The organism is Massilia sp. METH4 (assembly GCF_037094685.1).
Lineage (GTDB): Bacteria > Pseudomonadota > Gammaproteobacteria > Burkholderiales > Burkholderiaceae_D > Rugamonas.
Genome location: NZ_CP146614.1, coordinates 2,561,637 through 2,619,307, shown reverse-complemented (window position 1 = coordinate 2,619,307; position 57,671 = coordinate 2,561,637). Strand labels below are relative to the sequence as shown.

At 67.2% G+C, this 57,671-nt stretch carries 42 protein-coding genes (2 of these 42 cut by a window edge); 27 read left to right on the top strand and 15 right to left on the bottom strand.

Annotated elements, in window-relative coordinates; translation table 11 throughout:
• The 6 genes from V6Z91_RS11550 to V6Z91_RS11525 form a co-directional block, all read left to right on the top strand.
• Positions 1-532: the 3' portion of a hypothetical protein gene (locus V6Z91_RS11550; RefSeq protein WP_338770503.1), read on the top strand. It extends 20 nt beyond the left edge of the window; only the last 532 of its 552 coding nucleotides appear in the window; the start codon falls outside the window, past its left edge; the stop codon is at positions 530-532.
• Entirely contained in the window at positions 529-1,641 is a 1,113-nt protein-coding gene (locus tag V6Z91_RS11545; protein ID WP_338770501.1) for an HlyD family efflux transporter periplasmic adaptor subunit, read from the top strand. The genes V6Z91_RS11550 and V6Z91_RS11545 overlap by 4 nt, the downstream gene beginning before the upstream one ends.
• 4 nt (positions 1,642-1,645) lie before the next feature.
• Positions 1,646-4,741, top strand: a complete 3,096-nt coding sequence (locus V6Z91_RS11540; RefSeq protein WP_338770499.1) for an efflux RND transporter permease subunit — start codon at positions 1,646-1,648, stop codon at positions 4,739-4,741.
• Positions 4,742-4,792: 51 nt separating this feature from the next.
• Complete coding sequence (locus V6Z91_RS11535; RefSeq protein WP_338770497.1) at positions 4,793-5,167, top strand: hypothetical protein; 375 nt, start codon at positions 4,793-4,795, stop codon at positions 5,165-5,167.
• Between the two features lie 130 nt (positions 5,168-5,297).
• Positions 5,298-8,708 carry an ATP-binding protein gene (locus V6Z91_RS11530; protein ID WP_338770496.1) on the top strand — a complete coding sequence of 1,137 codons (3,411 nt, stop codon included), beginning with the start codon at positions 5,298-5,300 and terminating at the stop codon, positions 8,706-8,708.
• Positions 8,689-9,618: a response regulator transcription factor gene (locus V6Z91_RS11525; protein WP_338770494.1), complete on the top strand. Its 930-nt coding sequence runs from the start codon at positions 8,689-8,691 to the stop codon at positions 9,616-9,618. Before V6Z91_RS11530 ends, V6Z91_RS11525 begins: the two co-directional genes overlap by 20 nt.
• Before the next feature lie 203 nt (positions 9,619-9,821).
• Here V6Z91_RS11525 and urtE read toward each other — a convergent pair whose 3' ends face one another.
• From urtE to V6Z91_RS11490, 7 genes are all read right to left on the bottom strand, one after another.
• Positions 9,822-10,520, bottom strand: coding sequence for an urea ABC transporter ATP-binding subunit UrtE (gene urtE / locus V6Z91_RS11520; protein ID WP_338770492.1), 699 nt, complete (start codon positions 10,518-10,520; stop codon positions 9,822-9,824).
• 8 nt (positions 10,521-10,528) lie between these two features.
• Positions 10,529-11,308, bottom strand: a complete 780-nt coding sequence (urtD, locus tag V6Z91_RS11515) for an urea ABC transporter ATP-binding protein UrtD (RefSeq protein WP_338770490.1) — start codon at positions 11,306-11,308, stop codon at positions 10,529-10,531.
• Complete coding sequence (gene urtC / locus V6Z91_RS11510; RefSeq protein ID WP_338770488.1) at positions 11,305-12,435, bottom strand: urea ABC transporter permease subunit UrtC; 1,131 nt, start codon at positions 12,433-12,435, stop codon at positions 11,305-11,307. Before urtC ends, urtD begins: the two co-directional genes overlap by 4 nt.
• A complete protein-coding gene (urtB, locus tag V6Z91_RS11505; protein ID WP_338770487.1) occupies positions 12,432-14,042 on the bottom strand; it encodes an urea ABC transporter permease subunit UrtB in 1,611 nt (536 codons plus the stop codon). The genes urtC and urtB overlap by 4 nt, the downstream gene beginning before the upstream one ends.
• A gap of 234 nt (positions 14,043-14,276) precedes the next feature.
• Positions 14,277-15,524: an urea ABC transporter substrate-binding protein gene (urtA, locus tag V6Z91_RS11500; RefSeq protein WP_338770486.1), complete on the bottom strand. Its 1,248-nt coding sequence runs from the start codon at positions 15,522-15,524 to the stop codon at positions 14,277-14,279.
• Between the two features lie 28 nt (positions 15,525-15,552).
• Positions 15,553-16,671: a porin gene (locus V6Z91_RS11495; protein ID WP_338770485.1), complete on the bottom strand. Its 1,119-nt coding sequence runs from the start codon at positions 16,669-16,671 to the stop codon at positions 15,553-15,555.
• 120 nt (positions 16,672-16,791) lie between these two features.
• Positions 16,792-17,742, bottom strand: a complete 951-nt coding sequence (locus V6Z91_RS11490) for a MerR family transcriptional regulator (RefSeq protein WP_338770484.1) — start codon at positions 17,740-17,742, stop codon at positions 16,792-16,794.
• 129 nt (positions 17,743-17,871) lie between these two features.
• Between V6Z91_RS11490 and V6Z91_RS11485 the strand changes: the two genes are divergently transcribed.
• From V6Z91_RS11485 to V6Z91_RS11475, 3 genes are all read left to right on the top strand, one after another.
• Positions 17,872-18,327: a fasciclin domain-containing protein gene (locus V6Z91_RS11485; RefSeq protein ID WP_338770483.1), complete on the top strand. Its 456-nt coding sequence runs from the start codon at positions 17,872-17,874 to the stop codon at positions 18,325-18,327.
• 212 nt (positions 18,328-18,539) lie between these two features.
• Positions 18,540-21,029 carry a TonB-dependent receptor gene (locus V6Z91_RS11480; protein WP_338770482.1) on the top strand — a complete coding sequence of 830 codons (2,490 nt, stop codon included), beginning with the start codon at positions 18,540-18,542 and terminating at the stop codon, positions 21,027-21,029.
• A 4-nt stretch (positions 21,030-21,033) separates the two neighbouring features.
• Complete coding sequence (locus V6Z91_RS11475; RefSeq protein ID WP_338770481.1) at positions 21,034-22,182, top strand: YdcF family protein; 1,149 nt, start codon at positions 21,034-21,036, stop codon at positions 22,180-22,182.
• Positions 22,183-22,195: 13 nt separating this feature from the next.
• Here V6Z91_RS11475 and V6Z91_RS11470 read toward each other — a convergent pair whose 3' ends face one another.
• Together V6Z91_RS11470 and V6Z91_RS11465 are read right to left on the bottom strand one after the other, a co-directional pair.
• Positions 22,196-24,427 (bottom strand): diguanylate cyclase, encoded by a 2,232-nt coding sequence (locus V6Z91_RS11470; RefSeq protein ID WP_338770480.1) that lies wholly within the window; start codon positions 24,425-24,427, stop codon positions 22,196-22,198.
• A gap of 221 nt (positions 24,428-24,648) precedes the next feature.
• Positions 24,649-25,185: a DUF2058 domain-containing protein gene (locus tag V6Z91_RS11465; protein ID WP_338770479.1), complete on the bottom strand. Its 537-nt coding sequence runs from the start codon at positions 25,183-25,185 to the stop codon at positions 24,649-24,651.
• Positions 25,186-25,285: 100 nt separating this feature from the next.
• Between V6Z91_RS11465 and kefC the strand changes: the two genes are divergently transcribed.
• The gene (kefC, locus tag V6Z91_RS11460; protein ID WP_338770477.1) at positions 25,286-27,070 is read left to right on the top strand and encodes a glutathione-regulated potassium-efflux system protein KefC; all 1,785 of its coding nucleotides are present in this window, start codon (positions 25,286-25,288) and stop codon (positions 27,068-27,070) included.
• Positions 27,071-27,152: 82 nt separating this feature from the next.
• Positions 27,153-28,796, top strand: coding sequence for a M28 family metallopeptidase (locus V6Z91_RS11455; RefSeq protein WP_338770475.1), 1,644 nt, complete (start codon positions 27,153-27,155; stop codon positions 28,794-28,796).
• Here the strand turns inward: V6Z91_RS11455 and V6Z91_RS11450 are convergent.
• From V6Z91_RS11450 to V6Z91_RS11440, 3 genes are all read right to left on the bottom strand, one after another.
• Positions 28,793-29,740: a DMT family transporter gene (locus V6Z91_RS11450; RefSeq protein WP_338770474.1), complete on the bottom strand. Its 948-nt coding sequence runs from the start codon at positions 29,738-29,740 to the stop codon at positions 28,793-28,795. The two genes, V6Z91_RS11455 and V6Z91_RS11450, sit on opposite strands and share 4 nt — an antisense overlap.
• A gap of 41 nt (positions 29,741-29,781) precedes the next feature.
• Positions 29,782-30,564 (bottom strand): AraC family transcriptional regulator, encoded by a 783-nt coding sequence (locus V6Z91_RS11445; RefSeq protein ID WP_338770473.1) that lies wholly within the window; start codon positions 30,562-30,564, stop codon positions 29,782-29,784.
• 101 nt (positions 30,565-30,665) lie between these two features.
• Complete coding sequence (locus tag V6Z91_RS11440; RefSeq protein WP_338770472.1) at positions 30,666-32,462, bottom strand: SagB/ThcOx family dehydrogenase; 1,797 nt, start codon at positions 32,460-32,462, stop codon at positions 30,666-30,668.
• Between the two features lie 107 nt (positions 32,463-32,569).
• On the opposite strand from V6Z91_RS11440, the gene V6Z91_RS11435 reads away from it, so the two are divergent.
• From V6Z91_RS11435 to V6Z91_RS11375, 13 genes are all read left to right on the top strand, one after another.
• Positions 32,570-33,259 (top strand): hypothetical protein, encoded by a 690-nt coding sequence (locus V6Z91_RS11435; RefSeq protein ID WP_338770471.1) that lies wholly within the window; start codon positions 32,570-32,572, stop codon positions 33,257-33,259.
• Complete coding sequence (locus V6Z91_RS11430) at positions 33,232-34,362, top strand: hypothetical protein (protein ID WP_338770470.1); 1,131 nt, start codon at positions 33,232-33,234, stop codon at positions 34,360-34,362. Before V6Z91_RS11435 ends, V6Z91_RS11430 begins: the two co-directional genes overlap by 28 nt.
• Before the next feature lie 202 nt (positions 34,363-34,564).
• The gene (locus V6Z91_RS11425) at positions 34,565-35,920 is read left to right on the top strand and encodes a hypothetical protein (protein ID WP_338770469.1); all 1,356 of its coding nucleotides are present in this window, start codon (positions 34,565-34,567) and stop codon (positions 35,918-35,920) included.
• Positions 35,921-36,124: 204 nt separating this feature from the next.
• Positions 36,125-36,655 (top strand): sigma-70 family RNA polymerase sigma factor, encoded by a 531-nt coding sequence (locus tag V6Z91_RS11420; RefSeq protein ID WP_338770467.1) that lies wholly within the window; start codon positions 36,125-36,127, stop codon positions 36,653-36,655.
• Positions 36,656-36,824: 169 nt separating this feature from the next.
• The gene (locus V6Z91_RS11415) at positions 36,825-37,835 is read left to right on the top strand and encodes a FecR domain-containing protein (protein WP_338770466.1); all 1,011 of its coding nucleotides are present in this window, start codon (positions 36,825-36,827) and stop codon (positions 37,833-37,835) included.
• Positions 37,836-38,098: 263 nt separating this feature from the next.
• Positions 38,099-40,465: a TonB-dependent siderophore receptor gene (locus V6Z91_RS11410; RefSeq protein ID WP_338770465.1), complete on the top strand. Its 2,367-nt coding sequence runs from the start codon at positions 38,099-38,101 to the stop codon at positions 40,463-40,465.
• Positions 40,466-40,509: 44 nt separating this feature from the next.
• Positions 40,510-41,856, top strand: coding sequence for a SidA/IucD/PvdA family monooxygenase (locus V6Z91_RS11405; protein ID WP_338770464.1), 1,347 nt, complete (start codon positions 40,510-40,512; stop codon positions 41,854-41,856).
• Positions 41,857-41,866: 10 nt separating this feature from the next.
• A complete protein-coding gene (locus V6Z91_RS11400; protein WP_338770462.1) occupies positions 41,867-43,087 on the top strand; it encodes an MFS transporter in 1,221 nt (406 codons plus the stop codon).
• Complete coding sequence (locus V6Z91_RS11395) at positions 43,077-43,682, top strand: GNAT family N-acetyltransferase (RefSeq protein WP_338770461.1); 606 nt, start codon at positions 43,077-43,079, stop codon at positions 43,680-43,682. Before V6Z91_RS11400 ends, V6Z91_RS11395 begins: the two co-directional genes overlap by 11 nt.
• A complete protein-coding gene (locus tag V6Z91_RS11390; protein ID WP_338770460.1) occupies positions 43,679-45,556 on the top strand; it encodes an IucA/IucC family siderophore biosynthesis protein in 1,878 nt (625 codons plus the stop codon). The genes V6Z91_RS11395 and V6Z91_RS11390 overlap by 4 nt, the downstream gene beginning before the upstream one ends.
• Before the next feature lie 2 nt (positions 45,557-45,558).
• Positions 45,559-46,374, top strand: a complete 816-nt coding sequence (locus V6Z91_RS11385; RefSeq protein ID WP_338770459.1) for a siderophore ferric iron reductase — start codon at positions 45,559-45,561, stop codon at positions 46,372-46,374.
• Between the two features lie 71 nt (positions 46,375-46,445).
• Positions 46,446-47,594, top strand: a complete 1,149-nt coding sequence (locus V6Z91_RS11380) for an aromatic ring-hydroxylating dioxygenase subunit alpha (protein ID WP_338770457.1) — start codon at positions 46,446-46,448, stop codon at positions 47,592-47,594.
• A gap of 131 nt (positions 47,595-47,725) precedes the next feature.
• Positions 47,726-50,029, top strand: coding sequence for an EAL domain-containing protein (locus V6Z91_RS11375; RefSeq protein WP_338770455.1), 2,304 nt, complete (start codon positions 47,726-47,728; stop codon positions 50,027-50,029).
• Between the two features lie 187 nt (positions 50,030-50,216).
• Here V6Z91_RS11375 and V6Z91_RS11370 read toward each other — a convergent pair whose 3' ends face one another.
• Positions 50,217-50,459, bottom strand: a complete 243-nt coding sequence (locus V6Z91_RS11370; protein ID WP_338770454.1) for a hypothetical protein — start codon at positions 50,457-50,459, stop codon at positions 50,217-50,219.
• 357 nt (positions 50,460-50,816) lie between these two features.
• Here V6Z91_RS11370 and V6Z91_RS11365 point away from each other — a divergent pair, with 357 nt between their 5' ends.
• Entirely contained in the window at positions 50,817-51,707 is an 891-nt protein-coding gene (locus V6Z91_RS11365) for a cyanophycinase (RefSeq protein ID WP_338770453.1), read from the top strand.
• Positions 51,704-54,334, top strand: coding sequence for a cyanophycin synthetase (gene cphA, locus V6Z91_RS11360; RefSeq protein ID WP_338770452.1), 2,631 nt, complete (start codon positions 51,704-51,706; stop codon positions 54,332-54,334). The genes V6Z91_RS11365 and cphA overlap by 4 nt, the downstream gene beginning before the upstream one ends.
• Before the next feature lie 137 nt (positions 54,335-54,471).
• On the opposite strand, the gene V6Z91_RS11355 is transcribed toward cphA, so the two are convergent.
• The gene (locus V6Z91_RS11355) at positions 54,472-55,755 is read right to left on the bottom strand and encodes a hypothetical protein (protein ID WP_338770451.1); all 1,284 of its coding nucleotides are present in this window, start codon (positions 55,753-55,755) and stop codon (positions 54,472-54,474) included.
• Positions 55,752-56,864, bottom strand: a complete 1,113-nt coding sequence (locus tag V6Z91_RS11350) for a mechanosensitive ion channel family protein (RefSeq protein ID WP_338770450.1) — start codon at positions 56,862-56,864, stop codon at positions 55,752-55,754. The genes V6Z91_RS11355 and V6Z91_RS11350 overlap by 4 nt, the downstream gene beginning before the upstream one ends.
• Before the next feature lie 185 nt (positions 56,865-57,049).
• Here V6Z91_RS11350 and V6Z91_RS11345 point away from each other — a divergent pair, with 185 nt between their 5' ends.
• Positions 57,050-57,671 carry the 5' portion of a family 1 glycosylhydrolase gene (locus V6Z91_RS11345; protein WP_338770448.1) on the top strand. Its footprint extends 1,631 nt past the window's final position, so the window shows 622 of its 2,253 coding nt (coding positions 1-622); the start codon lies at positions 57,050-57,052; the stop codon falls past the right edge of the window.

Genomic DNA, 57,671 nt, shown 5'->3' with positions numbered 1-57,671 from the left:
GCTGCTCGCGCTGGCCGTAGCCATGCCGTCGCAGGCATCACCCGGCGCCCACGGGCCCAACGGCGAACACCTCGACGGCCCGGCCGCCACTGCAACGTCGGGCAGCGTGCCGCGTGTCGAAACGTCCAGCGAACTGTTCGAACTGGTCGGTCACCTGTCCGGTGGCGAGCTGTCGATCATGGTCGATCGTTACGAGACCAATGAACCCGTCCTTGGCGGAACGCTCGAGGTGGAATACAAGCACCTCAAGGCGCGCGCCAGATTCCATGCCGATCTCGGCGACTACGCCATCGACGACGAGAAGTTCCTGCGGGCCTTGTCCACGCCGGGCAAGCACGCGCTGCTCTTCACGTTCACGGCAAACGGCGAAAGCGACCTGCTCGAAGGCTCGCTCGACGTGCCGGCCGCCGTGGCCCACGATCACGGCCACGACCGGCGCTGGTGGTGGCTCGGCGCACTGCCGGCGATCGGCATCCCGGCAGCGCTGCTGCTCCGCGCACGCCGCCGTTCCACGCGCGAGGTGCGGGCATGATCCGGTCGAACACCATCGCCATCGCCCTGGGCTTGCTCGTTCTGCACGCCGTCCACGCCTCGCCGGGCGCCCACGGCCCGAACGGCGAGCACCTGGACGGCCAGGTGACGACGTCGGCCAGCGGCCTGGCCCGGCTGCCGGACGGCAGCGTCAACGTGCCCAAGCTCGCCCAGCGCCGCATGGCGATCCGCACCATCAAGGCCGCGGAAGGCGAGCACCCGCAAACGGTCGAACTGAACGGCCGGGTCGCCATCGACCCGAACGCCGGCGGCCGCGTGCAGGCGCCGTTCCCCGGCCGCATCGCGCCGGGTCCGCAAGGGTTGCCGACGGCTGGCCAGGCCGTGCACAAGGGCCAAGTCCTCGCCAGGCTGATGCCGGTGGCGAGCGCGATCGAGCGCGGCAACCAGGAAGCCACGCTGGCCGACCTGCGCGCGACCCGCGTGGCCGCCGAGCGCCGCGTCAACCGCCTGGAATCGCTGGAAGGCACCGTTCCTGCCAAGGAGATCGAGGCCGCGCGTGCCGAGCTGGCGAGTATCGTCGGGCGGGAGAAGGCGGTGGCCCGCTCCGTGCGCGGCTTTGAAACCATCGTGTCGCCGGCGAATGGGGTGATCGCCAGCGCGCAGGTGCTGGCGGGCCAGATCGTGGAGGCGCGCGACGTGCTCTTCGAGGTGGTCGATCCGGCCCGCGCCCTGGTCGAGGCGACCACGCCCGATGTCGCGCTCGCGTCGCGGATCGCCACGGCCACACTGCCCGCGGCGCCCGATGCCAAGTTGACCTTGATCGGCGCCGGGCGCAGCCTGCGCGACGGTGCACTGCCCATCAGCTTCCGCGCCAGCGGCGCGGCGCTGCCCCTGGCAGTGGGGCAGCCGGTATCGGTGTTGGCCAGGTTGAACACGACCGTGAAGGGGATCGTGCTGCCGGCGCAAGCCCTGGTGCGCAATCCGGCGAACGAAACGGTGGTGTGGATCAAGTCGGGCGCCATGCGCTTCATCGCCCAGCCGGTGGAAGCCCGGCCGCTCGATGCGCACACGATCGTCGTCACGCGCGGTCTCTCCCCGGAAAACCGCGTGGTGGTGTCCGGTGCGGCGTTGATCAACCAGATCCGGTAACGCCATGTTCAACGCAATCGTCCGCTTCAGCCTGCACAACCGGCTGCTGGTCCTGGCCGCCGCCGTGCTGCTGATGGTATATGGCGCCCTCACGGCGCAGCGCACGCCGGTCGACGTGTTCCCCGACCTGAACAAGCCGATCGTCACGGTGCTCACCGAGGCCGGCGGCATGGCGCCGGAAGAGGTGGAGCAACTGGTGTCGTTCCCGCTGGAGACCAGCTTGAACGGCATGCCCGGCGTGACGCGCGTGCGTTCCGTGTCCGGCGTCGGCCTGTCCATCGTGTACGCCGAATTCGACTGGGGTACCGACGTGTACCGCAACCGGCAGCTGGTGTCCGAGCGGCTGTCGCTGGTGCGCGGGCAATTGCCCGCTGGCGTGAATCCGGTGATGGGGCCGGTGTCGTCGATCATGGGCGAGATCATGCTGATCGCGCTCCCGATCGATCTCGCCAGGACCGACCCGATGAAGGCGCGCGAATATGCCGACTTCGTGCTGCGGCCGCGCCTGTTGTCCATTCCGGGCGTATCGCAAGTGATCCCGATCGGCGGCGATGTACGGCAACTGCGCATCGAACCCGATACGGCGCGCATGGCGCAGTATGGCATCACGCTGGGCCAGGTGACCGCGGCGCTGCGGGGTTTTGCGTCCAATACCAGCGGCGGGTTCATCGACTTGAACAGCCGCGAATACCTGATCCGCAACCTGGGCCGCACCACGCGGCTCGAAGATGCGCGAGGCTTGCCGGTGGCGTACCGCAATGGCACGCCGGTACTGCTGGAACAGGTTGCGCAAGTGCGTTACGCGGCCGCGTTCAAACGCGGCGATGCCGGCATGAACGGCCGCCCTGCCGTGATCCTCAGCGTGCAGAAGCAGCCGGCAGGCGACACCGTGCAACTCACGCGCCAGATCGAGACCGCGCTGGCCGAGTTGCGGCAAGGCTTGCCCGCCGGGCTGGCCGCGCCCGTCGTGCTGTTCCGGCAGGCCGACTTCATCGAGCATTCGATCGGCAACGTGGTCGAGGCGCTGCGCGACGGCGCGATCCTCGTCGCGGTCGTGCTGTTCGCCTTCCTGCTGAGCGCGCGCAGCACGGTGATCTCGCTGGTGGCCATTCCGCTGTCGCTGGCCGTCACCGCGCTGGCGTTTCACTTGCTGGGCCAGTCGATCAACGTGATGACCCTGGGCGGCCTGGCGATCGCGATCGGCGAGCTGGTGGACGATGCGGTCGTCGACGTGGAAAACATCCTGCGCCGGTTGCGGCAGCGGCCCGAGGGCACGACCGTGCTCGAGACGATCTGGCATGCATCGGTCGAAGTCCGCTCCGGCATCGTCTACGCGACGGTGATCGTGGTGCTGGTTTTCGTGCCGCTGTTCGCCCTGCCCGGCATCGAGGGCCGGCTGTTCGCGCCGCTGGGCATCGCCTACATCACGTCGATCCTGGCCTCGATGCTGGTGTCGATGACGGTAACGCCGGTGCTGTCGATGATCCTGCTGCCGCGCATGAAGCGCCTGCGGCACGGCGACAGCCCGCTGGTGCGCTGGCTCAAGCGGCACGACGAGCGGCTGCTGAACTGGTCGCTGCCGCGCGCGCGTGGGGTGCTGGCCATTGCCGTGATCGCGGTCGTTGCCGCGGCAGCTTCGGTGCCGCTCTTCCCTCGCGCGTTCCTGCCGGCGTTCAACGAAGGCTCCCTGGTGATGGGCATGACGTTCACGCCGGGCACGTCGCTCGCGGAGGCCAACCGCATGGGCGCGCTCGCCGAGACATTGATCGGGCAGGTGCCGGAAGTCATCAAGGTCGGCCGCCGCACGGGCCGTGCCGAACTCGACGAGCATGCCGAGGGCGTGCACTCGTCCGAAATCGACGTGGACCTGAAACCGTCGGAGCGCTCGCGGGAGGAAGTGATGGCGGCGATCCGCGCGCAACTGTCCGTCATTCCCGCATCGGTGGCCATCGGCCAGCCGATTTCTCACCGGCTCGATCACTTGCTGTCGGGCGTGCGCGCGCAGATCGCCCTGAAGATCTATGGCGACGACATCGACACGCTGCGCGGACTCGCCGATACGCTGCACACCCGACTGGCAACGGTGCCGGGGCTGGTCGACCTGTCGGTGGAGCGGCAGGTGCTGATTCCGCAGATCAAGGTGCGCGTGGACTACCGGAAGGCGGCGCAGGCCGGCCTGGCGGCGGGCCAGGTGCTGTCCGCGATCGAGGCGATGTCCGAGGGAACCAAGGTGACGCAGGTCATCGACGGCGCCCGCCGCTACGACCTCGTGATGCGGCTGGCCGATGCGCAGCGCACGCCGCAGGACCTGGAGCGGCTGATGCTGGATACGCCGGCAGGCCGGCTGCCGCTGGCGTCGATCGCCACCGTCGAGGAAAGCGACGGCCCGAACCAGATCGGCCGGGAAAATGGCCGGCGCCGCATCGTGGTGTACGCGAACACCGATGGGTCGAGCATGTCGCGCATCATCGGCGACGTGCGCGGCGCGGTGGCGGCATCGCAGCTGCCGGGCGGGTACTTCGTCAGCATCGAGGGCCAGTTCCAGGCACAGGAGCAGGCGCAAAGGCTGATTGCCGGCCTGTCGCTCGCGTCGCTGGTGCTGATCTTCCTCGTGCTGTACTCGCGCTACCGCTCGGCCGTGCTGGCCGGCGTGATCATGGCGAATATCCCGTTTGCCCTGGTTGGCAGCGTGCTCGCCATGTGGCTGGCCGGCGTGTCGCTGTCGGTCGCATCGATGGTGGGTTTCATTACGCTGGCCGGCATCGCCACGCGCAACGGCATCCTGAAGATCAGCCACTACATCAATCTGTGCAAATTCGAGGGCGAATCGTTTGGCTGGCCGATGATCGTGCGCGGCTCGCTGGAGCGGCTGACACCGGTGCTGATGACCGCACTCGTGGCCGCGTTCGCGCTGGTGCCGCTGCTGCTGGCGGCCGACGCCCCCGGCAAGGAAATCCTTCATCCGGTGGCGGTCGTCATCTTCGGTGGCCTGGTCAGCTCGACCCTGCTCGATTCGCTGTTGACGCCGCTGATCTTCTGGCGGGTCGGGCGCAAGCCCCTCGAAGCCGTGCTGGCGCGCAGCGGAGAGGAAAGTTATTGAATGGGCTAGCGGCGGCGCCCGGATGCCGCCGCATTATTCAAGGAGAGAGCAATGAAGAAACTCGCAACGATGATGGCCCTGGGCCTGGCCCTGGCCGCCGGAGCACCGGCAATCGCCCATGAAAGCCCGGCCAGGCACGGCGGCATCGTCAAGAGCGCGGGCGACCTGTCGTTCGAACTGGTCAACAAGGAGGGCAGAACCACGCTCTACGTGGACGACCACGGCAAGGCGGTGGCGACGGCCGACGCCACCGGCACGCTGACGGTACTGAAGGGAACGCAAAAATCCGAGACGGCGCTGGCCCCCGGCGCGGACAATACGCTCGTGGCCAAAAATGCCGTCGCGCTCGAAGCGGGCAACAAGGTCGTGGCCCGCGTGACGCTGCCGGGCAAGCAGCCGGTCAGCGTGCGCTTCGCGGTCAAGTAAGCCCCGCGGCACCGCCACGGCTGGGCGGGCAGAGTTCTTGCATCTTAGATGGTCATGCATCTCCCCATGCGCACCACAACGGCGCGCATGCCTTGCTGTTGCCCCAGTTTGGGGCGCTCGAGCCGCCGCCATGACGATCGCCGCACCAAAAACTAGCCAAGAGACCGAACCGCCGCAGCGCATCATCAAGATCCGCCGCGACTACAACACGTGGGTGGCCAACGAAACGATCGAGGATTACGCGCTGCGCTACACGCCGCGCTCGTTTCGCAAGTGGTCGGTGTTCCGTGTGTCGAACACGGCGTTCGGTGCCATTTCATTCCTGGTGCTGGAAGCGATCGGCGGCACCATCGCCGTCAACTACGGTTTCGTCAATGCGTTCTGGGCCATCCTCACCGTCGGCCTGATCATCTTCCTGACCGGCCTGCCGATCAGCTATTACGCGGCCCGCCACGGCGTGGACATGGACCTGCTGACGCGCGGCGCCGGCTTCGGCTACATCGGGTCCACGATCTCGTCCTTCGTCTACGCCTCGTTCACGTTCATCCTGTTCGCGCTGGAAGCAGCCATCATGGCCTACGCGCTGGAGCTGTATTTCCACCTGCCGCTGTATCTGGGCTACCTGGTCAGCGCCCTGGTCGTGATCCCGCTCGTCACGCACGGGGTCACGCTGGTGAGCCGCATACAGATGATCAGCCAGCCGGTGTGGCTGGTGCTGCTGGCCCTCCCCTTCATCGCCATCCTCCACAAGCAGCCGGAACTGCTGGGCGAACTGGCGCATTTCGCCGGCCAGTCGCCCGCCAACGGTGGCTTCAACGTGCTGCTGTTCGGTGCCGCCACGGCCGTCGGCGTGGCGCTGATCACGCAGATCGGCGAGCAGGTCGACTTCCTGCGCTTCATGCCGGAACAGACGCGCGAAAACCGCCTGCGCTGGCACCTGGGCGTGCTGGTGGCGGGGCCGGGCTGGATCGTGCTCGGCATCCTGAAAATGCTGGGCGGCGCGCTGCTCGCGCTGCTGGCGATCAAGGGCGGCGCCACGCTGGCCGACGCCGTCAATCCAAACACGATGTACCTGGCCGGCTTTTCCGAAGTATTTACCGATGCCACGTGGGCGGTACTGGCCACCGCGCTGTTCGTCATCATCTCGCAGGTGAAGATCAACATGACGAACGCCTACGCGGGTTCGCTCGCATGGTCGAATTTCTTCGCGCGCCTCACGCACAGCCACCCGGGCCGCGTGGTGTGGGCCGTGTTCAATGCGCTGATCGCCGTGCTGCTGATGGAACTCGACGTATTCCAGGCGCTGGACCAGGTGCTGGGCCTGTACTCGAACATCGCGATCGCCTGGATCACGGCCGTGGTGGCGGACCTGGTGATCAACAAGCCGCTGGGCCTGTCGCCGCCGGGCATCGAGTTCCGCCGCGCCTACCTGTACGACATCAATCCGGTCGGCGTGGGCGCGATGCTGCTGGCCTCCGTGCTCTCCGTGGCCGCCTTCATGGGCCTGTTCGGCGCTCAGGCGCAAGCCTTTTCCGCGTTCATCGCGCTGGGCACGGCCCTGGTCACGTCGCCGTTGATCGCCAAGGCCACGCGCGGCCGGTACTACCTGTCGCGCCCGGCGAACGGCTGGGGCCATGCGCACACCAAGGTCTGCTGCATCTGCGAGAAGGAATACGAAACGGAAGACATGGCGCACTGCCCGGCCTACCAGGGGCCGATCTGCTCGCTGTGCTGCTGCCTGGATGCCCGCTGCGACGATGCATGCAAGCCGCACGCGCGCTTCGCCCACCAGTGGGAGGGCGCCATGAAGAAGCTGCTGCCGGCCTCGATGTGGCCCTACATGACGAGCGGCCTGGGCCACTACCTGATGCTGATGGTGGTGACGGTGCTCTTCCTCGGCGCCCTGCTCGGCCTGTTGTACGTGCACGAGCAGGACGCGCTGGGCGCGGCCGGCGCGGCGCTGCTGCCCGCGCTGCGGCTCGCCTACCTGAAGATCTTCGCGGCGCTGCTGCTGGTCAGCGGCATCGTGGCATGGTGGCTCGTGCTCACCGCGGCAAGCCGGCGCGTGGCGCAGGAGGAATCAAACCGGCAAACGAGCCTGTTGCAGCGCGAGATCGAGCTGCACGGCCGCACGGACGCCGCGCTGCAACAGGCGAAAAAACAGGCCGACGCGGCGAACCAGGCCAAGAGCCGCTACATCGCCGGCATCAGCCACGAGATCCGCACGCCGCTCAACAGCATCCTCGGCTACGCGCAACTGCTCGACAACGACCCCGCGATTCCCGCGCACCGGCAGCAGGCGATCCGCGTGATCCGCGGCAGCGGCGAGCACCTGCTGTCGCTGATCGAGGGCACGCTGGACATCGCCCGCATCGAGGGCGGAAAGTTCAGCTTCGATATCCGCGCACTGGATTTCCACGATTTCATCGGCCAGCTGGTGCGCATGTTCGAGCAGCAGGCCAGCGCCAAGGGACTCGCGTTCCGCTACGAGCCGGCCGGCGAACTGCCCCAGGTCGTGCGCGCCGACCGCAAGCGGCTGGGGCAGATCCTGATGAATATCCTCGGCAATGCCGTGAAATTCACGCAGCGCGGCAGCGTGACGTTCCGCGTGCGCTACGCGCGCGATCTCGTCACCTTCGACGTCGCCGACACCGGCGCCGGCATCCTGCCCGAGGAGGCGGAGCACATCTTCGAGCCGTTCTCGCGCGGCAGCGCCGCCAATGGGCCGGGTGCCGCACCCGGCACGGGCCTCGGCCTGCCGATCAGCAAGATGCTGACGCAGCTGATGGGCGGCGAACTGACGCTCGACAGCACGCCGGGCGCGGGCAGCACCTTCCGCATCCTGCTGCGGCTGCCCCGCGTGCATGGCGCGACGCCGGCCACGGCACGCGGCCCGGCCCCCATCGGCTATGCCGGTGCGCGCCGCAAGATCCTCGTGGTCGACAACGAGCGCGTGGACCGCGAATTGCTGGTCAATATCCTGGCGCCGCTCGACTTCGAGACGGCGCAGGCGCAGTCCGGCCAGGAATGCCTGGAACACTACCGGGATTTCGCGCCGGACCTGATCCTGATGGATCTTGCCATGCCCGGCATCGACGGCTGGGAAGCGAGCCGCATCATCCGCGTCGAACACGGTGCGCCGGTGCCGATCCTGATCGTCTCGGCCAATGCCTACGACAAGGCGCTGGAGAACCCGGCCGGAATCGCCGCGGAGGATTTCATCGTCAAGCCCGTCAACGTGGCGGAACTGCTGGACCGGATCGGCAAGCGTCTGCGGCTCGAGTGGTTCACGCATCAGCCGGCAGCGGCCGCGCCGGCCCCGCTGCGGCTGCCGCCTGCCCTTCACCTCGACGCGTTGCGCGCACAGATTGCTTCAGGCTATGTGCGCGGCATCCGCGCGCAGCTGGACACCGTTGCCGCGCTCGGCCCCGAATACCAAGCCTTCGTCGACGCGATGCGCGGCCATGCCGCCCGCTTCGACCTGGAGGCGATGTCACGATTCCTGGAACAGGGAGATCATCATGTCCAACAACCCACTTGACCGCCGTGCCAGTCACATCGTGCTGATCGTCGACGACGTGCCGGAAAACCTCGCCGTGCTGCACGACGCGCTCGATGAAGCCGGCTTCACCGTCCTCGTCGCCAACAACGGCCCCGCCGCGCTGGAGCGCGCGCAGCAGCTGGTGCCGGACATTATCCTGCTCGACGCCATGATGCCCGGCATGGATGGCTTCGAAGTATGCCGCCGCCTGCGCGCCAACCTGGTCACGCGCGCGATCCCGATCGTGTTCATGACCGGGCTCACCGAGCCGGAACACGTGGTGGCGGCCTTCGATGCGGGCGGTACCGATTACGTGACGAAGCCCGTGCGGCAGAGCGAAGTCCTGGCGCGCATCGGCGCCCACCTGCAAACGGCGCGGCTGATGAACCAGGCGCGCAGCGCGCTCGACGCGTTCGGCAACGCCATGCTGGCCGTCACGCCGCACAATGGCCGCATCGTGTGGCAGACGCCGCTGGCGCGGCAATGGATGCAGCAGTACTTCGATTCCAGCGATACCACGCCGGAAGCGCTCGAAGCCTGGCTGGCCGGCGACAAGGCCTTGCCGCTGACGATCATCCGCGGCGCTTCGCGGCTCGTGTTCACCGTGGCGGACATGGGCGGCGAACAGTGGATGATCGTGCTGCGCGAGGAATCCGATACCGCCCGCGTGCAGGCGCTGATGGCCCTGCTGAAGCTCACGCAGCGCGAATCCGAGGTGCTGCACTGGGTGATGATGGGGAAGACGAACCGGGACATCGGCGATATCCTCGGCACCAGCCCGCGCACCGTCAACAAGCACCTGGAGCATGTGTTTCACAAGCTGGGGGTGGAGACGCGGACGGCGGCCGCGGCGCTGGCCTTGAATCGGATGCGGGCCAGTGCGCCGGCGGCGACCGCCGAAGCCGTGTAAGTTCCTGGTGTCGTAGACTATTTTTCGCAGAAAAATAGTCTACGACACCGGTTTTCCTTCCCGGAGTCGCGGTACCTCCGATCTGGTTACCGGCTGCTGCTACATCGCCGACGTCGGCAGGGAAAACCGGTGTCGGACACCGTAAGACGGTGTCCGACACCAGTGCGCATGCGCAGCGGACGCGGTTTGAGATCACATGCCGCTCACACCGCCAGATGCCTCCGCACGTGCTCCCCACCCATCTGCTGCGCATCCCCGCTGGCCACCACCTCCCCGCGCGACATCACGACAAACCTGTCCGCCAGCTCGTGCGCGAAATCGAAATACTGCTCGCACAGCAAAATGCCCATATCTCCGCGCTCGCGCAGCAGCCGGATCACCCGCCCGATATCCTTGATGATCGACGGCTGGATGCCCTCGGTCGGTTCGTCGAGGATGATGAGCCCCGGCTTTTGCAGCATCGCGCGGGCAATGGCCAACTGCTGTTGCTGCCCGCCGGACAGGTCGCCGCCGCGCCGGTGCTTCATCTCCTTCAGCACGGGGAACAGTTCATAGACTTCGCCGCTGATGGTGGAAGCCTCGCGTGACGATAATGTCGCCATCCCCATCAGCAGGTTTTCCTCCACGGTCAGCCGGGCGAAGATCTCCCGCCCCTGGGGCACGTAGGCGATGCCGGCCTTGGCCCGCTGGTGGGGTTTCAGGCGGGTGATGTCGCGCCCGTTCCACGACACCTTGCCGCGCGCGACGGGCAGCACGCCCATCAGGCATTTCAGCAGCGTGGTCTTGCCCACGCCATTACGGCCCAGCAGCGCCATGCACTGGCCCTTTTCCACCGTCAGCGATACGCCGCGCAGCGTGTGCGACGAGCCGTAGTACTGGTTCACGTGTTCGACTTGCAGCATATGCTTTCCTATCGTCCGAGGTAGACGTCGATCACCCGCTCATCGGCCTGCACCTGGTCCATGCGGCCCTCGGCCAGCACGGAACCCTCGTGCAGCACCGTCACCTTGCCGCCCTGCGCGATCTCGGTGACGAACCCCATGTCGTGCTCGACGACCATGATCGAGTGCTTGCCGCGCAATTCGTTCAGCAGCTCCGCCGTACGCGCCGTTTCGGCGTCGGACATGCCGGCCACCGGTTCGTCCAGCAGGATCAATTGCGGTTCCTGCATCAGCAGCATGCCGATTTCCAGCCACTGCTTCTGGCCGTGCGAGAGCAGGCCGGCGAGCCGGTCCTCCTGGCCGTTCAGGCGGATCAGGCGAAGGATGGCGGCGATCTTGTCTTCCTGCTCGGAGGTGAGGCGGGCGAACAGCGTGGGCCGCACGCGCTTGTCCATCTTCATCGCCAGTTCCAGGTTCTCGAACACCGTGTGCTGTTCGAACACCGTGGGGCGCTGGAACTTGCGGCCGATGCCGGCGTGGGCGATCTCGTATTCCGTCATCGTTGCCAGGTCGTAGGTCTGGCCGAAGAACGCCGTGCCGGACGTGGGCCGCGTCTTCCCCGTGATCACGTCCATCATCGTCGTCTTGCCGGCGCCGTTCGGGCCGATGATGCAGCGCAGCTCGCCCACCGAGATGTCGAGATTGAGCTTGTTGATGGCCCTGAAGCCATCGAACGTGACGGTGATATCGTTCAGGTACAGGATGGCACCATGCGTGGTGTCCAGCCCTTCCCTTTTCATCGCGCTCATGCAGCCTCCTTGGCACGGTTTTCAGCCGGTGCGCCGGCACGCGCCTTGCGCCGGATGAACTTCACGTTGTCCAGCAGCCCCACGATCCCCTTGCGCATGAACAGCGTGACGACGATGAACAGCAAGCCGAGGGCGAACAGCCACAGGTCGGGGAACGTGGCGGTGAACCAGCTCTTCAGGCCGTTGACCGTAAAGGCGCCGACGATCGGGCCGATCAAGGTGCCGCGGCCGCCGATGGCCACCCACACGACCATCTCGATGGAATTTGCGGCCGACATTTCGGACGGATTGATGATGCCCACCTGCGGTACGTACAGCGCGCCGGCGATCCCGCACAGCACGGCGGAAAGGGTCCACACGAACAGCTTGAACCACAGCGGATCGTAGCCGATGAACATGAGCCGCGATTCCGCATCGCGCACGCCCTGCAATACCCGGCCCAGGCGCGACGTGACGATCCACCGGCACAGCAGCAGCGCGCCCACGAGGAAGGCCAGCGTGACGATGTACAGCGTGGCGCGGGTGCCCGGCGCGGTGATGTCGAAGCCGAGGATGCGCTTGAAGTCCGTAAAGCCGTTGTTGCCGCCGAACCCCGTGTCGTTGCGGAAGAACAGCAGCATGGCTGCGTACGTCAGCGCCTGCGTGATGATCGAGAAGTACACGCCCTTGATGCGCGAGCGGAAGGCGAAATAGCCGAACACGAAGGCCAGCAGACCCGGCACCGCCACCACCAGCAGCATGCAGTACCAGAAGTTGTCCGTCATGGCCCAGTACCATGGGTACTCCTTCCAGTCGAGGAAGACCATGAAGTCCGGCAGGTGGCTCTGGTACACGCCGTCGCGGCCGATGGCCCGCATCAGGTACATGCCGTGCGCATAGCCGCCCAGCGCGAAGAACAGGCCGTGGCCCAGCGACAGGATGCCCGTGTAGCCCCATACGAGATCCAGCGCCAGCGCGGCCAGTGCGAAGCACATGAACTTGGCCACCAGGCCCATTGCATAGCCGGATATGTGCAGCGCATGGCCCGCGGGGAACGCCAGGTTCAGCAGCGGCAGCAAGGCCGCCGCCACGGTGACTACGGCCAGCGCGGTCCAGGCGCGCTTCGAAAACAACGAGGTGCGCTTCATTCGACGCTCCTTCCCTTCAGCGCGAACAGGCCCTGCGGCCGGCGCTGGATGAAGATGATGATGAAGACGAGGATGGCGATCTTGCCCAGCACGGCACCCGCCACGGGTTCCAGGAACTTGTTGACTTCGCCCAGTCCCAGTGCGCCGATCACGGTGCCGGCCAGTTGGCCCACGCCACCCAGCACCACGACCATGAACGAATCGACGATGTAAGCCTGGCCGAGATCGGGTCCCACATTGCCGATCTGCGACAGCGCCACGCCGCCCAGGCCGGCGATGCCGGAACCGAGGCCGAAGGTCATCATGTCGATGCGGCCGGTGGGCACTCCCACGCAATCGGCCATGCGGCGGTTCTGCATCACGGCGCGCACGAACAGGCCGAGGCGCGTCTTGTTCAGGATCAGCCAGACGGCGGCAACCACGAGGGCGGCGAAGACGATGATGGCGATGCGGCTGTACGGCAGCACGAGCGAGCCGAGCACGGTCACGCCGCCGGCCATCCAGGAAGGATTGGCCACTTCCACATTCTGCGCGCCGAACACGGTGCGCACGGCCTGCATCAGGATCAGGCTGATGCCCCAGGTGGCCAGCAGCGTTTCCAGCGGGCGGCCATAGAGCCAGCGGATCACGGTGCGCTCCAGCAGCACGCCGACCGCGAAGGCAACGATGAAGGCGGCCGGCAGCGCGGCGACGAGGTACCAGTCGAGCGCACCGGGGAACCAGGCCCGGAACAGGCCCTGCACCAGGTAAGTGGTGTAGGCGCCGATCATCAGCAGCTCGCCGTGCGCCATGTTGATGATGCCCATCAGGCCGAACGTGATGGCCAGGCCCAGCGCCGCGAGCAGCAGCACGCTGCCCAGCGACAGGCCGTAGAACAGGTTGCCCACGAATTCGGCGCGGGCCACGCGGCCGTCGATGGCGTTCAATGTGTTGGCCACGGCCAGGCGCAGGTCGCCATCCGGTTCCACATGGCTGCCGTCGGCGTTCTTTTCCAGCATCGCCTGCAATTGCGGGCGCAGCGAGGCGCCGCCCGTCTTGGCCAGCGCGAGCACGGCGGCCTTGCGCGTTGCCACATCCGTCGATTGCAGGTCGGCCACCGCCTTGGCCGCTTGCAGCGTGGCCTTGATGGCCGCATCCGTCTCGGCAGCCAGCGCCTTTTCGATCAGCGGCAGCTGCGCGGGCTCCACGCCGCTGGCTTGCAATGCCTCGGCTGCCGCGCGCCGTTGTGCGACATCCGGCGACAGCAGCGCCATGCCGGACAGGGCGCCGTCGACGGCGCCGCGCAGGCGGTTGTTGACGACCACGCCGTCGATCCCTTCCGGCATCGGGCCAGTGGCGCCCGTGGCCGGGTTCCACGCGCTGTCGTCGGTGATGACCAGCACGTCGCCTTCCGGCGTGGCGTACAGGCTGTCGTCCTTCAGCGCCTGCAAGACCTTGCGCGCGTCGTCGTTGGCCAGCGCGGCGATGCGGGCGACGGCCGCAATGCGGGCGTCGGAGTCGTCGCCGGCCAGGGGTTGAAGGAGGGTGGGGTCGATGGCTGCGTGGGCAGAAAAACTCATGAAGCAAAGGCTCATGACCAGCAGCAGGTGTCGTAGGGAATGCGCCATATCGGGTTCCTTGATGGTGCGGAGCGGAGCACGGGGGGCCGAGCAGGGGTTTCGAGGAGCACTGCTCCTTGCCTGCGAGGCGGTGCCGGCATGCTTGCCGGCACTCCTTGCAGGGGTTTCGAGGAGCACGCTCCTTGCCTGCGAGGCGGTGCCGGCATGCTTGCCGGCACTCCTTCAGTCCCCTCCGCCGCGTGCAGGCTCCGCATCCATGATGTTCGGCTTGTGCTCGGGCCTTTACAGCTTCTGCTTGCCCTCATTCCCCGGAATGAACGGGCTCCAGGGCTGCGCCCGCACCGGCTCCTTCGTCTTCCACACCACCGAGAACTGCCCGTCGGCCTTGATCTCGCCGATCATCACCGGCTTGTGCAGGTGGTGGTTGGTCATGTCCATGGTCAGCGTGTAGCCGGAAGGCGCCTTGAACGTCTGGCCGGCCATGGCGGCGATCACCTTGTCGGTGTCGGTCGATTTCGCCTTTTCGACGGCCTGCGCCCACATGTGGATGCCCACATAGGTCGCTTCCATCGGGTCGTTCGTCACGGCGGTGGCGGCGTTCGGCAGCTTCTTGGCGGCCGCGTAGGCCTTCCACTTCTTCACGAATGCGGCGTTGGTCGGGTTCTTCACGGATTCGAAATAGTTCCAGGCTGCGAGGTGGCCCAGCAACGGCTTGGTATCGACGCCGCGCAGCTCCTCCTCGCCCACGGAGAACGCCACCACCGGCACATCGGTTGCCTTCAGGCCGGCGTTGCCCAGTTCCTTGTAGAACGGCACGTTGGAGTCGCCATTGATGGTCGACACCACGGCCGTCTTGCCGCCGGCCGCGAACTTCTTGATGTTGGCGACGATGGTCTGGTAATCCGCGTGGCCGAACGGCGTGTAGACTTCCTGGATGTCGCTGTCCTTCACGCCCTTCGATTTCAGGAAGGCGCGCAGGATCTTGTTGGTGGTGCGCGGATACACGTAGTCGGTGCCCAGCAGCACGAAGCGCTTGGCGCCGCCGCCGTCCTTGCTCATCAGGTATTCGACGGCGGGAATGGCTTGCTGGTTCGGCGCCGCGCCCGTGTAGAAAACGTTCTTCTCGAGCTCTTCACCTTCATACTGCACGGGGTAGAACAGCAGGCTGTTGGTTTCCTTGAACACCGGCAGCACGGACTTGCGCGAGACGGAGGTCCAGCAGCCGAACACCGCGGCCACCTTGTCCTTCGACACCAGCTGGCGCGCCTTCTCGGCGAACAGCGGCCAGTTCGACGCCGGGTCGACCACGACGGCTTCGAGCTTCTTGCCCATCACGCCGCCCTTGGCGTTGATCTCCTCGATCGTCATCAGGGCGACGTCCTTCAGCGAGGTTTCCGAGATCGCCATCGTGCCGGACAGCGAGTGCAGGATGCCGACCTTGATCGTGTCGGCGGCGTGGGCCGGCAGGCCGGCGGCGCACAGGGCGGCAGCAGCGGCGATGGCGGTGACGAAATGGCGGCGGGTTTGCATGGTGGTCCTCTTCATCGGTGAAAGTTGATCAGTACTGGAGCTGGAGGGCGACGACGAACCGCGACTGGTCCGACGCGCCGGTAACCCTGGTGCGCGAATACGTGGCGCCCAGCTGGGCGTTGTAGCCGTCGATGATCCAGTTCACGCCCACGTCTTCCTGGCGGGTGTCGATGCCCGTGTCGGCCTCGAATTTCTGGTAGCGCACATAGGGTTGCAGGCTGCCGCGGGTGATCGGGAAGATGTAGCCGCCGCCGGCCGACCAGGCCTTGCCCTGCTCGGCGAGGATGACGTCGTCCGTGTCGTAGTCGTAGTAGGCCGCTTCGACCGAGACGGCGCCAGCGGTACCCAGGCGCTTCCCCAGCAGGAAGTCGACATTCCAGGATGCGTAGTCGCCGATACCGCCCATGGTCAGCACGCCATCCTTCTGCTGGCGGCCCGCCAGGCCGATGGCAAGAATGTCCTTGCTGCCCAGGTAGCTGCCGGTACCGTAGTAGCCCGGCTCCGCTTCCCAGAAGTCGTATTGCAGGCGGCCCGCGTACATCAATTTGTCGGAAGCCCTGATGCCGGCCGCCTTGGCCTGGTCATCCGTCAGCGAGCCGATGCCGAAGGTGTGGCCCTCGAAGGCGCCGAACGAGTAGCCGAGCTTGCCGCCGGCGACATTGCCCCAGGCGACGACGCCGTCATCTCGGCCGCGGAAGATGCCGCCGTTGTAGCCGTAGCGCGAGGCGACGCCGGCCCAGTAGCCGCCGCCCAGCGAGTAATACGGCCCGGCCATGTTGGCGCGGTCGCTGGGCGACAGCAGCCGGCCCGCCCAGATGTTCAGTTCCGGCGAAATGGCGAATTGCGCCGCCGCGTCGAGCACGCGGATGCGGTCGCCGTCCCACTCCGTGTTGAACATGCCCTTGATGTTCTTGCCCAGCGATGCGCCCAGGAAGATCCGGGCGCTGTCCAGGTCGAAGTCGTTGCTGTGCGAGCCGTCCGGCGCGCCGTGCTCGATGTTCGAATAACTGCCGCGCATGCCGAAGCCGACGCTGACGGACTTGTCCTCGCCGAACGGTATCGTGGCGCCGGCCATGGCGCCGGAGGCAGCCAACGAGGCGGCCAGCGACGTGGCGGCCAGCAGCACTCCCCTGCGGAACGACTTCATTCGCATCCCTTTCGTGTTGTGATGTTGTAGGCACATCATCACCAACCGGGACGCGGATGGACATACGTAAGGTGACGTAGTGGCGCGCAGTGGACACGCGCCCGGGATCAGGAAGAAGCGTCAGTTCGGCGCCGGCGGCAGCGGCAGCCCCTCGGCCAGCACCAGCCTTTCCATTGCCGTTTCCAGCACGCTGCGCGCAAGGCCGGCCGCATGGCCCAGGTCGAGGTGCAGTTGCGCGTCCGCTTCATTGCGCGAGGCGCACTGCGCGCTGTAGCGCTCGAAGCTGCCCACCATCAGCAACAGGTCGGACAGGTGGCGCGGGCATTCGCAGGCCAGCCGGTTGCCGGCCGCCGTGATCGTGGCGAGCGCCGTTTCGTCGAAGCGGATCGCCGGCACCGCGGCCGCCGACCGATCGGACGGCGGCAACTGCCGCCCCGCCAGCGCGGCGCGGCACAGCTGCGCCAGCTCGCCCATCTCGGATGGCATGCGCGCCACCATGCAATCCTGCGCCCGCAGGGCGCGGATCGTGGCGCTGGCGCAGAAGCGGTAGAGCACCACGACCGCCGCGGCGCCGGCCGCCTCGCGCGCCGCCGCCACCAGCGGCACCATCGATTCGTCGGGCTCGGGCAATTCCAGCAGCAGCACATCCAGGGGTGGGCCTTGCAGGGCCGCCATGTCACCGTCCAGGCGCGAGGCGGTACGCTGCACGTCCAACCCGAGCCCGGCCGCGGCGGCCACGCGCCGCGCCAGCGTCTCGCCCACCAGCGCCACGCGCAGCGCCGCGATGTGCAGCGGCGGCGCACTACCGCCGACGCCGGCCAGTTCTTCCAGGCGCTCGAGCGGCAGCGCAGCCAGCGTGCCGATCGGGTGGCCGTTGTCCACCAGCTGTTTCAGGAGGCCGAGGCGGCGCACCTGCTCGGCCGTGTACAGGCGCTGCCCATGCTCCGAGCGCTGCGTGTCGGACACGCCGTAACGCCGTTCCCACACCCGCAGCGTTTCCACGCTCAAGCCCGCGAGACGAGCGGCCACGCCGCTGCGGTAAACCGGTTGCCGCTGTGCTGTGTTAGTCATGTTGAACCGATCTTGAACTGTTAATGATGCCATCATACTGCGACAACTCCTGGACATTCAATTGTGTGACGCATAAATTGGCCATGTACCGGTTCAATCACTGTTCGACCACACACTGAGGAGATGAAAATGAAGAAGTTCTTGTGCGCAGCGGCCCTTGGCCTGACCCTGGGTGCTGCCCAGGCCGCCGACATCGTCGATACCGCCAAGTCGGCCGGCACCTTCAACACGCTGGTCACGGCCGTGCAGGCGGCTGGCCTGACCGACACGCTGAAGGGCCCGGGCCCGTTCACCGTGTTCGCGCCGACCGACGCGGCGTTTGCCAAGGTGCCCAAGGATAAGCTCGACGCGCTGCTGAAGGACAAGGCCGCGCTGACGAAAGTGCTGACCTACCACGTGGTGCCGGGCAAGGTGATGGCGGCCGACGTAAAGCCGGGCGCCGTGAAGACCGTGGAAGGCGCCAGCCTCATGCTCGCGGCCAAGGGCGGCAAGGTGACGGTCGACAAGGCCAATGTCGTGAAGACCGATATCGCCGCCGACAATGGCGTGATCCACGTGATCGACAGCGTGGTGATGCCGAAGTAAGCCTTACCGGTCCTGATCGTTCCACCTCCGGCGGCGCGTCGCCCATGGCGTGCCCCGGCTTGTGCCCACGCCTAGGGAAGCGCTGATTTAGCTTCCCTAGCGTGGGCTTTTTTCGTGGCAGCTCCTTTTTGGCAAGTCATCCATACTGCTGTCATAAATGGCTTCTATGCTCTCCGGATTGAATTTCTTTCAACGTCGATCCGGAGTAAAACTTGATCAAGAAGAGAACCACACTGGCCGTTGGCTGTGCACTGGCCGCGCTCGCCGCGCCCGCCATCGCCCAGGTCGCAACAGAGGAAGCCGGGCAGCCGAACCAGACTGCCCAAGCCACCGATTCGCAGGTGGTGGTCGTGACCGGTTCGGCCCGGCCGCAGCGTCGCTTCGATGTTTCCTATGCCGTCAACGCGCTGTCGCAAGACGAGGTGCGCAAGCTCGCCCCGCTGAACATGGCGGATCTGCTGGGCAAGCTGCCGGGCATCCAGGTGGAAGCCACCGGCGGCGAGGTGCAGAACGTGACCCGCGTGCGCGGCATTCCCACGGACGACGGCTATGCCCTGTTCCAGCAGGACGGCTTGCCGCTCATGACGGAGATTAATGGCTTCTTCTTCCGCGGCGACAGCATGCACCGCTACGACCTGATGACGAAGACGATCGAGGTCGTGCGCGGCGGCCCGGCGCCGATCTATGCGAGCCAGGCCGCGGCCATCGTCAACAGCACCACGGTCACGGGCACGGAAACCACCCGCGGCAAGGCCCAGGTGACCGTCGGCACCACTGGATTGAAGCGCATCGACGCCTACCAGGCCGGCAAGATCGACGACCGCACCTTCTATGCGATCGGCGGTTTCGTGCGCGAGGACGACGGCCACCGCGACAATGGCTTCCCGAACGACCGCGGCGGCCAGCTGCGCGCCAACATCAAGCGCGTGACCGACACCGGCACGTGGAAGCTGAGCGCCAACTTCCTCAACGACCACAATGTGTTCTACCTGCCGATTCCGGTAGCCGACCCGCGCAACCCGAGCGTGTCGCTCGATCCCTATATCGACTATTTCAAGGGCACGATGAATTCGCCTGCCCTGCGCAACGTGCCGATCCGGTACCTGGACGGGGCGAATACGCTGCAGACGGAGCGGCGCGACCTGGCCAATGGTCGCCACCTGCGCTTTGGCAATATCGGCCTGCAATACGACGGCGAGCTGGGGCCGTGGCAACTGTCGGCCAAGGCCGGCTTCACGAAAGGCAAGCTCGATTTCGACGCGTTCTACTCCACCTCGAATCCAGCCGATGCGGCGACGTTCGCCAACGGTTTCCTGGCCAGCGCCAGGACCGCGTTCGGCGCGGTCGACCGCCTGGGCTATGCCCTTGCGGGTAACGGCCTGGCCTACGATCCCGCTTCCGCCTCCGGCCTCGTCATGCAGGGGCAGTACCGCGCCCTCACCTCCGACTTCCGCTCGGCCCAGGCGGACGTCAACGTCACGCGCAACTTCCAGACGGGCCTCGGCAACCATGACGTCAAGCTGGGGGTCTATGCCAGCAACTATGGCGCCACCACCCGTTCGGTCTACAACGACATGCTGATCGAGGTGCGCGGCCAGCCGCGCACCCTCGACCTGCTCGCCTACTCCGCCGGCGGCGCGGTATTGGGATCGGTCACGGACAACGGCGTGCTGCGCTACACGACCACCCTGAACGGTGGCGACGTCGATGCACGCATGGCCGCGCTGTACCTGAACGACACCTGGGAGATCTCCGACCGGCTGCGCCTCGACGCCGGCGTGCGCACGGAACGCTACAAGTACGACGGCTACGCCATGCTGACGAAAGCCGCCAACCTGGGCGACGCGGCCACGCTGGCCGACAACACCACGCGGGCCTTCACGGGCGAGCGCCAAAGCCACGTCTACAAGCCGCACACGACCAACTGGACGGTGGGCGCCAACTACGACTTTTCCACGCGCTTCGGCGGCTACGCCAGGGCATCTCACCTGGAAGTGCCGCCGACGATGCAGGTGGCCTCCTCGGTCGACCCGCTGGTGCTCACCACGAAGGCGAACCAGTACGAGGCGGGATTCAAGACCACGTTCGGCCGATCGTACCTGTACATCACGGCGTTCTATACGGAATTCGATCCGCTGAACACCTCGTTCGTGGCGTTCAACCCGGTCACCGGCCGCAACGACCAGACCGTGCCCTTCTTCGGCAAGGCCGTGATCCGCGGCGCCGAGGCCGACGGCGCCTGGTACCTGACCGATCGCCTCGTCGTCAATGCCTCGCTGACCATCCAGGACCCGAAGTACCGCGATTTCGTCAGCGCCACCGGCGCCGACCCGTCGCGGGTAGTCGGCAACCGTATCGTGCGCGAGCCGAAGGTGTTCGGCAATATACGCCCGAGCTACAGCTTCACGGTGGGCGACAACAAGGTCGACGTGTCGGCGGGCTATGCCTACATGGGCAAGCGCTTCGTCGACCTGTTCAATGCAACGGCGCTGCCCTCCTACCACAGCGTGGGCGCGGGCATCACCGTCACCCGCGGCGAGTGGCAGTTCCAGCTGACCGGCGACAACCTCACGAATGCGAAGGGCCTCACGGAAGGCAACCCGCGTACCGACACGCTGGCAGGCCAGGGCAGCAGCGAGGCGATCTACGGCCGGCCGGTGTTCGGGCGCAGCGCCCGCCTCGTCGTCAGCAAACAATGGTGAAAACATGATCAAGCAAAGCATCTTCGCGCTGGCGCTGGCCATCGCGCTGCAGTCCCACGCCGCCCCGGTGAAGGACCAGTACTGGGGCCTGATGGCGAACCAGCTGTTCCCGGCGGTCGCCGGCATCAAGGGCCGGCCCACGCAACAACTCTCCGCCGTGCTCGATGGCCGCAGGAAGCGCTTCGACGCCTGCCAGGGCGCCTCGAAATGCCTGTTCCTCGCAGCGACCTGGACCGACGAGGAAATGGACGCGGTGGCGCGTGCGATCCCGGCGCTGCCGACGGTGGCGCCGAACGGCCCGCCCATCGCCGACGATGGCGTGAAGGCCCAAGTGGTGCGCGAGCTGCGCGGCCTGAACGCGATCTTGCAGACGTATGGCTTCGGCACCGAGCCGCGCTACCCGATGATCGACGGCCCGGTCGAGAAGACGGGCAGCGCCGACTTCAAGGCGCTGGTGGCGGACGCCATCTGGCTGGCCGAGGCGGGGCGCAACGATCCGGCCCTGAGCCTGGACCCCAGCATCGCGCTGGCGGTGGCCCTCATCGATGTCAACGAGCGGCGCGACGCGGTGGCGTTCGAGCCCCTGGACAAGGCCCACAATGCCGAGGCCCTGGCGCGCGCACGCGGCATCGATTGGAAGCGCTACCGCTACACGGCCATCATCATTCCGGGTGTGGGGCCGGAAAACCCGGCCATCGCCCTGAGCGCGCGCGGCAAGCTGCACCTGCGCCTGGCCGCCAGCCGCTTCGCCGACGGCGACGCTGCCTTCATCATCGTCAGCGGCGCGGCGGTGCATCCGAAGGAGTCGCGTTTCGTGGAAGCGGTGGAAATGCGCAAAGTGCTGATCGAGCGCTACGGCGTGCCGGCGGACCGCATCGTCATCGAACCCTATGCGCGCCATACGACCACCAACCTGCGCAATGCCACACGGCGCCTGGTTGCCATGGGCGCGCCGCTGGACAAGCCCACGCTGATCGTGGCCAATGCCAGCCAGAGTGCCTATATCGAAAGTCCCGAGTTCGCGGCGCGCAACCCGGCCGAGCTGGGCTACCAGCCCGGCACGGTGGGGCGGCGCCACTCGCCCTACGAGCTGGAATTCACTCCGTCGATCCGGTCGCTGCGCGTCGATCCCTGGGATCCGCTCGATCCATGACCAAAGGTGCCGGCTATGCCGCGCTCCGGTCGCGCGGGGACGGCGCGGCGCGGTAGCAGTTGCGCCCCGCGCGCTTGGCGTCGTACATGGCCTGGTCGGCCGCGCGGATCAGCGTGTGCGACGTCATGCCCGGCTCGAACGAAGCGATGCCGATGCTGGTCGTGACGTTCAGCGTGAAGGCCCCAAGCTGGAATGGCGGCACCATCGCGCCGATGATCTTCTGCGCGATCAGGGCGGCAGCCTGCGCGCCTTGCAGGCCTTCGGCGATCAGCACGAATTCGTCGCCGCCCAGCCGCGCAACGAAATCGGCTTCGCGCACCACGGCGCGCACGCGGCTGGCGAACATGCGGATCACGTCGTCGCCCACGTCGTGGCCATGACCGTCGTTGATGGCCTTGAAGCGGTCGATGTCGAAGTACATCAGCGCCAGCGCGCCATGGCGCTGGGCGCGCGCCACCGCCTGCTCCAGCTGGCTGGTGAAGAAGCCGCGGTTCGGCAAGCCCGTGAGCGTATCGTGATGGGCACGGCGGAACAGTTCCTGTTCCATGTATTTGCGCGCCGTGATGTCCTCGGTGACGGCCAGCACGCCGACGACCTGGCCGCCATCGTCCTTCAGCGGAATCTTGCTGGTCTCGAACCAGCGATCGGTTCCGTCGATGCTGCGGTCGAGCGCCTGCATGCGCATGCGCGACAAACCGGATTCCACCACTTCCCGGTCCACCTGGTGGTAATGCGGTGCCTGGTCCTTCCAGTGCAGGTCGAAGTCGGTCTTGCCGATCAATTCCGCCTCGCTGGCCAGCCCTGCGTCGGCCAGCAGCGCGCGGTTGCCGCCTTCATACACACTGTCGGCGTTTTTCCAGAATACGCTCTGCGGAATATTGTCGAGGATGAGCTGCAGCATCTGGCGTGACGCGTACAGCGCGCGCTCCGCCTCCTTGCGCTCGGTGATGTTCTCGGCAAAGCCCAGCACATGCGTGACCTCGCCGCCCGTGCTCATGGGAATGACGACGATCGACGCGTCGACCATGCGGCCGGCGGCATTGGCGATGCGGGTGGTGTAGGCCACGGCTTTCCCCGCCAGCGCATCCGCGAGATGGCGCCGGACCGTGTCGCGGTCCTCGATCCCCGCGTACTGGTCCGCCGGCATGCCCCGCAGCGCCTGCCCCTCGGCACCCAGCTCGAGCAGCATCTGCCGGTTCGTATGCAGGAAGCGCCCCTGCGCGTCGATCGCGAACACGGGGAACGGGTGGTGTTCGAAGAAGCTTTCGAAGCGTTCGCTGAAGTCTTGCATGGCGCGCCGGCGCGCGCGATAGCGGGGCCAGGCGGCCGCCGCGTAGGCGGCCACCAGCGAAACGAGCATGCCGACGAGGGCGAACAGCGCCGCCGCGCGGGCCGGCCGGTCGGCGGCCTGGCCGGGCTTGGCATGGAAATGGATTTGCCAGGTCCGGTTGGCGAACTGCACCTGGGCCATATAGGCCGGACTGACATTGGTGGGACGATGGCGGTCGTCCATCGAGCGTGGCGGCTCGTTCGACGCGAAAACCAGATTGCCGCGCCCGACCGTGCCATCGTAGACCTCGAGCTCGAACTGGCGCGCCATGCGGCCATTGTCGAAGCCGAGGAACATGCGGTCCAGGTACAGGGTGGAAAACACGAAGCCCTTCAGCGTGCCGCCCGCGCGGCCCGGCGCCTGCACCGGCGAAAAGATCTGCAAGATCGCACTGCGCTGCGGATCGAGCATGGCGGGCATGCGCCGTGTCGCCGCCGGGCCGTCGCGCCACGCCGCTTCCTGCATCGCGGCCCAGCGCTCGGGGAACGCCGAGAAATCGCGGCCGCGCAGGGCCATGATCCGGCTGCGGTCGAACGCATGCTCGCCGTACATCATCGGGTAGCTGTCGTGCGCGCCGGGCCGCCGGCCGACGATGCGGAAACCCGGCATTTCCTCTTCCGCAGCCGCCTCGAAGCGGGCAATCTCCTCGACCGGCACGCGCGGCAAGTAGCCGAAGGCGCGGATGCCTTCGAAGCGTTCGAACACGCGGCTCGCCTGGGCGAAATCGGCGAATTCGAATGCGCCGATCCTGTCCGACGCGCTGAACAGCGCGGCCAGGTCGCGGCTGGCGCCGGCGTACAGGTCCAGCCGGTGACGCAGCAGGAACAGGTAATCGTCAACGGCATCCTTCTGCTCCGCCGCCAGCTGCGCTTGCCCGTAGTCGTAGCGGGCCACGCCGGCGTACAGGGACAGCATCGCACCGGCAACGAATACGCCGATAGGAAGCGCGTGCGCACCTAGTGACGTTTTGATACGGTGAAAGAATGAACCCATATTGTCCCTGCGGCCGAGAAGCCAGACCCGCCATGGTAGCAGGGACTAAGTTGCCATAGATCAACAGTCATTGCATTATTTGTTCAGGACGCTGAAAATGCAACGGAATGTTTATTTTATGACACAATTGCCACGTTCCTGGCTTACCAGTCGAAATCGTCGGGGATCTTGTAGTCGGCATAGGGATCGTCTTCGCCCACCGCCTCCGCCGGCTTGTTGACGCGCACCACGATGCCCGGATCACGCTCGGCGATCTTGTCGGCCACCACGCGCGGTACCAGTTCGAACGTTTCGCCCAGGCCCACGATGACCAGCCGGCCGGCCACCAGGTGGTCGCGCACGGCGGCAGACACGTGGATGCGCTCCACTTTCGTACCGAAGGTGAAGTTGTAGGCGATGTCGCCATTGCCCTTGCCCTGGCGGTTCTGCTTGACCAGCTGGGCGATCTGCGCGGCGATCTCCTTCTGCCTGGCCGCCGCGTCGCGCTGCGCGTTCAGTTCGCGCGCCCGCTCGGCGTTGCGGCGCTGGGCTTCCTGCGCCGCCAGCCGCGTCTCGTCCACGCCTACCGTGCCGCTGCGCCGTTCATCCTTCTTTTGCTTGCTCTTGTCCTGCTGGACCTTGGCCGCCTTTTTCTTGTCGACCAGGCCGGCCTTCAGTAATTGTTCCTGCAACGAGACCATTGGTGTTCTCCCTCTTTCGATCCAACCCCGCAGCATAACAAAAGCGCTCCAAGGTGGAAACGCTTACCATTGCACAGTTACCAATTGCAATCGATCCGCCATGCACGACCTGCTGCTCACCCCCATCGTCTTCCTCGTCACGGCCGTGCTGCTGGTGCCGCTGGCGCAGCGCCTCGGCCTCGGCTCCGTGCTCGGCTACCTGATCGGCGGCGCCATCATCGGGCCGTGGGGCCTCGGCCTGATCGGCGAGGTGGAACTGATCGCCCACGTGGCGGAAATCGGCGTGGTGCTGATGCTGTTCCTGATCGGACTGGAACTGCAGCCGTCGAAGCTGGTGGCGATGCGTACCCTGGTACTGGGCGGCGGCGCGCTCCAGATGGCAGCCTGCGGCGTGGTGCTCGGCGCCGGCGCCTGGTTCCTGGGCATGCCGTGGATCGGCGCCCTGGTGGCCGGCATCGCGCTCGCGCTGTCGTCGACGGCGATCGCCGTGCAGAACATGAACGAGCGCCATCTGGACAACACTCCAGCCGGCAAGGCAGCCTTCTCGATCCTGCTGTTCCAGGACATGGCGGCGATCCCGCTGCTGGTGGCGATCCCGCTGATCGGCGGCAGCGGCGGCGGTGACTTCAACTGGCTGTACGCGATCGGTGCCGTCGCCGCCGTGCTGCTGGTGGGCCGCTATGCCATGCGCCCCGCCCTGCGGCTGATCGCCCGCACCGGCCTGCGCGAGATCTTCACGGCCTTTGCGCTGCTGCTGGTACTGGGTATTGCCCACCTGATGGAACTGGCCGATCTGTCCATGGGCCTCGGCGCCTTCCTGGCCGGCGTGCTCTTGGCCGGCTCGGAATATCGCAAGGCCCTCGAAACGGACCTGGAACCGTTCAAAGGCCTGTTGCTGGGCCTCTTCTTTACCTCGGTGGGCATGTCGGTCAATTTCGGCCTGCTGGCCGGCGCGCCCGGGCAGATCGCCGCGCTGACCATCGGCTACGTGGCGCTGAAGATGGTGCTGCTCGGCCTCGTGGCACTCGTTTTGCCGGTGGCGCCCGTGCAGCGCTGGCCGTTCGCCGGCGTCTTGGCCCAGGGTAGCGAATTCGCCTTCGTGGTGCTGGCGGTGGCGCAGGACGCCAACGTGCTCACGGCCCAGTGGCGCGAGACCCTGGTGCTGGTGGTGGCGGTATCGATGGCGCTCACGCCGCTGGCCATGGCCGCGGCCGAACGCATCAGCCGCATGCTGTACGAGATGCCGCCCAAGCCGGCGGACACGATCGAGCCCGACGGCGCGCGCGTGATCATCGCCGGCTTCGGCCGCGTGGGCCAGATCGCCGGCCGGATGCTGGCCGCCTCCGGCATCCGCATGACGGTGCTGGACAACGACCCGGACCTGATCGACATGTTGCGCCGCTACGGCCTGCGCGTGTTCTATGGCGATGCCACGCGCCTGGACCTGCTGCGCGCCGCCGAGGCGGACAAGGCGGTATTGCTGATCAACGCCATCGACGACATGGAAGCGAACCTGCGGCTGGCCGAGCTGGCGCGCGAGCATTTCCCGCACCTGAAGATCATCGGCCGGGCGCGCAACGTGACGCACCTGTTCGAGCTGCGCCAACGGGGCGTGGACATGGTGGAGCGCGAAACCTTCGAGTCGGCGCTGCGTATCGGCGAGCGTGCACTGCGGCAGCTGGGCGTGGACGAGGCGGCCGCCGAACGGGCCCGCGCCACGTTCCGCGACCACAACCTGGCAACGCTGGAATCCATGTACCCGCACTTCCAGGATGAATCGCAGATGATCTCGATCGAGGAGGAAGCCCGGCAGGAACTGGCGCAGTCGTTCGAGCACGACCGCATCGGCCTCCAGGCGAAACGGCAACCCGGCGGACGCGAATGAAGCGCCCGCCGCGAAGCCCTTTACCGCGGCCGGCATTCGGACGATACTTGCCGCTCCATCGTTTTGCACAAGGAGATCCCGAGTGAAAAAAACCCTGCTGGCCACGCTGATGCTGGCCGCGTTCGCGGCGCATGCGGACACCCCGACATTCGCCCCGCAACGCCTGTCGCAGCACGTCAAGGTGCTGTCTTCCGACGCTTTCGAGGGCCGCGAGCCGCACACGGCGGGCGAGACGAAGACGGTCGACTACCTGGTCGAACAGTTCAAGGCGGCCGGCGCACAGCCGGGCGGCGACATCGTGGACGGCAAGCGCACGTGGACGCAGGAAGTGCCGCTGGGCCGCTTCCAGATCACCGGTCCCGTTACTCTCGCCGTCCAGGCCGGCAAGGAATCGCTGAAGTGGGCGCAGGGCGAGCAGATGGCCGTGCGCGCGGCGATGAACGGCAAGCCGCTGGTGGACTTCAAGAACGCGCCGCTGGTGTTCGTGGGCTACGGCGTGAAGGCGCCGGAGCGCAACTGGGACGACTTCAAGGGCCAGGACCTGAAAGGCAAGCTGGCCATCGTGCTGATCAACGACCCCGATTTCGAGACGGGTGCGGGCGACTTCGGCGGCAAGGCCATGACCTACTATGGCCGCTGGACCTACAAGTACGAGGAAATGGCCCGCCGCGGCGCGCTGGGCACGATCATCGTGCATGAAACGGCGCCGGCATCGTATGGCTGGGCCACGGTGAAGAACTCGAACACGAATGCCATGTACGACATCGTGCGCAAGGAACCGGAAAAGTCGCATGCGCCGATGGAGGCGTGGATCCAGCGCGATGCCGCGGCGGACCTGTTCAAGCGCGCCGGCCTCGATTTCGAGACGGTGAAGAAAGCGGCGCAGGGCCGCGACTTCAAGCCGGTGACGTTGACCGGCGTCACGCTGTCGGCCCGCTACGCCGTGGATGCGCAGGTGATCAAGTCGCGCAACGTGATCGCCCGCATCCCGGGCAGCGAGCGCGCCGATGAAACGATCATCTACAGCGGCCACTGGGATCACCTGGGCGTGGGCGCGCCCGATGCGAAGGGCGACAAGATCTACAACGGCGCGGTCGACAACGCCACCGGCATGGCCGCGCTGATCGAACTGGCGCGCGCCTACGCGAAGGGCCCGGCGCCGAAGCGCAGCGTGGTATTCCTGGCCGTGACGGCCGAGGAAAAGGGCTTGCTGGGCTCCGAGTACTATGCCGCCAACCCGGTCTACCCGCTGGAAAAGACGGTGGGCGTGATCAACCTGGACGCATTGAGCCCGCACGGCCCGTCGCGCAACTTCACGATCTCCGGCAGCGCGAAACTGGACTTGCTGGACCAGCTGGTCGCCAAGGCGCGCCAGCGCAACCAGGCCTACGCGCCGGACCCGAAGCCGGAGGCGGGCTACTTCTTCCGCTCCGACCACTTCTCGTTCGCCAAGCGCGGCGTGCCCGCCCTGTCGTTCGGTTCGGGTGAGGACTGGATCGAGGGCGGCACCGCGGCCGGCAAGGGCGAGGAAGAGAGCTACACGAAGGACCGCTACCACCAGCCGGCGGACGAATGGAATCCGAAGTGGCCGTTCACCGGCATGGCCAGCGACCTGCAGCTGCTGTACGGTCTGGGCCGCGACCTGGCCGATTCCGGCACGTGGCCGAACTGGGGCAAGGATTCGGAATTCCGCGTGCTGCGCGAATCCAGCGCGGGTATCCGCTAAACGAGGGTCCGTGGCCGCGCACCAGCCGGTGCCGGCCGTGGCTTCTCGACGGCGTGGGCGGCCGCGCAGGCCACCACGCCCCCAACCAGCAGCACCATGGCCGCGCTTTCGAACAGCGCCGGCCACCTTCCCTCCCACAGGAAGCCGTACAGGAGCCCGAACAAGGTTTCGAACACGGTCATCTGCCCCGTCAGCGCGAGCGGCAAGGCGCGGCTGGCGACATTCCACAGCGTATTGGCCACGACGGAGCACAGCAAGGCGACCGTGCCGACCAGGCCGATGAAGCGCCACCATGCCGCCGCGTCGTGACTGCCCTGGGCCCAGGCGAAGGCCGGCACGGCCAGCACGAGGGCCTCGATCCCCGTCACCACGCCGATCAGCAGGCTCCACTGCCCACCCGACACCGTGCTCGCACGCGCCAGTGCGCTGCTGTTCCATACCGCATACAGCGTCCATGACGCGAGGGCGCCCAGGGCGCACAGCAGGCCGGCCAGCGAACCCGATGCCAGCGCATCGCGGCCGATGCAGGCCAGTCCGGCTGCGCTCAGCAACAGTGAAGGCATCAGCCGGCGCAGCGGCACCGCATGGCGGTCGCGGCTGCCGGCCAGCGTGATGGCGATCGGCGCCAGGCCGATCACGAGCGAGGCCATCGCCACGCCGCCGGCTTGCACGGCGGCGGCCAGCAGCACGTAATAGACGATATTGCCTGCCAGGCCCAGGCCGATCAATGCGCGCCATTCGGCCCGCGTCAGGCGCGCCGTGACGGTCCGCCAGGAGGGTGCCAGCAGCAGCGCGGCGAGGATGCCGTAGGCGAGGTAGCGGCCGGCGGATAGCTGGATCGGCGCGAAACCGGGGGCCAGCTCGGGGGCGAGGAAGATCAGCCCCCAGATGGCGCCGGCCGCGATGCCGGCGGCGATGCCGCGGCGGTGCTCGTGATGAACCATCGAGAATCTCCTGAAAACGAAGATTCTCCATGGCCGGGTTGCTATTTTCTTGACGATCCCTGCCGCGTTTTTGTACCGTTCTCGCGGCTGGCGCGGCGGTAGGCCGCCGGCGTGGTGTCGAGCACGGTGCGCATGGCCCGCGTGAGCGCGCTCTGGTCCGTGAAGCCGGCGGCCAGCGCCACTTCGGCGATCGCGCGGTTGCCGGTGGCGAGCCACTCGCAGGCCCGTGCGAGCCGCCGCGCCATCAGCCAGGCATGGGGAGTGGTGTCCTGCTCGTCGCGGAACAGCGCGTGCAGCCGGCTGACGCTCACGCCGGCATGGCGCGCCATCGTTTCCGTCGTCCACGGCAGGCCCGGCTCGGCCTCGATCGCGGCGCACAGCGCGGCCAGCCGCGACACGGCTTGCGCCGGCGCCTCGGCCAGCGCGTCGAACAGCAGCGGCATCCAGCCCTGCACCAGCGCAGGGCGCGGCGGCTGCGCGCTCCGCATCAGCGCCATGTATTCGACGAGCTTGCGCGCGGCCGGACTCAGTGCCGTGAACGGCCGCTCCAGCAGCCGCTGCCAGTCGCCCTGCGCGAAGTAGCCGATATCGGCGTCGATGTCGACGATGACCGACCGGTTGCCGCCCTCGCCGCTCTGTTCATGCCAGGCCCCCGGCGCCACCAGCGCGCCATGCAGCGGGTCGAGGCGCCCTGTGCGGCCGTCGATGTCGAGCAATACCGTGCCGGTCACGGGCAACACCAGCTGGGCGTACGCATGGCGGTCGCCCTGGCGCTGCGGGCCGTAGCTGCGCAGGTGGATGTCGGCTGGAGGCAGGTCGAACATGGCGAAAAAAACAGCAGGGGTTGGCAAGTCTAGCACGGCGACAATGGATGAGTTCGTGTCCCTCGGTGCCTGGAACCACGAGACACGGCCTCAGCCGTGGATCAGCGCTCGGCGATGCCCAGCGCGGCAAAGTGCAGCACCCACTCCCGGCCGCCATCCACGCCGATGAGCGCGGCGGCTTCGTCGTCGTAGAAGGCGCCGACGGGACAGGCGCCCAGGCCCCGCGCGGTGGCGCCCAGCAGCCAGCGCTCGCCGAGCAGGCCGGCTTCGATGAAGGCGTGGCGGTAGCCGCGCGCGCCTTCGGCCAGCAGCGTGCGGCGGTCGGCGGAGAGGACGAGCACCACGGCCGCGTCGCCGATTACGTCCTGCGCCAGCGCGGCGGCGCGTGCGGCGGCGGCGAATTCCCCGCTGCGCACCCGCTCGATCGCATGGCCCGGTCCATGGCGGTAGACGCCGGGCGCCAGGCCCTGCACGCGGTTGACGACGAGGTAAGTGCGCACCGCGGCGGACAGTTGCGCCGGCTGCCGCATGTCGGCCAGCAGCGACGCGAGCAGCGGCAGCGGCACGGCGTCGGCGGTAAAACGCCGCCTGCTGCGCCGTTCCATGATGGCGCGCGCGGCCGGCATTGCCGCAGGCTGGGGCACCGGCAACGCGCTGCCGGCGCCGGCGTCCTCCACCGGCAGGCGCAGCGACGTGGCTTGCTGCACCCGGCTGGTCGCGCCCAGGCTGCCGGCGTTCGCGCCGGCCGGTGCGAACGCGCGTGGCGCGGGGCGAGTCCCGCTGCGCAGTTCCACCACGGCCAGCGGCGCTTCGCGTACCCCATCGATGGCGAGCGCCGCCGCAAGCCGCCCTTCGTCGAAGCGCGGTGCCAGCACGGCGTGCAGCCCGTTCGCGTGCGCCGCCACGCGCAGGTTTTCCAGCAGGTGGCCCGCATCGGCCACGGCATAGCGCCAGGCCCTCTCGCGGTACTTGTAGCCGGCGCGGTGGAAGATCGATGTCAGCACGACGGCGGCATCGGCATCGCCGGCCGACGGCACGCCTGCCGCATCCGACAGCGGCCCCAATGTCGACAGCCGGTGGCCTTCGGCGTCGTAGTGGTAGACGCCGGGCGACAGCCCCGTCACGCGCCGCGCCAGCAAGTAGAGCTCGCTCGGGAACAGCCCGCCGGACGACGGCGCCGCGCGCAATGCCTGCCCGCCGCGCCGCTGCGTGATGCCGGCCGCCAGGTGCAGCAGCGTGCCGACCTCGGTGAGCATGAGCGGCTGCGTGCGCGGTCCCGGCGCCCGCAACGCGGCGGACAGGGACGTGCCGGCCGCCACGACCGGGCCGAGTGCAACGGCCGGCGCGTCCCGATAGCGCTTGAACGGCGGCGGCGCATCGCCCCAATCGATACCGGGCGCGCTGCCGAACACGCCGGTGCGCGACAGCGAGGAATGCCGGTGAAAGTGCACGACGGCCGCCACGTCATCCTCGCTTGCGGCCGGTTCCGCCGCGGGGACCGGCGCATGCGCCGCACCGGCCAGGTAGCCGGCACCGAGCGCCAGCGCGGCCACTCCGGCCAGCACCGGCAATGAACGCTTCGGTTGCGCACGCCGCGCCGTCGGCCGGCCGCCGCCGCGCAGCGACCGCCACACGACAGGCAGGTTGAACCACAGGTGCAGCGCCACGAGGCAGAGGGTTCCGTAGCCAAACAGGTAGTGCCAGTCGAACACGGGCAATTGCTGGTTCGCCACCCAGAAGATGCCCAGCCCCGCCGTGGCCAGCAGATAGGCCATCAACAGCACGCTGAGCTGCACGTTCAGCGCATGGCGCGCGGGCGCCTTGCCGCGCGCCATGGCCACGACCAGCCATGCGCCGTACAGCGCCAGCGGCAAGAGGACCCAGGCCAGCTTCGGCATTGCATTCCCGGCAAAATGAAGTAAGTTTGATTCTACACAGGGCCGAACCAGAAGTATGCAACCCGGCCTTCCCGCCACGCTTCCGATCCAGACGTATATATGGAGGGATGATGAAAGCGAAAACGATCCTGGCGACCGCGGCCGCCGTTGCCGCCGGCACGGCGGTCCTGGCGCCCTCGCTGGCCGAGCGGCGTGCCGGCTTCGATCCCCTGCTGGCCGGCGCCCCCACCTGCATGCCGGCCCAGCCGGGCCGCCCGCCGCTGCTGGAAGGGCTCGTGCTGGCCCAGGCGGAAACGGCGCCGTTCCGGCCTTCCGGCAAGGCGGCGGAGCAACCGGCAACAGGCATGCCGCCGCTATACGGCAACCTTGGCACGCTGAGCATGCCCGTGACCACGCAGGCACCGAAGGCGCAGGCATATTTCAACCAGGGCCTGCGGCTCACCTTCGGCTTCAACCATGCCGAGGCGGCGCGTGCCTTCCGCGCCGCGCGCACGATCGATCCCGACTGCGCCATGTGCTGGTGGGGCGAGGCACTGGTGCTGGGCCCGAACATCAATGCGCCCATGTTCCCGCAGGCGGTGGAACCCGCCTACGCGGCGGCGCAGGCCGCGCTGAAGCTGGCGCCGCGCGCCAAGCCCGTGGAACAGGCGCTGATCCGCGCGGTGGCGCGGCGCTACGATGCATCGCCCACGGCGGACCGGGGCGCCCTGGACAAGGCCTACGCGGCGGCCATGACCGACGCGGCACGCCCTTCCCGAACGACGATACCGTGCAGGTGTTGTTCGCCGAATCGCTGATGGACCTGGCGCCATGGGATTACTGGGAAGCGGCCGGCACGCGCCCGAAAGGCCGCACGGCCGAGCTGGTCGATGCGCTCGAGCGCGTACTGGAGCGCAATCCCCGCCACCCCGGCGCGGCCCACTACTACATCCACGCCATGGAGGCATCGAGCCACCCGGAGAAGGCGCTGCCCCCTGCCCGGGTGCTGGCGGCGCAGGCGCCCGGCGCGGGCCACCTCGTGCACATGCCTTCGCATATCTATTACCGCGTGGGCATGTACCGCGAAGCGCTGCAGTCGAACCTGGACGCGATCGCGGCCGATGAAGCCTACTTCGGCAATGCCTCCAGCGACCCCGTCTACAAGGGCGCGTACTACCCGCACAACATCCACTTCGTGATGGTATCCGCGCTGATGGGCGGCGACGGCCGCACGGCGCTCGAAGCCGCCGCCAAGCTGGATCGTGCCCTGCCGGCCGAACTGGTGAAGGAATTCGCCATGATGCAGCCGGTGAAGGCGGCCCCCTATTTCTCGCACGTGCAATTCTCCAGTGCCGACACGCTGCTGGCCCTGCCCGATCCCGGCAACGAGCTGGTGCTGGTGAAGGCGATGTGGCATTACGCGCGCGCCGTGGGCCACGCCCGCAAGGGTGAACAGGCCGCGGCCGGGCGCGAGATCGCCGCGCTGTCGGCGCTGGAACGCAAGGCGGACTTCAAGCCGGTCGAAGCGGCCGGCATTCCTGCGCGGGATATCGTGCGCACGGCGCGAGCGGTGGCCACCGGCCGCGTGGCCGATGCACGCGGCGACCTGGGGGCCGCGATGAAGGCCTACCAGGAAGCGGTCGACGTGCAGGACACCTTGCCCTACACTGAGCCGCCATACTGGTACTACCCGGTGCGCCAGTCGCTGGGCGCGGTCCAGCTGCGCGCCGGCCGGCTCGATGCCGCGGAACAGACCTTCCGCGCCTCGCTGGCCCGCACGCCGAGCAATGGCTGGGCGCTGCGCGGCCTCGTCGAAGTCTACCGGCAACGCGGGGACGACGCGGCCCTGTCGGCGGCGCAGCAGCGCTTCGACGGCACCTGGCTGGGACGGGACGGCCCGCCGGCGCTGTCGCTGCTCTGAGTCGCTGCAAGTTGCCGCGCACGAAAGCCTGTTGCGTTGACATTCAACAGTGCCGCCCTTAGCCTGCTGCTTCATCGCACAGCATGGGGGCAGGATGCACGGGAACCGGAATGTAGCCACGTCGACGGCGGCACGAACGCCAATCCGGACCTGCCTGGCCGCCGCCGCGGCCGCCCTGCTCGCGGGCTGCTCGGGGCCCCTCGTGAAAAGCGCGATCACCTCGAACATCGTGCAGGAAGATGCCCACAACGCCTACCTCGTGCTGAACATCGCCCGCGCCCACGAACGCATGCCCATGCACTTCACGCAGGTGAACACGGTGCGCGCCACGCCGGGCGGCGGCGGCGGCACGCCGTTCGTGGGGCTCGATATCCCGTTTGGCGGCGCGGCCGCGCCCTATTACGCGCTGCGTCCCTCGCTCGAATCGGCATCGGCCGTCGATACCGTGAGCCTCGTGTCGCAGGAATTCATGAACGGCCTGACGACGCCCGTCGACGCACGGCTGATGGCGTATTTCGCCAGCCAGGGCTGGCCGCTGCCGATCCTGCTGTACATGTTCGTCGGCGCGGTGGAGACCTATGACAGTCATGGCAACCTGCTGCACAACCTCGTCAACAGCCCGCGCAACGAAACCTTCCCCGCGTTCAGCGCGCTGGTCGACGTGGTGGCCGGCTGCCGCCTGGTACTCTCCGAATCCACTTCATACGAATTCTATGGCGAGAAATTCCCCGCCGAGAAACTGGCCGAGATCGCCGTGGTGACGGCGGCGAAGACGGCCGGTCTCGTGCCCGTGGAAGTGGATGCGAACGGCAACCAGCTGCCCGCCGACGGCACCGCCCGCAAGACCGGCGGCCCGCGCTATTTCCGATTGGCGCAGGTGGCCAGGGAAGCGGGCGTGAAGCTCGACTCCTATGGCCAGGGCAAGTCAGGCATTGCCGGCGGGGCGGACTGCGCGATCGACAACGACGCCGTGCCCGTTGCGGCGGCCAATGCCGCCGCCGCCAATGGCGCTGCCGCGCCCGATGCCGCCCCCGGTGGGCAGGCCGGCACGCCGGAGCCGCCGGTCGCCGATACGCTGAGGCGCATCGGCAAGGCGCTGTCCACCCTGCCGATCTCCGTCGGCGGACCCGGCGACAAGCGCCGCCCGCCGGGCAAGGGCCTCGAACCGAAGGCCCGGCCGCCGGCGCACAGCGGGCCCGCCATCGCCGAGGCGCGCCTCGTGCTGCGCTCCACGCAATCGATGATCTATTACCTCGGCGAGCTCAGCCGCTACCAGAACGCCACCGACGGCACGCGCATGGAGCCTGTGTCGATGCGCATCGGCCGCGACCGCAGTGCCTACCTGTTCCGCATGCGCTGCTGCGAACCGCTGCCTGGTGCCGCCGTCGCCGTGGACTACCGCGACAAGCATTTCTCCGTGCCGGCCTACATGGAAACGGCCGGCGACGCGCGCGAGGACCGCAGCGTGCAGACGCTGGCGCTGCTGTCGCTCGTCTATACCCTGCAGAACCGCTCCGCCGCCCCGCCCGCGATCAGCAATGTGCGTGTGCTTCCCTAGCGCTCTCCACATGCCGCACCGCTACGCGGCATTCCACGCGGTGTCGTCCGGCCGTCCCGCCACAAGACCACAAGACCACAAGGCCTTTGGGTGTTATTTCAAATTCAATATGCAATAATGAGAATGATTCTCATTATTGATGGCATCCCACGCCATCGCCGTGGCCAAGTCGATAAATATAAGCCCAGGTACAAGGTCCCATCCATGATCGCACGCTACTACCAGGAACTGCTGAGTCACTTCACCCGCTTGGTCCAGGATCGGGACAGCGCGGCCGATATCGTCCAGGAAGCTTATGCCCGCGTGCTGGCGCAGCGCGACGACAAGCCGATCGCCCAGCCGCGCGCCCTGCTGTACCACACCGCCCGCAACCTGGTGATCGACCGCCACCGGCGCAGCGTGACGCGGGGCGAGGCCGACCTGGTCACGGACGCCAGCGAGGAAATGGCCAATCTCGCCGCACCACGGGCCTGGGAGCCCGAAACCGCGCTGGCGTCGGCACAGGCCGTGGACGCCCTGCTGCAAGCGATCGAGGACCTGCCCCTGCGCTGCCGGGAAGCGTTCATCGTGCACCGCTTCGACGGCCTGCCCCATGTCGAGGTGGCCGAGCGCATGGGCATCTCGCGCAAGATGGTGGAGCAGCACATCAAGGTCGCCATGGAAGCCTGCCGGCGCTGCAGGGCGCGGCTCGACGCAGGCGGCAGCGCGCCGGCCGCGCCGCGCCGGCATGGCTGACGGCCAGCCGCCTTCTCTACAGGGTTTTGTGCCCATCATGCGTCTTCCTTCAGGGGCGCTCTGCCGGGCACGCGCGGTGCGCGCCCGGCTGGCGCCGTTGTAGACTCCGGCCATGCCGCCTGTGCGCCAAGGCTGCGCCCGAATGAATAACGCCCAATCGAAAGTGAACATGTCCAAGGATTTACCGATGAGCCAGGCCGAGGCAGAAGCCCTCGACTGGTTCGTGCGACGCGCGGATGGACTGGCGGGCGCCGACGAGACCCGCTTCCAGCAATGGCTGGCGGCCGATCCAGGCCATGCGCGGGCCTATGCGCAATGGCAGCAGGATTGGCAGGGATTCGGTTCGCTGCCGGATGGCGCCGTGGAACGCCTGCGGCAAGGCCTGGGCCGGCCGCAACCCGCCACTACGCCCCCGCATCGCTCTTTCTCCAGCTGGCTTGCACTGCCGCGCACGATCGCCGTCGGCGCCGGCGTTGCGCTGCTGCTCGCATGCGGGCTGGCCGGAGCGATGTGGTGGCAACCGCTGTCCTCGGCCAGCCACGCTACCGCGCAGGGCGAGCGGCTCGACACGATGCTGGCGGACCAGAGCCGCCTGCAACTCGCGCCGGCCAGCCGCGCGCTGGTCCACATCTTCCGCACCCGCCGCGAAATCGAGCTGCCCGAGGGACAGGCGCGCTTCGAAATCAGCCGCGACCCGGCGCGGCCGCTCACCGTGATCGCCGGCGCCTTGCGCATCACGGTGGTCGGTACGCGGTTCAGCGTGCACCACGGCGCCCACGGCGGCGGGGTGCGCGTCGCCGTCGAGGAAGGCCATGTACGGGTATCGCCCAGGAACTGGTTCACCTCGGCCGCCGACACGGTCGACCTGCGTGCCGGGCAGGCCATCGGCAGCGATGCGCAGGGCGCGCTGGGCCCCGTATCGGCCGTTCGCGCGGCCGATCTCGCGCCGTGGCACGAACGGCGCACGAGCTTCGAGAATGCCACGCTTGGCGAAGTGCTGGCCGCATTCAGCCGCCATGGCGATACCGGCCTGACAGTACGGGACCCGTCGGTGGCCGCACTGCGCCTGACCGGCACGTTCGACCTGCTGCGGCCAGATACGTTCGCGCAACTGCTGCCGCAGGCGCTGCCGGTGCGGCTGGCAAAGGACCGCGGCATCACCGAGATCCTGGCCAGGTAAGCTCGCCCGCGAATCCGCCCGGGCGGGTCGTCGCGGGCGGACTATCCAGTCTTCGCAGCGCCCCGCCTGCCGCACGTCTCCCTCCCGCGTCCCCCTCCCCGTCTCCCTCCCGCTCTCCCTCCGGCATCTCCCCTCCGGCATCTCCGCCAGGATGCGCTTCCACGAGCCGCCAAAAAAAATGTGCTTGCCCACCTAGGGTATCGCAAGCGACATGCGTCTACATGAGAGTGATTCTCATTCACCACTTTCTTGGAGACATTTGCATGACCCGTTTTTGTTTGCACCCCGCCACGTTCGCATTGACCGCAGCCATGGTGTCCGCCGCGCCCGCTTTCGCACAGCCAGCCGCGGCACCCGCAGTGCCGATCGATGTTGCCGCCCAACCCCTTGCGCCAGCCTTGAATGAGCTGGCGCGCCAGGCCGGCCTCGAATTGATCGTGCAACCCGCGCTGGTCGCAGACAGGAACGCGCCCGCCGTCAGCGGCACGCTGACCGGGCAGCAGGCGCTCGACCGGCTGCTGGCCGGCAGTGGCCTGGTGGCCAGGGTCGACGGCCGCAGCGCCGTCGTTGGCGCCGCACAGACCACGGCGCCGGAACAGGCCATGGCGCCGGTCACCGTCACGGCCGCCGCGCACGAAACCGGCATCGGGGCCGCGAAGCACACGTCCTTCGCCAACAAGACCGACACGCCGGTCATCGAAACGCCGCAATCGGTATCGACCATCACACTGGACCAACTCGAGGTGCAAAAGCCGCGCAGTATCGGCGAGGCCCTGGGCTATACGCCCGGCACGTTCGCGGGCCTGGCCGGTTCCTCGAACCGCTATGACTACGTGGCCCTGCGCGGCTTCGCCGACAGCAGCGTGGACAGTACCCTGCTCGATGGCCAGCGCCTGCTGAGCGACCAGGGCAGCTATACGTCGATGCAGATCGACCCCTACTTCCTGGAGCGCATCGACGTGCTGCGCGGCCCTGCATCGGTGCTCTACGGCCGCGCGTCGCCGGGCGGCCTGGTGGCCCTGACCAGCAAGCAGGCGCAGTTCACGCCGCAGCACAGCATCCAGCTGACGGTGGGCAACCGCAACCGGCACGAGGCGGCGATCGACCTCACCGGGCCGCTGGGCGACAGCGGCACGATGGCGTACCGCGTGACGGCGCTGGCACGCGAGCTCGACTCGCAGTTCACCGGCGTGAAGGAAGAGCGGCTGGCGCTGGCGCCCTCGCTGACCATCCGCCCGTCGAAGGCCACGACCCTGCGCCTCTCCGCTTATTTGCAGCGCGACCCCGAGGGCAGCTACCACAGCGGGGTGCCGGCCAATGCGAGCGTCAGCACGACCCAGAACGGCGAGCAGATATCGCGCTACTTCTTCGACGGCGACCCCAGCGTGGAGAAGTACCGCCGCGACCAGCGCATCCTCGGCTGGCAGCTCGAACACGCATTCAACGATACGTGGACGTTCCGCCAGAACTTCCGCCACGTGGCCGCCGATACCACGCTGCGCCAGGTCTATGGCGACGGCTGGGCCGGCCCGCGCACGCTGGCGCGCTACTACTCGGGCGCCGAGGAATCGACCAGCGGCTACGCGATCGACAACCAGCTGGAAGGCCGCCTGCGGTCGGGCGCCGTGGCGCATACCGTGCTGGTCGGGGTCGACCACCAGAAGCGCCACGTGGACGGCCGCTGGGAATGGGGCAGCGCGCTGCCGATCGACGTGTTCGCGCCCGTGTACGGCGCGCCGGGCATGCAGGTGACGGGCGGCGCGGACATCGACCGCCACCTGAAGCAGAGCGGCGTATACCTGCAGGACCAGATGGCGCTGGGCCGCTGGCGCTTCACGCTGGGCGGGCGCGGCGACCGCGTCGAGGCTTCCAACCAGATGGCCCCCTCGGCACCGGCCCGCTGGAAAGGCGACAAGTTCACCAAGCGCGCCGGCGCGGTCTACCTGTTCGACAATGGCCTGGCGCCCTATGCCTCCTGGTCGGACGGCTTCAACCCGAGCCTGCGCAACGACCAGCAAGGTAACAACCTGCCGCCGACCGAGACCGAACAGGTCGAAGTGGGCATCCGCTACCAGCCCGCGGGCTCGGCCACGCTGCTGTCGGCGGCCTTGTATGAACTGGAGCAGACCAACGTCGCCACCCAGCCGACCGGCTTCTTCTACTTCGTGCCCGCCGGCGAGGTGCGCGCACGCGGGCTGGAACTGGAAGCGCGCTCGCAGCTGTCGGACAGCGTATCGCTCCAGGCCAGCTACACCTTCAACGACATGGAGTTCCAGGAATCGCCGGCCGGCTACAAGGGCAACACGCCTTACCAGGCGCCGCGCCACATGGCGTCGAGCTGGGTGGACTGGAACATCGCGCCCGGCTATTCGGCCGGCGCGGGCGTGCGCTACGTGGGCACCAGCTTCGGCAACAACGCCAACACGTTCAAGGTGCCTTCCTATGTGCTGGCCGACCTGACGCTGAACGTCGACCTGGGCCGGCTGGGCACGGCCTTCAAGGGCGCCAGCCTGCGGCTCTCGGCCAACAACCTGTTCGACAAGACCTATGTGGCTTCGTGCATGAGCGACAGCTACTGCTATTGGGGCGACGCGCGCAATGTGCGGGCGACGCTCGCTTATCAATGGTGACGGCCGGCCGTCGCCTTTCCTGAAACGTTGAAAACGGGGGTGTCATGAAAACAGACGTATACGACTTCATCGGAATCGGGCTCGGGCCCTTCAACCTGAGCCTTGCCTGCCTGGCGGAGCCCATCGAGGAACTGTCCGGCGTCTTCCTGGAGCGCAATGCCGAGTTTTGCTGGCACCCCGGCATGCTGATCGACCACACCACGCTGCAGAACCCGTTCCTGGCCGACCTGGTCAGCCTGGCCGACCCGTGCAGCCGCTACAGCTTCCTCAACTACTGCAAGGCGCAGGGCAATATCTATTCGTACTACTTCCGCGAGAGCTTCTACCTGACCCGCGCGGAATTCAACGAATACTGCCGCTGGGCGGCGGCGCAACTGTCCAACGTGCGCTTCGGGCACGAGGTGCGCGACATCGTGTACGACGCGCAGCTCGCCTGCTATGTCCTCAGGGGCGTCAGCACCACCGGCGACGGAGAGGTTCCCTTCGTGCTGCGCGCCCGCAAACTCGTGCTGGGCGTCGGGTCGCGCCCGGCCTTCCCCGCGTGCTGCCAGGAGGGCGGCAAGGACAGCGGCCACCGCTATTGCCACAGCGCCGACTACCTGCTGGCCAAGGAGTCGCTGCAGCGCAAGCGCTCCATCACCATCCTCGGCAGCGGGCAGAGCGCGGCCGAGATCTTCCACGACCTGCTGGCCGAGATCGATGCGCACGACTATTCGCTGACGTGGATCACCCGAGCGCCGCGCTTCTTCCAGATGGAAACCACCAAGCTGACGCTGGAGATGTTCTCGCCCGACTACATCGACTACTTCCACGCGCTCGACGAAACGCGCAAGGAACGCGTGGTCGGCGCGCAGGATTGCCTGTACAAGGGCGTCAACGCGAGCCTGATCAACCGCATCTACGATATGTTGGACGAACGGCGGCTGGCCGAACAGCGCGGGCAAGGCACGCAACGCGCGCGCCTGGTCACCAATTGCGAAATGCAGGGCTGCCGCTACGACGCGGCGTCGGACAGCTATGAAGTGGACCTGCGCCAGCTTGACCAGGGCGGCCGCTACCGGCACCGCTGCGAAGGCCTCGTGCTGGCGACGGGCTACCGGGAAAACATCCCGCCCTTCCTCGACGGCATCCGCCACCGCCTGCGTTTCGACGGCAAGGGGCGCTATGCACTGGCCCGCAACTACTCGGCCGACCTGCAAGGCAACGAGGTCTTCGTGCAGAACGCGGGGCAGCACAGCCACGGCGCCACCAACCAGGACCTGGGCATGAGCTGCTACCGCAATTCCTACATCCTGCGCGAGTTGACCGGCGTGGAGCACTACCGCATCGAACAGCGGGTGGCGCTGCAGGATTTCGCCATCCCGGCCGGCGCGGACTTCGTTCCCATGTAATGGAGAAGGCATGAACCTGAGGTTTTACGTGATCTCCATGACCGTGCTCGCGGTCATCAGCGACGCCATCCTGATCCCCTTTTATCCGCAGTTCTTCCTCGAGCGCTACGCCCTCGACAGCGCCGTGCACGTGGGCGCCTACGTGGCGGCGATCTCGATCGCCGTCATGTGCACGCTGCCGTTCTGGGCGCGCGTGGCCCGGCGCGTCGAGCCCCTGCACCTGCTGGTCTACACGCAATTCGCCGCCGGCGCCTTCAGCGTGCTGTCCAACTGGGCGCCCGGCATCGCCAGCTACTGGGTGGTGTCGATGCTGATGTTCATGTGCAAGAGCAGCTACCTGCTGATGTATCCGTACATGATGCGGCTCACGCCCAAGGAACAGCATGCGGGCACGATCGGCGTGCTGTCCGTGGTGGTGCACTTCGGCGCCATCTTCGGCGCCGTGGCCGGCGGCTTCGTGCTGCAGACCTGGGGCAGCACCGGCAGCATCTTCGCGATGGCGGCCGGCGACTGGTTCCAGATGGCCGTGTGCTTCTACCTGATCAGGAGCGGCAAGATCGTGCGCGTGAACAGCGGCGAACACGCCGTGCCGGCCGAAAAAAGGCAGCGCCTGCCGCTGCGCTCCTATGTGCCGATCCTGCGCCTGGCGCTGGTGATGCTGGTGTTCGATTTCAGCGCCTACCTGATCCGGCCATTCTTTTCCGTGCACTGGCAGCAGCTGACCGGCGACCCCAGCGAGGTGTCGGCCGGCATGGCTTTCGCCATCCCCGGCGTGATCGCGCTGGCCGCGCTGTGGGTGAACGCGCGCATCCGCGCCCGCGGCGGCGTGCTGCCCGACCACACGGTGGGCAACCTGCTGCTGGGCAGCGCCGGGCTGCTGCTGCACGCGGCACCCGACCCGATCCTGCTGGCGCTGGGTCGCGTGCTGTTCGGCTGGGCGCTGTTCCAGATCCTCGTCAAGCTCGAAGTGAACCTGTTCCGCCTGTCGACGCCGGAGCACTATGCGCACCACTACAGCATCACCAACTTCTTCCAGAACCTGGGCGTGCTGCTGTCCTCGTTCGCGGCCGGCGCCATCGTCGAACGTTTCGGCCTCGCCCTGCCCTTCGTGCTGGCGGCCGGCGGCTTCCTGCTCACCGCGCTGCTCGATCACGTGATCCTCAAGGTGCCGAGCGCCAGCCCGGCAGCCACCGCGACACCCGCCATGGAGGCACCCGGCCATGCGAGCTGACACCATCCACCGCCGCGCCGACGCGGCGCATGCTCCCTGGCGCGACGCGGCCGGGTTCACGTTCCGCCTGCTGCGCATACCGGACGATATCCCGATGCTGCATGCCTGGTTCACCGAGGAGCGCGCCGCCTTCTGGCTGATGCAGGACAAGACCGTGGACGAGGTGCGCCAGGCTTACCAGGCCATGATGGATTCCGGCCACGCCACCGCCTACATCGGCATGTACGCCGGCCGGCCGGCCTTCCTGGCCGAATGCTACGACCCGGCCCATGACCGCATCCGCAACTTCTACGCGGTGCGGCCCGGCGACCTGGGCATGCACATCTTCGTCGGCCCGGCGCGCGAACGCATTCCGGGCTTCACGCGCAGCGCCTTCCACGCGCTGATGCGCTTCATGTTCCACCACCTGGGCGCGCAGCGCATCGTCGTGGAGCCGGACGCGAACAACCACAAGGTGCATGCCTTGAACCGCTCGGCCGGCTTCGTCTACCTCGGCAACGTGCCCTTCTTTGAAAAAACCGCCAGTCTCGCCCTGTGTACCCGCCAAGACTTCGCCGCGGCCAGCGCCGCCAACCTCCAGGAAACCTGCTCATGAATATCGATATCGCCAACCACTTCACGCTACACCCCGCCGACGCCGCCGCCCACCTGACGCCCGCCGCCTGGGAGCAGGCCAACCGCCTGCTGCTGCGCAAGGCCATCGCCGAGTACGCGCATGAAATCATCATCGAACCCGAGTTCCTGCGCACGGGCGAAAGGGGGTTCTCGCACTACCAGGTATGGTCCGACGACGGCAAGGCGTGCTACCGCTTCGCGGCGCGCAAGCTGGCGCTGCGCCATTGGTTCATCCAGCCTGAATCGATCGAGAAGACGGTCGACGGCACGGCGCAGCCGCTCGACGCGCTGCAATTCATCATCGAATGCCGGCAGCGCCTGGGCATTCGCGACGACCTGCTGCCGATCTACCTCGATGAGATCAGCAGCACGCTGTCCGGCAGCGCCTTCAAGCGCATGAAGGCCGACGCGCCGGGCAGCGCCGCGCTGGCCGACTGCGACGACTTCCAGGTCATCGAAGTGGCCATGACGGAGGGGCACCCGGGCTTCGTGGCCAACAACGGCCGCCTCGGCTTCAATGCGATCGACTACCGTGCCTATGCGCCGGAAGCGGGCGCGGAGATCCGCGTCGTCTGGCTCGCCGTCGACCGGGCGCATGCCACGCCGTCGAGCATTTCCTCGCTCAGCTACGCGCAATTGCTGGAGGAGGAGCTGGGCCGGGAAACACTCGACCGCTTCACCGGCCAGCTCGTCGAACTGGGCCTCGATCCGGCCGACTACCACTTCATGCCGGCCCACCCCTGGCAATGGTTCAACAAGCTGGCGATCGCCTTCGCCGGTTATGTGGCACAGCGCAAGATCGTATGCCTGGGTTACGGCGACAGCCGCTACACCGCCCAGCAATCGATCCGCACCTTCTTCAACCATGGCGCGCGCGACAAGCGCTATGTGAAAACCTCGCTGTCGATCCTGAACATGGGCTTCATGCGCGGCCTGTCGCCCTATTACATGGATGGCACGCCGGCCATCAACGAATACATCAAGGGCCTGATCGAGGGCGACGCCTTCCTGAAGGAGAACGGCTTCACGATCCTCCAGGAAGTGGCCTCGATCGGCTTTCGCAACTTCTACTACGAAGCGGCGATTCCCGTCGACACGCCGTACAAGAAGCAGTTCTCCGCACTGTGGCGCGAGAGCCCGCTGCCGCACGTACGGCCCGGCGAACGGCTGATGACGATGGCGGCGCTGCTGCACGTCGATCGCGACGGCCACGCGCTGCTGCCCGAACTGATCCGCCGCTCCGGCCTCGACACGGCGAGCTGGCTGGGCGCCTACTTCAAGGCCTACCTCACGCCGCTGCTGCACTGCTTCTATGCTTATGAACTGACCTTCATGCCGCATGGCGAAAACCTGATCCTGGTGCTGGACGACTACGTGCCGGTGCGCGCGATCATGAAGGACATCGCCGAGGAGTGCGCAATCCTGAACCTGGAGGCGCGCGAGCACCTGCCGAAGAAGGTGGAGCGCCTGGCCGTGGACGTGCCGGACCACTTCAAGCTGCTGGGCATCTTCATCGACGTGTTCGACGGCGTGCTGCGCCACCTGAACCAGGTGCTGGTGGAACACGGCTGCTGCGAGGAAGACGATCTTTGGCGCGCCGTGGCCGATTGCGTGCATGCCTACCAGGACGCGCATCCCGAATACGCCGACCGCTACGCGCACTACGACATGTTCGTGCCGGAGTTCCTGCACTCCTGCCTGAACCGCCTGCAACTGGGCAACAATGTCCAGATGGTGAACCTGGCCGATCCCGCTTCCAGCCTGAAGATGGCCGGCAACCTGGAGAACCCGATCGCGCGCTTCCGCCGCCAGGCGGCGGGCGGTACCGAAGCGCCCGTGGGACTGGCGGCCTGAGCATGAACGCAAGGGCCGGCGATGTGCTGATGGTAGCCGACTACCCGTTTCCGGGGCGGGCCGATCCCGCGCCTGATCCACACCTCGCCCGCGTGTTCGGCATGGCGCAACGCGTCGCGCCGGGGCTGTGCGGCGAGCAGGACCCGGCCGCCCTGCCCGGTGCGATCGCGCTGGGCACGGCGCCCGACAACGGCGCCCTGGCCGCGCTCACCCGGCATTGGGCGCAAGGCTACCCGGAAGCCGGCCCGCACTACCTTGCGCTGCGCTGCTGGGGGCTGGCGATCTGGCAACCGGTCTACCTGCTGGTACTGGCCGCCCATCTCGATACCCATGTGCCGCGCCTGGCCGGCCTGGCGCAGCCGGTGGCCGGCGGGTTTCCGCGCGGCTTCCGCCTGCCGCCGCACGCCCCGATCCATGGCGACCTCGCCGCGCGCATGGGGCATGCCGCCGACGAGTTGCGCGCGTTCTGCCGGGACATGCGCGCGGCCCTGGCTCCCCTCGTCGCGCTGCACACGCGTGCGGCCGACGCCCTGCAAGCCGAATGCGTGCTGGGCGCCTTGCTGCTGGCGCACCGCCACGCGCCCGAACGTTTTCCCGGCACATTGGAAGCGACCAGCGAGCAATGGCTGGCGCGGCTCGGCATCGCCGGCGGCTGCGGCATGTTCGTCTACCGTGCGCGCGACGGCACGCCCGCCCATGCGCTCGACCGCCAGGTCTGCTGCCACTATTTCCGCCGCCGCGACGGCGAGAAATGCAGCACCTGCCCCAAGCTGCCCATCGCCACACGCATCGCCCTGCTGCAGGCCGATCCGCGGTAGCCGGGCTGTCCCATCGCGATCCTGTTCGCCGGTTACGCGCCGGCGCGGATCAACACGCCCCGGAGTTTCATATGAACGATATCGCAAGAGCGGCGCATGTCCTGCCCGGGCAGGCGCCTTTATCCGTCGACGCCTACTTCGACCCTGCCCTGTTCCAGCGCGAACAGGAGCTGATCTTCAGCCAGGCGGCGCGCTACGTGGGCCATGAACTGGCCGTGCCCAATCCGGGCGACTGGCGCCGGCTGGTGCACGAGGATGGCGGCCGGGTGCTGGTGCGCAACGGCCAGGGAGTGTCGCTGCTGTCGAACGTGTGCCGCCACCGCCAGGCGCTGATCCTGGGCGGCGAGGCCGGTAACGTCGCCGGCCCGGCCAATGCCAGCGGCAACCTCGGTGGCAGCGGCGGGCAGATCGTCTGCCCGCTGCACCGCTGGACCTACGACAACCGCGGCGAGCTGCTGGGCGCCCCGCAATTCGAACGCACGCCCTGCAAGAACCTGGAGCGCTTCCCGCTGCGCCGCTGCCACGGCTTGCTGTTCGAGGGCGCGCGCGATCCGCTGGCCGACCTGGGCGGCCTGTTCGCCCGCCCGGAATTCGATTTTTCCGATTACGTGCTGGACCACGTGGAAGTCCACCAGTGCAACTACAACTGGAAGACCTTCATCGAAGTCTACCTGGAGGATTACCACGTGGCGCCGTTCCATCCCGGCCTGGGCGGCTTCGTCGATTGCGAGGATCTCGCCTGGGAATTCGGCGACTGGCACAGCGTGCAAAGGGTGGGCGTGCACCAGGCCCTGGGGGCGCCCGGCTCGGACATCTACCGTGACTGGCACGATCGCCTGCTGGAGTATCGCACCGGCGTGGCGCCGGACTTCGGCGCGATCTGGGTCACCTACTTCCCCACCCACATGATCGAGCTGTATCCGCACGTGCTGGTATTGTCCACGCTGTACCCGCGCGGGCCGCAGGACACGCTCAACGTGGTGGAGTTCTACTACCCGGAGGAGATCGCCGCCTTCGAGCGCGAATTCGTCGAGGCGCAGCGCGCCGCCTATATCGAGACGGCCCGCGAGGACGACGAGATCGGCGAACGCATGGATGCCGGCCGCCTCGCGCTGCTGCGGCGCGGCGTGTCCGATACCGGACCGTACCAGACGCCGCTGGAAGACGGCATGCGGCATTTCCATGAGTGGTACCGGCGCACCATGGAAAACGAGGGATAGTTAGGGAGCTGCAAAGCTTTTCATCCTTGCCACTTCTGTGAGCAACTCGCAACAGCTCAGCAGTAAATGGATGACTTGCGATGCCGGGCAAGCTATGCTGTTGCCGATAGGAAATTCCAATCGGTACCATCGTGATCTTCAATGACATCGCGCACTGGCGCACCCAGATCTTCACCCCATTGCTCGCCAGCGTCACCATCCTCGGTGTGATCGTGGCGCTGCCGAGCATCGCCGTCACGCTGTATCACGGCCGCCCCGAAGTGGCGCTCGTCGATGCCGTCGCGCTGGCCTGGCTGCTGGTGATCGCGCGCCTGCGCCGGCTGCCTTACCGGGTGCGCGTCTACAACTTCCTGGCCATCCTGTATTTCGTGGGCCTGGCGATGATGCTCACGGTGGGTCCGATCAGCCAGGTCTACCTGCTCGCGCTGCCCGTGCTGGCGGCGGTGCTGCTCGGTTCCTGGCCGGCCTTGCTGTCGCTGGCCGTCACGAGTGCGACGATCGGCGTGCTGGCCATGACGGGTCACGCCAAGCTGTATGTATCGAGCATGCCCGGCCCGGCGCTCGCGCCTACGCTGGTGATCGTGCTGAACTACCTGTGCATCGGCCTGCTGCTGACGCTCACCTGCAACTTCATGCTGCAACGCCTGTCGCGCTCCCTGGCCGACCTGCGCACCTTCACGAGTTCCCTGGAAGAAGGCCGCAGCGCACTGCAGGCGGCCAACGCCGAGCTGCGGCTGACCGCAACGGCCGTGGCGCGCCTGAACGACATGGTAATGATCGCCAAGGCCAACCCGCAACCGAACGTGGAACAGCCGATCGTGTTCGTCAACGATGCGCTGCTGCGCCGCAGCGGCTACGCGCGCGAGGAAATACTGGGCAAGAGCATGCGCGTACTGCATGGGCCGGCGACCGACCAGAAAGAAGTGGCCCGCGTGGTACGGGCCATGCGCGAGCTGCAACCGGTATCGGCGGAGCTTGCCAATTACACCCGCGCCGGGGAATGCTATTGGGTCGAGATGGAGATGGTACCGTTCGCCGACGAGGATGGCGTGAACACGCACTGGGTGCTGGTCGGCCGCGACGTGACCGAGCGGCGCAAGACGGCCGACGCGATCCACCGGCTGGCGTTCTACGACGTGCTGACCGGCCTGCCGAACCGCCGCCTGCTGATGGACCGCGTGCAGCAGTTGCTCGATGCCGGCCCCGACGCGCCGCATGGCGCCGTGATGTTCATCGACCTCGATCATTTCAAGAACGTGAACGATGCGCGCGGCCATGCCACCGGCGACCTGCTGCTGTGTGCCGCCGGCCAGCGCCTGGCCCGGCTTGCCGGTCCGGGCGATACCGTGGCGCGGCTGGGCGGCGACGAATTCGTGGTGTTGCTGACCGGCCTGGGCGGCAGCGCGGACGACGCCGCGAATACCGCGCTGGCGATGGCTGCGCGCATTCGCGCGGCGTTCGCGCAACCGTTCGATATCGGCGGGCAGTCGTATCCGTCGTCGGCCAGCATCGGCGTGGCCCTGCTGCCGCGCGCCGGCCAGACCGTGGACGACCTGCTGCGCGAAGCCGACATTGCCATGTACCGCGCCAAGGCGGGGGGGCGCGACGGCGTGGCCCTGTTCGAGGACACGATGCGCGCCGAAGTGGAAAACCGCCTGACGATCGAACGGCACCTTGGCCAGGCGCTGGAAAACGGCGAGCTGCAGATGCACGTGCAATTGCAGGTGGACTGCGCCGCGCGCCCGGTCGGCGCCGAATTGCTGATGCGCTGGCGCCGCGCCGATGGCACGGCGGTACCGCCGGACGTGTTCATTCCCGCCGCCGAAGCCAGCGGCCTGATCGTCAAACTCGGCTACTGGGCGCTGCGCCAGGCTTGCCTGGCCTGGCTGCGCCTGGAAGCGGCCGGTCATGCGCTGCCCCTGTCGGTGAACGTCAGCCCGTCGCAATTTCGCGACCCGGACTTCGTGGCCCGCGTGCGCGCCATCCTGCTCGAAACGGGTGCGCCGGCCTCGCAACTGATCTTCGAAGTGACGGAGGGTCTGTTGATCGAGAACCTGGACGACACGATCGCGCGCATGCACGAGCTGGCGCAGCTGGGCATCCGCTTCTCCATCGACGATTTCGGCACCGGCTACTCGAACCTGGCCTACCTGAAGCGTATGCCGCTGTATGAATTGAAGATCGACCGCAGCTTCATCCACGACACGCCGGGCGATGCCAACGGCACGGCGATCGTGCAGTCGATCCTGGCGATGGCGGCCCACCTGGGCTTGCGCGTCGTGGCCGAAGGCGTGGAGACGCGCGACCAGGCGGCCTTCCTGGCCGCGCACGGCGGCCCCGGCATGCAGGGCTACCTGTTCGCCAGGCCGATGCCGCTGGCCGACATGCTGGCCCTGCTCGAACGCGGCGTGCGGGAAGAACAGACCGCCGCCTGAGGTCCTTCGGCCCTAGTGTGGCGAGTCAAAATTCGTTGAATAAATCCGACGAAAATCGCCCCAATACTGCGTTGAAAATGCACGAAAAGGCCCCGGCCTTACCGTGCATTTCCAGCGCCGACGCAGTGCCTCGGCTCTTGAGACGATTTCGTCAAATTTTTAATCAACGAATTTCTGACTCACCACACTAGTCCGCGCTCGTTCGCAGCGCGGACATCATCTCCCTCTCGAAATTGGACATTTCGTCAGCCGCGGCGAACAGGATCCGTTTCGCCTCTTCCGCCGTAAAGTCGAATCCGCTGCGCCTGCCCAGCTCAGCCATGCCGGCGTAATCGATGGCGCCATTGCTGAAATATTGCGCGATCTCGGCTTGAAGCGTACTCATGCGATTGACATGCTGGCGGAAATCCCGCGCGGCGGTGACAGACATTGCTTATCCTTGAAAAATATTGTTTTTATGAAATGTTTATGACCAACTTGCAACTATTTTAGTTGCAACCGGCCTCTGGCATCAATGGCTTTTCTCCGCCCCACCGCGCGTCGCATTGTACCGACACGTGATTCGCGGCTTGCCGTTGCCCAAGACAATTATCAACGCCACATGTCTGTAACTTCGGCGTCATCCGAATCTTACAAATTCACGAGCAGAACGCCACTGGTCCGGCGCCCCATTGCGATCAGATACTTGCACCGATACTTCGCACGAACGCACCCGCGAAGCGCACCGGGTCGTCGCGGTGCACTGCCACGGTGCTCACCCACAGCCGGCATACCCAAGAGGAACACCATGACTACCCCTGAACGAGAGGATGGTTGCCTGCTGATCATCGGCGGCGACGAGCAGCGCAAGTGCCGTGAACGGATACTGGCGCGCTTCGTCGAACTCGCCGGCGGCCCGGAGCGCAACTTCGTGCTGCTCACCAGCGCCAGCCAGGAACCCGAGGAGATGGCCCGCCCCTACCAGGAAGCGCTCGCGCGCCTGGGCGTGAAGCAGTGCGGCATCGTGCATACCGAGAGCCGCGAGCAGGCGAACGATCCGGTACTGGCCGATCGGCTATGCCACGCCGACGGCATCCTGATCACGGGCGGCGACCAGAAACGGCTGATGGCCGTCATCGGCGGCACCGCCGTCGACCGCGCGCTGCATGAAGCGCTCAAGCGCCGTTGCGCGTGCCTTGCGGGCACCAGCGCCGGCGCCTCGGCGATGGCGGGCCACATGCTGGCTTCCGGCTTCGCCGAATTCGCGCCCGAGAAAGGCGCCGCCGCGCTGGGCGCGGGCCTCGGCTTCGTGCAGCACATCATCATCGACCAGCATTTCTCGCAGCGCCACCGGATCAACCGGCTGCTTAGCCTCATCGCGCAAAACCCTTACCTGTATGGCCTGGGCATCGACGAGGACACCGCCCTGGTGGTCGAACGGGGCGTGGGCATCGAGGTGATCGGCGATGGCGGCGTGACCTTCATCGACGGCCGCAAGATGATCACGAATGCCGCCGATATCGGCGAGGGCGAGCAGGCCGAGTTGATCGGCATCGGGCTCCACGTGCTGCCGGCCGGCTCGGGCTACCTGCTGCCCGGCGCGCAACCATCGGCGCGGCTGGGACATGTCGGGCGCGAGGCGCCGTCTCCCATACAAGAATTCATCAGCAATCTGACCAAAAGGAACCCGCTATCATGAACATCATCGAGCAAAGGCTGCTGCGCGGCCGTAACCTGTATTCGCACCATCCCTGCCTGCTGACGGTGCTGGATACGGGGGACCTGAAGGACGCCCGCACCGATGTGCTGCCGGGTTTCACCGAACGGCTGCTGGCCCTGCTGCCGTCGCTGTACGAGCACCGCTGCTCGGTCGGCAAGTACGCCGGCTTCGTGCAGACGCTGCAATCGGGCACCAACCTCGCCCACGTGGTGGAACACGTCACGCTGGCCCTGCAATGCCTGGCCGGCACCACCGTCAACACCGGGCGCACGCATGACGCGGGCGGCGGCAAGTACCGCGTGGTGTGTGCCTACGAGCTGGAGCAGGTGGTGACGGAAGCGTTCGACTCCGCCGTGGCGCTGGTGACTTCGCTGGCGCGCGGCGACGTGTTCCCGCTGGCCGAGACCGTGGCAGCCCTGCGCGAGACGGCCGAAGACCATGCGATCGGCACCAGCACGGGCGCGATCGTCAATGCCGCCAAGGCGCGCGGCATTCCCGTGCTGCGCCTCACCGAGGAAGCGAACCTGTTCCTGCTGGGCTGGGGCGCGCGCCAGAAGCGCCTGCAAGCCACCATCACGGCCGACACGGGCCACATCGCGGTGGGCATCGCCAGCGACAAGCAATTGACCAAGGCGCTGCTGCAGGAAGCGGGCGTGCCAGTGCCGGAAGGCGTGACCGTGCGCACGCTGGAACAGGCGCAGCGCGCCTTCCGCCGCCTGGGCTGCACCGTGACGGTGAAGCCGCTCGACGGCAATCATGGCCGCGGCGTGACGACCCGCTGCAACACCCCGGACGAGCTGGCCGTCGCCTTCGAACGCGCGCGCCAGCACGGCCGCCGCGTGATCGTGGAGCGCTTCATCACCGGTCACGACTACCGCGTGCTAGTGGCCGACGGCCGCGTGGCCGCTGCCGCGCTGCGCCGCCCTCCCTCCGTCGCCGGCGATGGCGTGTCGACGGTGCGCGAGCTGGTGGAAGAGGAAAACCGCAACCCGGCGCGCGGCGAAGGGCATACCAATATCCTCACGAAGATTCCGCTGGACGGGCATGCCGAAACGGTGCTAGCCGAACAGGGCCTGACCTTCGACAGCATTCCCGCCGCGGGCGTGGCCGTGCAATTGCGCGGCAATGCCAACCTGTCCACCGGCGGCACCGCCGAGGACGTGACGGACCTGCTGCCGCCGCGGACGCGCGCGCTGTGCGTGCGCGCCGCGCAAAAGATCGGGCTGGACGTGGCGGGGCTAGACATCGTGTGCAACGACATCGCCCAGCCGCTGGAGGAACAGGGTGGCGCTATCATCGAAGTCAATGCCGCGCCCGGTATCCGCATGCACCAGTACCCGAGCGCCGGCACGCCGCGCAATGCCGGCGAGGCGATCGTGGACGGCATGTTCGGCAAGGGCGATGGCCGCATCCCCGTCATTGCCGTGACCGGTACCAACGGCAAGACGACGACCACGCTGATGCTCGAGCACAGCATCCGCCAGACCGGCCTGCGCACCGGCTGCACCACGACCGAGGGCGTGTTCATCGACGGCACCTGCATCCGCAAGGGCGACTGCGCCGGCTACTGGTCGGCGCGCACCGTGCTGACCGATCCGAACGTGGACTTCGCCGTGCTGGAAACGGCGCGCGGCGGCATCCTCAAGCGCGGCCTCGCCTTCGACCGCTGCGACGTGGCGGTGGTGCTGAACGTGTCGGATGACCACCTGGGCCTGAACGGCGTGAACACGCTGGACGACCTGGCCCGCGTGAAGGCGGTAGTGGCCAAGGCCGCCTCCCGCGCCGTGGTGCTCAACGCCCAGGATCCGTACTGCGCGGCGATGGCGAACGAGCTCGATGAACAGGTCGAGCGGCTGTATTTCAGCTGCGACCCGGACAATGCCCTGCTGCTGCGTCACCTCGAAAGCGGCGGCCGCGCGGCCTACCTGCAGGACGGCGCGCTGATCCTCGCCGACGGCACGCGCCGCCACCGCATCCTGTGGGCGGAAGAAATGCCTTCCGCCCTGGATGGCTGCGCGCGCCACAACATCGCCAACGCGCTCGCCGCCGGTGCCGCGATGATGGCGGCCGGCCTGGAGATCGGCCAGATCGCCGACGGGCTTGCGTCGTTCGTCTCCGACAATGTGGGCAACCCACTGCGCGCCAACGTATACGACGTGCGAGGCGTGAAGGTGGTGGTGGACTACGCCCACAACCCGGCCGCCTACGCGGCGCTGGGTGCGACCGCGCGCAGCATGAGCGCACGGCGCACCGTGGCCGTGATCACGGCGCCGGGCGACCGCCGCGACGAGGACTTGCAGCAGGTCGGCGAGACCTGCGGGGAGGCGTTCGACGAGGTGATCGTCTACGAATCGCCGTCGGAACACCGCGGCCGCCGGCCGGGCGAACGGGCGGCGCTGATGGCCGCCGGCGCGATCCGCTTCTCCACCGCCGTGCACCTGGAACTCGCTTCCGACGCCGCGCTGCGGCTGGCCCTCACCCGTTGCCAGCCGGGCGACGTGATGCTGTTCGCCACCGGGACTTCGGTCGCGGAGCTGGTCGATGCGCTGCGCGACTTCGATCCGGCGAGCGCCCAGAGCATCGCCGCGGCCGCGGCGGGCGGCTGACCGACGGCATCGCTGGCAACGGCACACGGCAGAGCAAAAGCCGTGTTCCGCTGCTACCAGCTAAATGGGGACAGACCCCATTTTTCGGGAAACATTTCCTGAAAAATGGGGTACGTCCCCATTTTTCAGGCAACTTTTTACCGCAGGTCGCTGGCCAGCCTTGGCGACGACAACAACTGCTTGAACGCCGCCCACCGCTGCGCCCGCGCCTGTTGCGGGTCGGTGGCGGTAACCTGCCGCTCGACCCAGGCCTTCACGAGATCCTTGCCCAGGTTGTAGTTGATCACGTAGCCGCGCAGGCCGTCGTAGAACTGCACGCGCTGGCCGGCCTTCTCGGGCGGGTACAGCGCCACGTTCACGAGCCACTCGATCGCCTGCTCGCGCGTGAAGCGGCCTTCCAGGTAGTGCATCGCATTGTCGTTGTCCGCGTAGGACAGCTGCGCCAGCAGCTTTTGCAGCTCGGCGTACTTGCCGGCCAGGCTGGGATCGAGGCCGGCCAGCGGGTACAGCACATCGCGCTCGAAGGCGAGCCGCTCCGCTTCCGGGAACGCCATCTCGATGCCATAGTTGGCACTGCCCTCGGCGATCAGCGACATGGGCGAATACAAGGGGTAGACGCTGAACTCGACCCAGTTGCGCTCTTTCACCAGGTGCTGCTCCAGCAGCGCGTTGTAGACGTGGTGGCCCGGGTAGCCCTCGTGGCAGCCCAGGTCCACGGCCCGCTCGATATAGATCGGGAACTCGGTATTAATCTGGATCAGGCTGTGGGCGTCGCCCTTGTACCAGTTGTAGCCGGACCACGGCTTGCCGGTCACGAATTCCAGCACGAAGCTTTCGTTCTTCGGCAGCGCGAGGTGCGGCGCGGTGCGCTCGCGGCAAGCGGCGATCGCCGCGTCGAACACGGGTTTCAGCCTGTCCCTCGGGATGGCGAAGCGGGCACGGTAGGCCTGCATGCGCTGCGGCAGCGGGCCCTCGCCCGGTACCAGCGCGTCGATCTTCTTCAGCAACGCTTCGTAATATGCACGGTCGTGGTGCGGGCTGACGGCATCGTACAGCAGCGCGGTTTCCTCGTCGAAGCGGAACTTCTTCCCCTCCAGCATATCGACCCGTGCAGTCAAAGCCTGCAGCTGCTTGCGCAGGAAGGCCAGGCGCAGCGCCTCGTCCGGGTTCGCCGCCCCCTTGCCGGCCAGGTCGCCGATCGCCGCCCGCGCGTCGAGGCGGATCGCGGCCAGGCTGCGCTTTTCCTTTTCCGCCTGGGCCTGCAGCGCCGGCGGGCCGTAATACGCGTCCACGTAGCTGGCGTCGTGCTGGCCCACCGCCAGCACCAGCTTGCGGTAGCGTTCCGCCACGTCCTGCACGGAAGCGGCCAGCGCCCCTCCGGCCACGATCATCGCCAGTCCCCCGGCCACCAGTTTCTTCATATGCCCGCCCCCGTTCCTGAAAGCGGCGAGTTTAGGGGAGACGCCTGCTCCGTGTAAACTTCCGCGGGCCGCACGTTGAGCTGGGTGGGGAAGGCGATGTCGATGCCCCGCTCGGCCAGCCCGCGCAGCACGCCGAGCAAGACCTCCTGGTTGGTGTCCATGAACACGAAATAGTCGTCCGTCTTGATCCAGTAGACGACCTCGTACTCGATGGCCCATTGGCCCAGGTTGCGCAGGTGCGCCCGCTCGAACGACGCGGTGGCTTCCTGGGCTTCGATGATTTCCTTCACCATCTGCGGCACGGCGGCGAGCTTGTCCGGCGAGGTGCCGTAGCGCACCCGGATCATGAATGCCGCGCGCCGGGCGAACATGCGGGTCTGGTTGGCGATGCGCGACTTGAGCATGTCGCCATTGGAGAAGATCACCTGGTCGCCGCCCAGCCCACGCAGGCGCGTGGTCTTCAGACCGATGTATTCCACGGTGCCGAGATACTCGCCGACGATGATGAAGTCGCCCACGACAAAGGGCTTGTCCAGCACGATCGACAGCGATGCCAAAAGGTCGCCAAGGATGTTCTGCACCGCGAGGGCGACGGCGATGCCCCCGATACCAAGGCTCGCCACGAGCGTGGTGATGTTGAAGCCCAGGTTATCGAGGATCATCAGGACGAACACGACCCAGACGATCAGGCGCAGGATGAAATCGATGATGGCCGTCGACGCCACGCCCGCCGTGCTGTCGGGGAGCCCGCCGATGGCGGCCTGCCGGTAGCGCCGCCGCCACACGCGCACGCCTGTGTCGGCCCACACCGCGGCTTGCAGCAGCATGGCGGTGACGGCGATGCGCCACAGCAAAACCTCGTACTTCTTGGAGAAATCGAGCATCAGCGAGCCCAGATACAGCGCCAGGATCACGATGAAGATGCTGTAGGTGTTGCGCATCATGCGCAGGAACCAGTCGTCCACCCGCGTCTCCGTGCGCTCGGCCACCTGGGACAACCGGTGGATGAGGAAGGTGCGCAGCAGAATCATCACGGCGGCGGCGGCGAAGGCCACGGCCAGCGCAGTCGCCCATTCCTGGATCGGATTGCCCCACAAGACGTATCGCATGCACTCTCCTTTTTCGCTCGCGAAAGTGTACCGAAATGGGCGGTGGCGAGTGCGCACACAAGGACCGGCTGGCCGGCCACCGAGGCCGGTCTCGGCAGCCTGTTCAGTGACGCCCGGCAATACGGCGACAGCGTTTTGATTTTTTCGCCATACTTTGCCGCTCGTTCGACTAGCTCACCGACTATATGAAAAAAGATGACGCAATCCAGACCCGGGGGATCGAGCTTTGGGGCGGACTGGAAGGTACGGTCAACCGCGTGCGCGATCAATATTTCAGCCAGATGGACCAGAACGGTCATGGCGAGCGGATCAGCGACCTGGACCGCTTTGCGGCGCTGGGCATCACCGCGATCCGCTACCCCGTGCTATGGGAGCTGACCGCTCCCGACGGCGTGGAAACCGCCAACTGGTCATGGGCCGATGAGCGCCTGCCGGCGCTGCGCGATCTCGGTGTGACACCGATCGTGGGCCTGGTGCACCACGGCAGCGGCCCCCGCCATACCAGCCTCGTCGACCCGGAATTTGGCCCCAAGCTGGCCGAGTACGCCGGCGCGGTGGCGCGGCGCTTCCCCTGGGTCGAGTATTACACTCCCGTCAACGAACCTTGCACCACGGCCCGCTTTGCCGGCCTGTATGGTGTGTGGTACCCGCACGGCCGCGACGACCTCACCTTCCTGCAGGCGCTGATCAACCAGTGCAAGGGCGTGGTGCTGTCGATGCGGGCGATCCGCGAAGTCAACCCGAACGCCAAGCTGGTGCAGACCGACGACCTGGGCAAGACCTACAGTACGCCGGAAATGGCCGAAT

What these genes read in the sequence shown, in the direction of transcription:
- V6Z91_RS11545 (WP_338770501.1), top strand. Translation starts at nt 529, where the DNA reads ATGATCCGGTCGAACACCATCGCCATCGCCCTGGGCTTGCTCGTTCTG.
- V6Z91_RS11540 (WP_338770499.1), top strand. Translation starts at nt 1,646, where the DNA reads ATGTTCAACGCAATCGTCCGCTTCAGCCTGCACAACCGGCTGCTGGTC.
- V6Z91_RS11535 (WP_338770497.1), top strand. Translation starts at nt 4,793, where the DNA reads ATGAAGAAACTCGCAACGATGATGGCCCTGGGCCTGGCCCTGGCCGCC.
- V6Z91_RS11530 (WP_338770496.1), top strand. Translation starts at nt 5,298, where the DNA reads ATGACGATCGCCGCACCAAAAACTAGCCAAGAGACCGAACCGCCGCAG.
- V6Z91_RS11525 (WP_338770494.1), top strand. Translation starts at nt 8,689, where the DNA reads ATGTCCAACAACCCACTTGACCGCCGTGCCAGTCACATCGTGCTGATC.
- urtE (WP_338770492.1), bottom strand. Translation starts at nt 10,520, where the DNA reads ATGCTGCAAGTCGAACACGTGAACCAGTACTACGGCTCGTCGCACACG.
- urtD (WP_338770490.1), bottom strand. Translation starts at nt 11,308, where the DNA reads ATGAGCGCGATGAAAAGGGAAGGGCTGGACACCACGCATGGTGCCATC.
- urtC (WP_338770488.1), bottom strand. Translation starts at nt 12,435, where the DNA reads ATGAAGCGCACCTCGTTGTTTTCGAAGCGCGCCTGGACCGCGCTGGCC.
- urtB (WP_338770487.1), bottom strand. Translation starts at nt 14,042, where the DNA reads ATGGCGCATTCCCTACGACACCTGCTGCTGGTCATGAGCCTTTGCTTC.
- urtA (WP_338770486.1), bottom strand. Translation starts at nt 15,524, where the DNA reads ATGCAAACCCGCCGCCATTTCGTCACCGCCATCGCCGCTGCTGCCGCC.
- V6Z91_RS11495 (WP_338770485.1), bottom strand. Translation starts at nt 16,671, where the DNA reads ATGAAGTCGTTCCGCAGGGGAGTGCTGCTGGCCGCCACGTCGCTGGCC.
- V6Z91_RS11490 (WP_338770484.1), bottom strand. Translation starts at nt 17,742, where the DNA reads ATGACTAACACAGCACAGCGGCAACCGGTTTACCGCAGCGGCGTGGCC.
- V6Z91_RS11485 (WP_338770483.1), top strand. Translation starts at nt 17,872, where the DNA reads ATGAAGAAGTTCTTGTGCGCAGCGGCCCTTGGCCTGACCCTGGGTGCT.
- V6Z91_RS11475 (WP_338770481.1), top strand. Translation starts at nt 21,034, where the DNA reads ATGATCAAGCAAAGCATCTTCGCGCTGGCGCTGGCCATCGCGCTGCAG.
- V6Z91_RS11470 (WP_338770480.1), bottom strand. Translation starts at nt 24,427, where the DNA reads ATGCTGTCCCTGTACGCCGGCGTGGCCCGCTACGACTACGGGCAAGCG.
- V6Z91_RS11465 (WP_338770479.1), bottom strand. Translation starts at nt 25,185, where the DNA reads ATGGTCTCGTTGCAGGAACAATTACTGAAGGCCGGCCTGGTCGACAAG.
- kefC (WP_338770477.1), top strand. Translation starts at nt 25,286, where the DNA reads ATGCACGACCTGCTGCTCACCCCCATCGTCTTCCTCGTCACGGCCGTG.
- V6Z91_RS11450 (WP_338770474.1), bottom strand. Translation starts at nt 29,740, where the DNA reads ATGGTTCATCACGAGCACCGCCGCGGCATCGCCGCCGGCATCGCGGCC.
- V6Z91_RS11445 (WP_338770473.1), bottom strand. Translation starts at nt 30,564, where the DNA reads ATGTTCGACCTGCCTCCAGCCGACATCCACCTGCGCAGCTACGGCCCG.
- V6Z91_RS11440 (WP_338770472.1), bottom strand. Translation starts at nt 32,462, where the DNA reads ATGCCGAAGCTGGCCTGGGTCCTCTTGCCGCTGGCGCTGTACGGCGCA.
- V6Z91_RS11435 (WP_338770471.1), top strand. Translation starts at nt 32,570, where the DNA reads ATGATGAAAGCGAAAACGATCCTGGCGACCGCGGCCGCCGTTGCCGCC.
- V6Z91_RS11420 (WP_338770467.1), top strand. Translation starts at nt 36,125, where the DNA reads ATGATCGCACGCTACTACCAGGAACTGCTGAGTCACTTCACCCGCTTG.
- V6Z91_RS11415 (WP_338770466.1), top strand. Translation starts at nt 36,825, where the DNA reads ATGTCCAAGGATTTACCGATGAGCCAGGCCGAGGCAGAAGCCCTCGAC.
- V6Z91_RS11410 (WP_338770465.1), top strand. Translation starts at nt 38,099, where the DNA reads ATGACCCGTTTTTGTTTGCACCCCGCCACGTTCGCATTGACCGCAGCC.
- V6Z91_RS11405 (WP_338770464.1), top strand. Translation starts at nt 40,510, where the DNA reads ATGAAAACAGACGTATACGACTTCATCGGAATCGGGCTCGGGCCCTTC.
- V6Z91_RS11400 (WP_338770462.1), top strand. Translation starts at nt 41,867, where the DNA reads ATGAACCTGAGGTTTTACGTGATCTCCATGACCGTGCTCGCGGTCATC.
- V6Z91_RS11395 (WP_338770461.1), top strand. Translation starts at nt 43,077, where the DNA reads ATGCGAGCTGACACCATCCACCGCCGCGCCGACGCGGCGCATGCTCCC.
- V6Z91_RS11390 (WP_338770460.1), top strand. Translation starts at nt 43,679, where the DNA reads ATGAATATCGATATCGCCAACCACTTCACGCTACACCCCGCCGACGCC.
- V6Z91_RS11385 (WP_338770459.1), top strand. Translation starts at nt 45,559, where the DNA reads ATGAACGCAAGGGCCGGCGATGTGCTGATGGTAGCCGACTACCCGTTT.
- V6Z91_RS11380 (WP_338770457.1), top strand. Translation starts at nt 46,446, where the DNA reads ATGAACGATATCGCAAGAGCGGCGCATGTCCTGCCCGGGCAGGCGCCT.
- V6Z91_RS11370 (WP_338770454.1), bottom strand. Translation starts at nt 50,459, where the DNA reads ATGTCTGTCACCGCCGCGCGGGATTTCCGCCAGCATGTCAATCGCATG.
- V6Z91_RS11365 (WP_338770453.1), top strand. Translation starts at nt 50,817, where the DNA reads ATGACTACCCCTGAACGAGAGGATGGTTGCCTGCTGATCATCGGCGGC.
- cphA (WP_338770452.1), top strand. Translation starts at nt 51,704, where the DNA reads ATGAACATCATCGAGCAAAGGCTGCTGCGCGGCCGTAACCTGTATTCG.
- V6Z91_RS11355 (WP_338770451.1), bottom strand. Translation starts at nt 55,755, where the DNA reads ATGAAGAAACTGGTGGCCGGGGGACTGGCGATGATCGTGGCCGGAGGG.
- V6Z91_RS11350 (WP_338770450.1), bottom strand. Translation starts at nt 56,864, where the DNA reads ATGCGATACGTCTTGTGGGGCAATCCGATCCAGGAATGGGCGACTGCG.